Genomic DNA, 57,671 nt, shown 5'->3' on the forward strand with positions numbered 1-57,671 from the left:
TACCAACGGTACTACAGAATGGCTACCGGATGCAGAACACAAATTGAGAGTAACAGGTGTAACTCCTGTCATGGGAGCATCTGTACCATTTGTTCCATTTTTGATAGATACTTTGCTTCCGTCATTGAAGGTCAGTGTGTAGCCATCAGATGTCTGTTCCGTGTTGGTGATTACTTTCCCTTGATTTAATGCGTCTACCAAACTCTGTAAAGTTGTAATTTCAGAGTTCATTTTCTTGACTGTTGTTTCTAGTGTTTCTACTCGTCCGTCGAGATCATTGACTTTATCCCAGAGATCATCGTCATTGTAGCAACTGCATACCGTAACGACAGTGAGCAGTAAAAATAGAATTTTCTTCATTGCTTTTGTTTTTAATTAGTAATAGTGATATGAATTATTGAATCTCTTTTAGTTTCTTATCTGTAAAGGCAATATGTGCCGGAATGTCCCCCGTGATGACTGACCATTTCTTTTTTCCATCCCGGGAGAAACAATATAATGTGCCGGGAGTCACATAGTCTTTGGCATCGGTGACGAAGAATTCACCTGTTTCCGGATTGATTGCTATTCCATAAGGTATCTTGATAGATTTTTCCGTACCATCTGTAATAAAATTGCGGGTATCAGTTTTCTTTGTTTTTGTATTATAAATAGCGTAAGAGACTGTCCAACTGTTGGTGTAATAACTCCATTCTGTACTGTATACATACAGTGAATCTCTGCAAATAGCCATTTCTGTATTGGGAAGAAGCGGTAATTCTTCAATTACTTTATCGGTATTGGAATCTATTACAAATGTTTCGGAGTAAGTGTCATAATAATCTCCCCGGGATGAGACATAAATATTTCCGTATTGGTCTAATTCCATTCTATGCAAATTGATTCCCACATCAATGGTTTTGATAACTTTGAATGTGTTCAAGTCGATGACGGATACCGTGCGGTCATAATTAGGTACGCGATACCCGCCGGAGTTGGCTACATAGAGTTTGTTGCCCACAATCACCATTTCTTCCGGCTGGTAACCGACCACACAGGTATCCTTGACAGTCAGTGTGGTAGTGTCAACACGTGCTACATACCCCAGTCTGGCGTTGGGATCTATTTTGACAGGGCCTGCATACGAACTGACGTATGCATATTTATCTTTAAAGACGATATAACGGCAATTAGGTATGGAAATTTGCGTGATGTGTTTTGCTGTTTCTACATTCATCACTTCTACGAAATGAGAACAGTTGATGATGGCATATAACTTATTTCCATAGATTTGGATATCATTTCCCACATCCCCCAATTCTTGTACGACTCCCGGGTTCCGTTCCGCATAGATATTCTTATGATAGATACCGGTTTCGTAATCAAAATAATCAAGGGTAGCCTTGTTGCTTCCCATATTTCCTTCATTGAGTAGAAAGAAACCTTTGACAGAGGTACCGCTTACTCCGGGGGTAACTTGGTTGGGAGTTGACGGAATAATGCGTTCATCTTCGCGACAAGAAGTCGACAGAAGAACAAAACAGATAAGGATGGATAGAACAGATATTCTCATAACATGACGTTTAATTTGATTTTAAAACTTGTACCGGGCATAGGATAGCATTGCACTACTTCATATTGCTGATTGAAGATATTATTAATTTCTGCCGTTACACGTATTCCCGTTTTCCCCCATTGAAAAGTTTTGGATAGGGAAAAATCGTGGGTATACCAGGGCTGTGCGTAGTTCTCCGGGATATTGGCGACTGCTTCATAACGTTCACCTGTATAAATGAAACTATAGTTACAGGACCATGTTTGGTAACTTCCATTGAGGATGATGGAACCTCCATGCCAAGGTATATAAGGAATCTGGCCTCCATACCATTCACTGGTAGGATCGGTAAAATCCTGTGCCTTTTGATAGGTGTAATTGAAGAGAGTGCTAAGTTCCACCTTTCCGAAGCCCCATTCTCCTCGTATGGCTGCGTCTAATCCCCGAATTTCCACATGTCCGAGATTAATCATAGTCCAACGGAACTGGTTGGAGGTAGGCATGGCAATGATTTTATCATCTACTTCATTATAGTAACCATCTATTTGTAAGTCCAGGCTTTTCAGCCAATGGTTATTCCAGGTGTGAGAGAAAGTGATACCCACATCGTATTGGGTGGTATATTCTGGTTTTAAGTCCTTATTGCCGATAAAAGTATAATACAAATCATTGAGAGTCGGCATGCGAAAGACTTTCTTATAAAAGGCCCGTACATTCAGAGGGAGCTTGGGCAATGGTTGCCAGGTGGCTATGACAGACGGAGTGTATTTGTTTTTGGTGCCTGCATTGGCTCCTTTGGTACGTGTATTGTCGTCGACATGAGTATATAACAGGCTCGCCTGCAACATGAGGCGGTTGAAGTCAAAGGACGTGGCAGCAGAAGTCAGGATTGTATTACGGGTTGGATAGACAAAATCGATGAGATCGGCCCGTAATGTATTCCATTGAAAATCGTTGGATAATGACATACTCCACCAGGGATAGATGGTGAATAAATGGGCGGCCGAAGCATAGATTTCTTGCTGTCGGTAGTGATTGTCTACATACATGGTGGTGACATCCAGTCTGGGATCGGATAAATAGTGGAGATAGTCATAAGCATATTTTCCGTTGGCTAGCAGACTGTACCAAGGCTTAAAATAGTTTTGAAAAGAGCCTTGCACAAACAGATTGGTATCCCACTGCCGGTCCTGATGGCGAAACTTACCCGATTCTTCTCTTACCGCAGCTCCGGGGTATCCCCGTTCCGAATTGTATAGGTATGCTTTGGCTTTCCATTCTCCTTTGGGGACTTTTCCGAAGAATGCATTCTCCAAACGTAACATTCTTACGTCTCCATTTTGACGAACAGCTGTTGTGTCGTAGCCATCTTTCTTGGCGTATGTGAATTTATATCGTCCTGATGTATACATATACTCCGTACTGATGGAGCTGCTTATTCGTTCGTTGAAACGGTGTTCCCAAAGTAGTGACGGATTGATGGTGGAGAATGAACCGCCTTTCACCCCGATGTTCAGATTGTTTTTCTTTTCCCCGTTGAATATGGGTTTTCGTGTCTGCATATATATGGCACTTGCGGAACTATAATCTTTGGCAGGTTGGAAGATGGCACTTTTTTGACCATTATACAGTGAAATGACTTCCATATTATCTAATGAAAACCGGCCTAGATCGACGACTCCATTTTGCGCATTTCCTAATTCAATACCATCATAAAATACTCCGACATGATGACTGCCCATACTTCGTATATTGACGGTTTTTAGTCCTCCAATACCTCCGTAATCTTTTATCTGTACTCCGGAAAAGTAGCGCAAAGCATCAGCAACGGAGTAAACATTGAGCTTCTCAAGTTCTTTGCCGGACAGAATCTGCACAGGAGACATCTTTTTTTGCATCCGGTTGCTGTAGATAGTAACTTCTTTGAGTTTGAGAAGTGTATCAGACAGAGAAGTCTGATGCCGGACCCTGGACTGGGAAATGGCCGGTAATGTGGTAAATAGAGATAGAATCAAACATAATATCCACCGTAAATGGATACAATGCTTATTGTATGAATGGACTTGAATAGAAAGCATGTCTTTTATTTTATAGGTATAAAAAATCCGTTTGTTCAGATCTGAATTCAATCTACACAAACGGACATATAGCTATTATACCAAATAAAAGATAATTGCTTATTTTCTATTTGACTACTACCCGAAATCCCGCAGGTGTAAATCTGAGCATCAAGGCAGGTCTTCTGACTCATCCCATTTTGCAACGCCTTCCCAGATAAACTATCCAGTGACTTTCGTGTTGCAATTTTGCTCTCTGATTACAAGGAGCGGAGATTTACAGCAGCAGGTTCTGTTGCCGGTTTACACGGCATTCCCTTTTAATTCCTTAACAACGCAAAAGTTGTTTAAGGAAACCTTAACGGCACAAAGTTAGAAAGTTTTTATTAATTAGTTTGTTTTATTCTAAAAAAATATTCCGCTGACCAATAACAAATATTCCGGCATCTGATTCTGTTTTCCCCATTTGTTAATAATCAATTGGATGGAAAAAGGATATATTAATATGTTATCCCAACGACAGAATCAATATTTGTGCCGTCAATACTCGCAGGAACATGGTGAGCGGATAGACTGTAGCGTAACCAACGGCAGGAGCATCACAAGAGGTCAGGTCATTGGAGTAAGCCAATGCCGGCGGATTGGTGGTAGAACCTGCCAGAACACCGATAAGCGTGAAATAATTCAGCTTGCAATAATATCGTCCTATCAATCCTGTAATCAGAAGTGGCAGGATGGTTATAATGACTCCGTAGCCTACCCATACATATCCTCCGCCATGAATGACTGTGTCTACAAAGCCTTCGCCTGCTCCCAAACCTACGCAGGCGAGGAAGATGGAAATACCGATTTCACGAAGCATCAGGTTGGCACTCATGGTGGTATAAGTAATCAACTTGTATTTCGGACCGAAACGGCTAATCAGGATAGAAACGATGAGCGGACCGCCTGCCAGTCCTAGTTTCACAGGTTGCGGGATTCCGGGAAATGCGAAAGGAAGACTTCCCAGGATACATCCTAAAGCGATACCTATAAAGATAGGAATCAGGTTCGGGTGATTCAAGCGTTTCATGGAGTTGCCAAGTACTTTCTCTGCATGAGCAACAGCCAGTTCGGAACCTACAATGGTGACACGGTCTCCCATTTGTAACTGTAATTGTGGAGAAGCTACCAAGTCTACTCCCGAACGATTGACGCGGGTGATGTTTGCTCCGAAGTTATTTCTGATTTTGAGTTGTGAGAGTGTTTTCCCGTTCAATTCCGGTTTAGTAATCAGGATACGGCGTGAAATGAGTTCTTTGTTCAGTTGTTCCCATTCCATTTTGATTTCCTTTCCGAAGAATACAGTGATTGCTTCCACGTCAATCGGGGTAGAGATCACTAATATGATATCCCCTACATGTAGGGTTGTCTCGGAATTAACCAATTCGGTTTCTCCACCTTCGCGGTGTTTGATGCGGGAAATGACAAATTTACGGTTCAGTAACGGGCGGAGTTCTTTAATCTTGATACCGTCTACCGATTCGTTTCTCACCTCGATGGAGATAGGGCGTACAGTAAGTTCCTGAAGATGTCCCAGACCGACTTCTGCATCTTTTTCTTCTTGAGCAGTATTGATGCGCAGGAGATATTTCAAAGCAAGCAGTGAGAGGATGATACCTACTACACCCAGCGGATAACTGACAGCATATCCTAAAGCAATTTCGGGAGCGTCTATACCATTCAAATCACTGTTGGCCTGTTGTGCGGCTCCCAGTCCCGGAGTGTTGGTGACGGCTCCGGACAGAATACCTACCATTGTGGTAATCGGAGTTCCGGTGGTGAAGTGCAGGATGATAGTAATGGTTACTCCTAATACTACTACCAGCATGGCCAGCATATTCAAGGTGAAGCCACCCTTTTTGAATGCCGAAAAAAAGCCGGGTCCCACTTGCAGGCCAATTGAGTAAACAAACAGAATCAATCCGAATTCTTTCAGAAAGTGGAGCAGGTGTTCGTCCAGATTCATGTTGAAATGACCGAATACGATTCCGACAAAGAGTATCCAGGTAACTCCCAGAGATACTCCCCGCACTTTGATTTTTGCAAGGATGATTCCAAACGCTATGGTTAGTGACAGAATCAGTACGGAGTGTGCCACTCCGCCGCCCCAAAGATTGGGGTAACCTTCAAATAAATTTCTTAGAACTTCCATTGTGATTATTATATGATGATATTTAGTTTGGCTAAAAGTACCCCCGGAGAAATCACTTCTGCGGGGATACGCACACATTGAGCATGACGGTTTAATGCCGTCCTTTTGATATTTTAGCTAGAGAGAATTTATCCTCCTTCAATCATTTCCGATGTCATGACTACCCGATTATTTTTTTTACAGTCTGCCGTTTTCCTATCCCACGAGTAAAAACAGCTATTAAGGTATGAATGGCAGGTCTTCTGACTGACTCCCTTCCTGATTCCTTCCCGACCTTGACTATCTATCATACCCGGTCAGTGGTAAAAGTAAATATCAAGAAGTTGAATAGAGTTTCACAGCAGCGGGACTGTCCGGGATTTACACCCGATTCCCTTTTAATTCAGATAGTTGATATGGCTATCTGAAACCAATTCGGGGGCAAAGATAGCGAATTTATATAGAACCCAAATGAATGCTACCTATTTATTTTATACACAGTCTGATTCTTGTCGGATATCTGTTTGTTTATTTGATGCGTACTCTCATCTCCTGCGCATCGAACGTGACTGATTCATTGCGGAAAAGTCTTTCAATATGTCCGCTGGTCACCATTTCCTGAGTAGGTAGTGTGTACATCTGCGGATTATCTATGAGCATGATGGAGTCGCAGAGCGATAAGGCGATGTCGAGGTCATGAGTGGAGAACAAGATGCATTTGCCCTCGTCCTGTGCCAGTTTCTTTAAAAGTAAACAGAGCTCGTAGCGGTTGGGTAAGTCCAGAAAGGCGGTCGGCTCATCAAGCAGGATGACGGGAGTATCCTGTGCAAGAGCACGGGCAATCATGATTCGCTGACATTCGCCATCGGACATTTTGTCCATTGTCTTTTCTGCATAACCGGACATACCGACTAGCTGCATAGCGTCGTCCACTCGCTTTTGGTCTTCCGGTTGCAGTTGACCGATCCAGTTGGTGTAGGGAGCACGTCCTAAAGCTACTACATCTTTACAGCGGAGATTGGCGATGCGTACTTTATCGGTGGTGACAAAGCTGATATTCCGGGCTAATTTTTCCGGTTTCAATGAAGCTATGTTTTTTCCTTGCAGAGTAATTTCTCCTGATTGAGGCTTTTCCAATCCCATCATAGCACGGAGCAGGGTACTTTTTCCCGTCCCGTTACGTCCCAGCAGGGCGACGAGTTGTCCGCCCGTGATTCGGGTATTTACGGTTTCCAACAGCGTGCGCTGTCCATATCCTAATGTCAGTTCTTTAAGCTCTATCATTTGAATCTACGCAAGTTTTTGGTGATTACCCATAAAATAACCGGAACACCTAGCAAGGCGGTGATGCAGTTAACCGGAAGCTGGAATTTCTTGGCGATGATGTCGCAGAGAAGCATACTGATAAGTCCTGTCAGCATGGTGCCGGGGACAAGTATCCGGTGGTCGGCATTGTTGAACAGCAGTCGTGTGACGTGCGGTACTGCCAGACCGATAAATCCTACCGGACCACAGAAAGCGGTGACCGTTCCTGTCAGCAGTGCGGTAGAAACAAAGATGAACGTGCGTGAACGTTTTATGTTCATTCCCATCGTTCGTGCATAGTTTTCACCGAGCAGTAGCAGGTTCAGCGATTTGATACAGGCTACGGAAATCAGTAAGCCGATACATAGCATAGGTAGCATAATTCCCAGTTGGGTGGCTGTGATATGGCTAAGAGATCCCATTGACCAGAGTGTGAACATTTTCAGTTGTTCGGCAGAACTTAGGTATTGCAGAATCTGGATAATGGCGCCTGCCACATAACCTATCATAACTCCCATAATCAGTACACCGAGAATGTTTTTTACTTTCCGGCTGATAATGGCTACTCCCAATAAGATTACAGCAGTTCCTATCCAGCCCGAACCAACGATACCTAGTGACTGAAGAATTGGAAACTCCGCCCATCCAAGTAATGGAGCACCTAGTATGAACAGAGCTACGCCCAGTCCTGCACCGGAACTTACTCCCAGCAGGTAAGGGTCTGCCAACGGATTCTGGAATACTGTTTGCATCTGTAAACCACTAACGGAGAGTGCTATTCCTATCAAAGCCGCTACCACTACCCGTATGAAGCGGATAGAAAGGAGAATATTGCGTGTCATTTCATCACATTCGCCTCCTGTGAGTACAGTCCATACCTTGGTGATTGGAATATATGTATCTCCCGTTGCCATATCTATCAGTAATAACAGTATGGCAACTATACCCAGTGTAATGAATAAAAAGGGAGTACGTTTATCAGGTTGTTTCATTCCAGATGTCTGTAATAGTAAAGTGAATCGGATACGAGTTCGGGGTGAAAGATATGAATCAGGTCACGCAATACGATGTCGGGACGTACCACTGCAGATTCCCAGTAGTCATTGCCTCCTGTCGGCGTTGTTCGTAAATTGTTGTTGTAAACAGTTTTTTCGCGTACTGCCTTGGCATCTGCGAATTTAGGATTGACCGTCTTTAGTTCATCCAACGTAGAAGCCATGCCTACATTAATCCAGTAATCGGCCTTTTGTATCAGTTTGTAAGCCGTTTCCAGTCCGATGGGAGTGGAACTGTTAGAAGTGTTTTCTTTGTAGATGTAATCCGCACCTGCATCAGTTACCAATTGTGCCATGTAACTTTGTGTGGAAGGCATCACCCAACTGTCGTTCCACGGGGTATTGAACATAACGGTAGGACGTTGCTCTACCGATTCGGTGAGCGCTTTCAAAACTTGATAACGTTTAGGGATTTCACGGAATATTTCGATGCCTTTTTCCCTGCTGTCTGTTAATTCGGCAAGAGCTACCAGCCATTCGGCTTTACCAAGCGGTGATTCCTCCAAATATTCTCCTACATACATATAAGGTATAGACAGTTCTTTCAGTTTGTCTGTTACGGCAGTTTGCGCATCTCCGATACCGTATAGCAGGACAACATCCGGTTTCAGTCCCAATAATAATTCATAATTCATTTCGGGACCCATGTCCTTGATAGAATTTTTATGTGCAAGAATATATGGGTTTGATACATAGTCGATGCCCGATACTCCGACAATTTTGTCCACTTGTCCTAGAGCGTCGAACATAGCGATGTAGGAAGAAGCCATGCATACGATACGTTTCGCTCCGGCAGGGATGGTAGGTCCGTTGAATCCGGCAGGTGCCTGTTCACCGTTGCGTGAAATGAAATAAGACATTTTTACGTCCTTGGCTCCCTGCCATGGATTGGAAACCTGAATAAGTGTGCTGGCGGCATTGTCCGCACCCAGAATCTTGAATCCGGTAGCATATTCAGGTGTATAGACATCCTGTTTGAAAGCCTCGAGAGAAGTCTTCTTGTTGGATATACAACTAGTCAGGAAGAGAAGACATAGCCATATGAGGATTGAAATAGGAGATTTCATCTTTATTCGTGTATCTTTTAAATGAATAAATAATTTTCGGTGTCTGAAGATTGACATTGTGGGGCAAAGATAAGTATCTTTGGAGATATTCTTTCTTTTTTTATTGCATTTTCTCCGAAATCATTCCTATTTATGTATCTTTGCAAGGTGAATTTTGGTGTCACTTTTCCGATGCTACGGAAAGAGTGGTGAAAAGGGAATCAGGTGAAAATCCTGAACAGACCCGCTGCTGTAAGCCCCGCTGAAGTTTTCCTGCAATACTCAAATCCACTGTCTCGATCATGAAGAGGCGGGAAGGGCGTCAGGAAAATGGAGCAAGTCAGAAGACCTGCCAGAATGAAGTTTTCGATACTTTCCGGGAGTAAGGTTCGAGAAATACTTGAATAATCTGAAGATTAATCTTATAGATAAAATATGAGCAGATATAATAGTATGCGGCTGAAAGGAAAATACTGGTCGGTTGTTTGCCTTTTGTTATTTCTTGTTTCTTGTGGACAGAAGAGTAAAAACAATGCGCAGGCAGTCGGAGTGGCGGTTAGCACCTCTGATTCCTCCCGGAGCATTCTTCCGGAATATGCTGAAGGTTTCGAAGTGCAATATGTAGAGGGAGGATGTCTGGTGACCATTCAGGACCCGCAGAAAGAAAAAGGTAAAGGGGAAATTTATCAGTATGCGTTTGTCAGGGATAAGGAAGCCTTTGCGAAAAATAAAGTATCCGCTGATTATGTAGTGCAGCCCGTTCCGATTAAGAATATCATTTGTATGACTTCGTTGCAGCTGTCCAATTTTATAAAACTGGATGAGCTGGATCATGTGGTAGGTATCACAAGTACCCGCCATTTGTTTAATGAGGAAGTAAAACGCCGGTTGAAAGAGAAGAAAATTCGTAAGATAGGGATAGAGGGGAACTTTGATAATGAAGTCATTATCTCCATGAATCCCGATCTGATTCTGATTTCTCCTTTCAAACGGGGAGGATATGACGCATTGAAAGAGGTAGGTATTCCTTTGATTCCGCATTTGGGATATAAAGAGAATTCTCCCCTCGGGCAGGCAGAATGGATTAAGTTTATCGGTCTGCTGATTGGAGAAGAGGAGAAAGCAAATGCGATCTTCGATTCGATTAAGACTGAATATAATACATTGAAACAGCTGACGGCAAAGATTGAGAAAATGCCGGTTGTTTTTAGTGGTGAGCTGCGTGGCGGCAACTGGTATGCCGTAGGAGGACGCAATTTCCTCGCACAACTTTTCAGGGATGCCGGTGCCGATTATTTCCTAAAAGATGATCCGAATACAGGTGGAGTGACTTTAGACTTTGAGACTGTTTACAGTCGCGCGGAAAGTGCTGATTATTGGCGGATATTGAATAGCCATAACGGCACGTTCACTTACGACGCCTTGAAAGCGCAGGATTCCCGGTATGCAGATTTCCGGGCATTCAAAGATAAAGGAGTGATTTATTGCAATCTCAAGGAGAAACCTTATTATGAGAATGTTCCCACTCATCCGGAAGTGCTGCTGAAAGATTTGATTAAAGTATTTCATCCGGAACTGCTACCGGAATATACTCCCGTTTTTTATGAGCTTTTAAAATGAGAAGGGTATGAAAACTCCTGTCTGGTTGTTGATGCTTCTGTTGGTTGGATTGATTTTTTTTCTTTTCTTCCTGAATCTCGTATTGGGTTCTGTATCTATACCGTTTCGTGCCGTATGGGATATTTGCCTGTGGGGAGATCATGAGAACCACATCTGGACGAATATCATCTGGAAATCGAGAATGCCCCAGGCAGTCACTGCGTTGGTTGCCGGAGCAGGGTTGTCCGTCAGCGGATTGCAGATGCAGACAGTTTTCAGAAACCCATTGGCAGGGCCTTCAGTGTTGGGGATTAGTTCCGGAGCGAGTATGGGAGTGGCTTTTGTCGTTTTATTGTCAGGCAGTCTTGGAGGAGTGGCGTTGAGCAGTCTGGGGCTGATTGGTGAATTGGCACTGACGGTTGCCGCTATTGCAGGAGCATTGTCTATCATGGCGCTTATTGCTTTCGCCTCACAGAAAGTAAAAGGAAATGTGACTCTGTTGATTATCGGTGTGATGATTGGTTATGTAGCCAATGCTGTGATTGGAGTCTTGAAGTTTTTCAGCGTTGAAGAAGATATTCGCGCGTATGTCATTTGGGGATTAGGAAGCTTTTCCCGTATTTCCGGTGACCAGTTATTCCCATTTCTTTCCACAATGGCTGTACTTCTTCCACTCTCTTTTCTGTTGATTAAGACATTGAATCTGTTGTTGCTTGGAGACAGTTATGCGCGAAATCTGGGCTTGAATATCAAACGTGCCCGTTTGTTGGTAATCTCCTGTTCCGGAGCTTTGGTGGCGATTGTTACGGCTTATTGTGGACCGATTGTTTTTCTGGGACTGGCTGTGCCGCATCTTTGCCGTGCTTTGTTCCGTACTTCCGACCATCGGATATTGATGCCTTCTTCTTTACTGGTAGGGGCGGCAATGGCGTTATTGTGTAATCTGATAGCCCGTATGCCGGGGTTTGAAGGTGCTTTGCCGGTCAACTCCGTCACAGCTTTGGTCGGTGCGCCGGTGGTAGTGTCGGTATTGTTCCGTAAGCGTAAGGGAGAGGTAAATGAATGATAATCAGAACAGGGAGAAACTTAACATGCAAGAGCAAGAAACCATAACTATCAGGAACCTGGTCACAGGCTATAAAGGAAAGCATAAAACGCATATCGTAGCCCGTGATATAAATGCCAGTATTTATGCTGGCGAACTCACTTGTCTGCTTGGAGCCAATGGAGCGGGAAAGTCCACTTTGTTGCATACACTGTCCGGTTTCCTACCGAAATTGTCGGGAGAGATCCGGATCATGAATAAAGAGGTTGAGAAATATTCCGATGCGGATATGTCGAAAGTCATCAGTGTGGTGCTGACAGAAAAGTGCGACTTGCGTAATATGATTGTGGAAGAGATGGTAGCGTTAGGAAGAAGTCCTTATACCGGTTTTTGGGGAGTATTGAAGAAAGGAGATAAAGAAATTGTTTCCCGTGCGATAGCCGGTGTGGGGATAGAGATGCTAACCGGCCGGATGATGCATACGTTGAGTGACGGAGAAAAACAAAAGGTAATGATTGCCAAAGCGTTGGCGCAGGAAACACCTGTGATTTTCCTGGATGAACCGACTGCTTTCCTTGATTTTCCAAGTAAAGTGGAGATGATGCAACTGTTGCATCGGTTATCCCGCGATACGGGGAAAACGATTTTCATGAGTACCCATGATTTGGAATTGGCTTTACAGATTGCCGATAAAGTCTGGATGATGGATAAAGAAAACGGTGTGACTATCGGAACTCCTGAAGACTTGTCACTGAATGGTACATTAAGTAACTTCTTTTCCCGTAAAGGAATCATGTTCGACCAAAATACGGGACTATTTAAAATCAACAATGAATATTCTGTAAAGATGCGTCTTGAAGGGCATGGCCAAAAGTATGCGATGGTCAGGAAAGCTCTTTTGCGAAATGGAATTCTGGCAGGGCGTGAGATTGAATCTGATGTTTACATAGAAACAGGTAATCTTCAGACGGAAGGATTTTTGTTGCATTTGCCGGAGAATGAAGTTCGAAAAGCGGATGATATTGAAGTATTACTCAAGCTGGTGTCCGGTTATCTGGTGAATAGCAGATATAGTTGATTCAAAAAATCCTCTAAACTGTATGGAAATGAGCCGAAATATAATCTCTTCATACTCCACTATAAAATTAAAAAGTAAAAAATTGCTGTCACCTGTCACATGTTTGTGCTTAAACTTCTAACAGTGAATGGGTTATGGCGTGACGGAAGCATGTGACAGCACGGTGACGGCATTTCTGCTGTCACCTCTTCTCACTCTCTCTCTAAGAAGTAAGTTCCAAGTTAGTTTCCTTTGTCTGAAACTCTGGTTCCAACAAAGAAAAACTAGAGTTTCATAGGTAATAAACCAATGGTTTCAAGTAATTGGAACTAGGGTTTCAAACCTGTGGAACTAGAGTTTCAAGCCTATGAAACCAATGGTTTGAAGGTATGAAAACGAATGTTTTCCTGCGGCTAAGAAATATGAAGCTATACAGGTTGTGATTTTCAAGAAAGAGAAAAGAAAGAGAAGAAAGAATCGTGGGATAAAAGGTGTGACAGCAAAAGTGCTGTCACTGTGCTGTCATATGCTGCTGTCACACCGCTATTCATTCATTATCAGAAGTTTAAATACAAATATGTGACAGGTGACAGCAAATTTTTACTTTTTAATTCTCTAGTAGAAGATCCTAGGATTATATTTCGGCTCATTTTTGTTCGGAAATGAATCAAATGCTTATGATTCTTTTTAGGCACGGATTACACGGATTTCACGGTTTTAGCGTAGTGAGTGCGCAAAGCTACCGTGTAATCCGCGTAATCCGTGCCTAAATTTTATGACTTGTTTAGTTCATAACTGTGCTGAAATAAGCCTGTCAATAATAGATTTATAACAAGGTAGAGTGAATTTGATAGGAAATCTCCCCAGTCTCATTGATCCATAAAAGGGTGAGTTCTCCTTTGGGGAAAAGTGGTGTGCAATGCATAAGGCATAATTGCACTAACTTGCCGAGCAGAGCCTCTTTATCATGTCTGTTTGGTATTCCCCACAGTTCGCGGGCGAGTGTCATTTGTTCAATCAAAGATAAAGTCTCATTCGAGCAGCCACACTGGACTGCGATTTCTTTTAAAAAGTCTTTGTTCATTACCACTTTCTTGCTGTGAGTATCCAAGTGTCCTTCTGCTAGTTTTACCGCTTTTCCTATCATAATCCCCATGCTTACCTTTTGAAAACCAGTCTCTGCTGCTATTTTTAATGTCTCTCCGATAAAGTTTCCGTAATGGACGAAAGCCTGTGGAGGAAGATTCGGATAGAGGCTCCGGACAAATTTCTCACTTTTGGCTCCGGAATTGATAACCAATCGTTCCGTATTAACTGCATAGGCCACTTCCACTTCCTTGCGTATGGCATCAACGAATGCTTCCGAAGAAAAAGGTTTCACAATACCCGAAGTTCCGATAATGGAGATTCCTCCAATAATTCCCAATTTCGGGTTGAATGTTTTCAGAGCCAGTGCTTCTCCTTCGGGAACGCTGATAGTTACGTCCAGCCCTCCTCCATAAAGTAAGGATAGCTCATTGACGATCATTTTCCGGGGAGTCGAATTAATGGCAGGTTCACCGACGGCTAATCCCAATCCGGGAAGTGTGACTTTTCCCACCCCTTTTCCTTGCAGGAAATGTATGCCGGGAGAATCGGAAAAAGATACAGTGGCTACAATCTGATGTCCGTGGGTAACGTCCGGGTCATCTCCGGCATCTTTGATGACACTGGCAGTAGCGGTATTCTCATCCGTTTTTTCTACCTTATATATAGGTAGGACGACCCTTTCTCCATCCGGTAATGTCACTTCCGTTTTTTCTTCAAAACATTCTTCTGTCAATGCAAGTAAAGCGGCTTTGGCTGCGGCTGTTGCGCAGGTTCCGGTAGTGAATCCACTTCTTAGGGCATAAAATCCCGGTACATTTAGTTCAACAGCCCGTCTCAATCCGTATTTCCCATTTACTGTAATAAAACCCTCGGGCAGGGGAGGACGGCGGACCACATAAATTTTGATTCCGTTTTTCAGAGCAGCTTCTATTTTTTCGATGAAGCCTCCCGAACTGCCGCTTTCTTTCGTGATAATCGCTTGCGGGGAAAGTTGCTTAAAAAGGAGTGATTCATCTTCTTCGGGTTGATAGAAAATCAGTTTTTTTTTGGGGAATCCTGCCTTTATGGCAATATCTACGGATTCCGACCGTTCCAGAACCCGAAAGATACAGTCATGCTCTTTCCAGAAACCTTGTAGCTTGGCAATAGTTTGAGTGCCGGTGAGAGCCAGTAGTTTCTCTATACCGTCCTGTTTCATACGGGCGACGGAGCCTTCGAAGTCATCACACCAAATGATTTCCTCCGATAATTCCGGATAGATACGCTCCAGGCGCACTACCTTGATCGTTAATTCTTTTGCCGCGAGGAAGATATTCTGGTGGAGTTGTTGCGCAAATGGATGGGCGGCATCTATTATTAATCGGATGTCGTGTTCACGGCAGAAAGAAATGATTTTTTCTGAATCCATGTTGCCGGTCAGTCGCGTCATATTTCTGCACGTGACTTCCTGAAGGGTGCCACGTGTGGAATAATAAAAGGGTTGTCCTGCTTCATCGAGGGTTTCAGCGGCAGTGCGTCCCTCCGTCGTTCCTCCGAAAATCAGTATCATGGGCGGAAAAGATGTTTGAATTCATCAGCATATAGTCTGGATAATCCCTCCCGGTGGTCGATGGCATTACCGATTACAAGCAGGGTAGTAAGAGTCAGATGGTTGTCACGGACAATTTGAGCAAGATCTTTCAGCTTGCCGCGATATATCTTTTCTTCTTTCCAAGTGAGTTTGTAGCAGGCAGCTACGGGCGTTTCGGGAGAGTAGGCTTGCAAGAGTTCTTCCTGTACCTGCTCCACAATAGCAGCACTTAGATAGATGCACATCGTGCTTTGCGAGCGCGCCAGCAAATGAAGTTTTTCTTTCTCGGGCATCGGTGTCCGACCCTCTCCACGTGTGAGGATAATGCTTTGCACTTCTTCAGGAATGGTGAACTGTGATTTGAGGGCGGCTGCTGCGGCCTGAAAAGAAGAAATGCCGGGAGTGATGTGATACCTCATTCCGTATTGGTCGAAGAATGCCATCTGTTCGGCAATAGCTCCGTAAATACACGGGTCACCTGTGTGGAGACGTACCACAAACAATCCCTTGTCATAGAAAGACTTCATGAGGGTGAATTGTTCCTCCAATGTCATGTCTGCCGAGCTTCTGACTGTAGCGCCCGGTTTGGCGTAATACGTCAGTTCGCGTGGCACCAGACTGCCGGCATAAAGAATGAGGTCTGCCTTTTCCAGCATTCTCTTGCCTCTTACAGAAATCAATTCCGGGTCGCCCGGACCGGCTCCCACAATCTCGATATGCCCGTTGTTGCGGTCACTATCAGCAGAAAGTGCTACGGCAAAGGTGAAATTATTTCCTTCGGATAATATCCCTTTTTGCTTTTCCATCAGCAATCTGCCGTAATCGGAGGCACGGATAGCAGAACTTTCGGCCACCCCATCAACGCTTGTCACTTCCTTCACTTTTTCGGAGGGATTCGGAACGCTGATATCTGCCAGTTCTTCTGCTTTATAAATATGTAGTTCGCTGTTTGAGAACTGCGTATGTAATTCTGCAATCAGTGGTTCGTCCTTTTTCAGTTCAATCGTTGAGATGCTTTTCACTGCGAGCGGAGAAAGATGGTGTCGCAATAATTCATCTTTTATATAAGTGCAGACTCCCTGTGGAGAACATTCTTTTTTACAGCCTACCCCGATATGAAGCACGGGCGGATAGAACTGCAGTGTCGGGATAGGAGCGTCATATTCCCACGGACCAACAGTGATGAGCAATTGGTATTCGGCTAGCGGTATTTCTTCCAATCTATAATAGATATCTGTATGTTCCGGACAACTCTGTTCAAGTTCGTCCGTTCCTTTATCTTTGACACTAAGAAGCAGGGCTGTCTTGTGTTTATTCACAAACTGAAAAATAGCCTGATTCATGGAAGCCGGTGTTGCCGAAGTTTTCCATCCGTAACGGGAGGTAAACGTATCCAGCGCCCACAACTGTTGATTATCACTTTGGGTGGTGACGATGGCTTCCCCTCCGGTGATTCCCGCAACGATTCGTGTCAGTTCATTGCCGCCTCCGATATGTCCGGACAGTACGGAGATAACGAAACGTCCGGTACTGTCAACGTTAATCACTGCCGGATCGGCATATTTGTTCCGGATGCAGGAAGCAATACTTCTCACGCAGATGCCGAGTGCACCGATAAAAACGATTGCTTTAAAATCGGAAAAATGTTCTTTCATAAACCCGCTGTACGAGGTGATTGTTTCGCATCCCTCTGCTTCTCCCTTGAGGTATATGGCGGATTCTGCTAACTCTCTGCTTATATTTCTGGCTATGGGCAGACTTGACTCGGAGATTAAAATAATTGCTGTCTGAACGCTCTTTTCCATCCTGAAAATAATTAATTGGGTAATGTTGCAAAAGTACAATAATAATCAGTTTCTTTCCTTGAGAGGTCGTGTAAATTTCGTATTACTGAAAATATTTTTAGATATGTTATGAGATCCAAATTAAATGTAGTAATTTTGCGGCACTTTAGGTGATGTTTTCAATCGTCCGATTGAACATAAAAGGGAATCCGGTGTGAATCCGGAGCAGTGCCCGCTACTGTAACATCCATCTATTGAAAGTTTTACTACTGCCACTGTGCCGGATGCACGGGAAGGCGAACTTTCAGGATGAAGTCAGGAAACCTGCCTAAGGAAGAAACAATAGTTAACTTGTTCTCGGGGCTAAGAACATAAACTATAGAAATTTAAGTATAATCACAAAATGTTGAAAAAACTTATTTTGACCACCATGTTGGTCGGTGTATGTTGTGTTGTGTCCGCTCAGGTTACGATCAAGGGACGTGTGTTGAATTCTGAAACCGGAGAGCCTGTTGTCGGAGCGAATATTCGGGTGGACCATAGTCTGCAGGGTGGAACTACGAATACAAAAGGAGAGTTTATAATCAAGGGATTGCCGGATGGCAAACAGACTCTGCAAGTGTCTCACCTCAATTATGAACCGCAACGGTATTCTACTTCGAAGAGTGTAAATGACGTCGTGATACGTATGACGGAAAGTCATAACAATCTAAACCAGGTGGTAGTGACCGGAACCGGAACACATCGCCGGATGGTGGATAGTCCCATTCCGGTAAATGTATTGACTGCCAAAGATATCAAGGAGGCCAATGTTACGAATCTTGAGGAGGCTCTTACCAAGCTCACTTCTAACTTTTCTTTTTCTACCAACGGTATGGGAACGGAAATGGTGCTTAATGGCTTGAATAGCGATTATATCCTTGTATTGGTGAACGGAAGGAAACTGATTGGCGATGATGCATTGATGCGCATCAACATGGCAAATGTGAAACGAATTGAAATACTGAACGGTTCGGCATCCGCGCTGTATGGTAGTGACGCCATTGGCGGAGTTATTAATATCATTACGGATGACAGCAAAAATAAGATTGATGCATCGAGCACTACCAAGGTGAGTGACCACGGACGTTTTTCGGAAGCTGTGAATCTGGATTTGAATGTTGGCAAACTTTCATCGTATACTTCTTACCAACGCCAACAGTCGGATGGCTGGAAACTTCATCCGATGACCGAAACGGTGAATAAAAAAGGGGAAGTGAAACTGGATCCTACCGATAAACAGGCTTTCACCGGTTATCATTCGAATACGGTCAACCAGAGTTTCTCTTATTCTCTGAATCATAAGACAACGCTGTATGCACAGGGTTCGTACTATAATTTCCTGAATGACCGTCCGGTAACGGAATATAAATATAATATGTATCATGAGAATTATACGTATGGTTTCGGTATGAAGTATATTGTGAATAAGAAAGCATATATCGATGCCGATTTCTATTCGGACAATTACAAATCGGCTTATGACTATATTCAGGAAAGCGGTGACTTTAAGATTGGAGATAAGGAAACCCGTAAGAAACAATATTTTTACCGGGGGAATGTGAAGAGTATTATCAAGGTGAACAGCAAGAACAAACTGTCTGCCGGATTGGAATATCTGGATGAAAAGCTGGAAAGTGAATCGGATAATATCTCTAATAAGACGCTCTACACCATGGCTTTATATGCGCAGGATGAGTGGACGATTGCCGAATCTCTGCAAGCAGTAGTGGGATTGCGTTACATTTATAATGAAACATTTGAAGATCACTTCACTCCGACAGCTTCTATTATGTATAGGGAGGGTGGTTTCCGTGGCCGATTGTCTTTTGCAACAGGTTTCCGCACGCCTACACTTTCTGAAATTTATGCTACGGATCTGGCAAAGACTACCAATCGCTATACTATCGGAAATCTCGAACTGAAACCGGAAGAAAGCAAAAACTTCTCATTGAATCTGGAATATACTCATTCCCGTTTTTCCGTATCAGCAACGGCTTTTGTAAATAATGTGACGGATATGATTAATTACCGTACTTTGAGCGATGAAGAAGCTGCGCAATATGGTGATTATGATGAAGTGCGCCAGCGTGACAACATCGATAAAGTGAGAATCAAAGGGGTGAATGTAAATGCAAATGCTTACCTGGGACTTGGATTCAATCTGGGAGCCGGCTATACGCTGTTGGATGCAAGAAATCTGATAACGGACAAACCGATTGACAAAAGTGTCAAGTATGCAGGAAACGTAAATGCGCAATGGTCTAAGAACTGGGGATTGTATGGACTGAACATCAATATGGTTGGTCGCGGACAGGGAAAGAGATATTCCGAAACGTATGATTATGATTCATCCGGTTTTATGCTTTGGGATTTGAATACAGGACATACATTCAATCTGAAATATTTCATTCTGAATGCCGGACTGGGTGTTGAGAACCTGTTCGACTGGGTGGACGACCGTCCCTGGAATACGAAGAAACCTTATTCGACCATTACGCCGGGAAGAGCTTTCTATGCGAGCCTGACGATTCGTTTTAGAAAATAAGGATAAGAAATAATCGATAAGAAAGATGGAAGATTTGAAACCGGTATATATCGTTTCTTTAGGTCCGGGTGAAGCGGGGCTTATCTCTTTGATAGGAGGTGCTACGCTATGTCGGGCAAATGCTATTTTTTGCCCGAAAACAAATGCGCGTTCCCGGTCTTCTGTTCTTCTGAAAGAATTGAAGATAAAGAAAGAATCTATCAGACGCTATACATTGCCGATGAGTAAGAAGCGTGAGATGGCTTATGAGGCTTACGATAAGGTTTTTGAAGAAATAGTCAGCCTGTATTCGGAAGGTTTATGTGTGGCGATAGTGGCTGAAGGAGATGCAGGTTTTTATTCTTCTACCAGTTATTTGGTCGGAAGGCTCAAGAAAGCGGGAATACCTATCAAGCAGATTGCCGGTGTTCCGGCGTTTATTGCAGCGGCGGCTTCCATCGGTCTTTCTATTGTGGAACAAGAAGAACGGTTGACGGTGTGTCCGGGAAAAGTGGACAGGGAACTGTTCAGCCGGATTGCTTCCGGTAATGAAGTGGCGGTAGTGATGAAACTATCGCAGTGTGAGGAGGAAGTGAAGCATTTTATAAGTTTGGAGGAAGGACTTGTCTGTCATTATTTCGAGAATGTGGGAGCGGACGGGGAATTTTATACGTGTGATAAGAAAGATATATTGGCAAGGGAATTTCCTTATTTCTCTTTAATGATAATAAAAGGTAGATGAAACGAATGAGACAAATATGGTTAGCAGGACTTGTTTTGTTGTCTTTATCCACAGAGGTAAGTGCACAGAGCAATGTTGCCATGCAGGATTCGATTCCTGAAATAGTGGTGACAGGTACGGGAACGGAACACTATCTGAAAGATGCGCCTGTACAGACGGAAGTGATTTCCGGCAAAATGCTCGAACAGTATGCGGGTCGTGGACTGGAAGAAATGCTGGGTGGTTTGTGCGCTTCTCTCAATTTTAGCTTGGGGGATATGGGCAGTAATATTCAGCTGAATGGAATGAACAATGATTATATCCTTATCTTGATTAACGGAAAACGTATGAATGGGGATATCGGTGGACAGAACGACTTAGCGATGATTAATCCCGATAATATCGAACGTATTGAAATAGTGAAGGGAGCTTCATCATCTCTCTATGGAAGTGATGCTATAGCTGGTGTTATTAATATTATTACCAAAAAGAATCGTGATCCATTCAATGTAACCAATAAAACGAGGGTAGGATGTAATGGCGATATAACGCAGAGTAACAGCGTTGGCATCAAACACGGAAAGTTGAATTCGACTACTTCTTTCAATATAAAACATACGGATGGTTGGAGAAATACCGATAAGGAATGGCATCATTATGATCTGATGGACGGTAGTGTGTCGAAAACGGTTAGCCGATCAACCAATTATACAATTGCAGAGAATCTTGAGTATAACGTAAATAGTCAGCTTTCACTTACTGCTGATGTTTCATTTTATCAGAAATGGATTAAACGTCCTTTCGGTCCTTATCAGTACAATCGATATGATTATCAGTACCGTAATCAAAGTTATGCGGCGGGTGCAAAGTATCAACTGGGTGAGAGGGATTATCTGACACTTGATGTCTCTTACGATCATTATAATTATTACTTTGACTATACTCAAATAGAAACGACAGATGATTTTGATGAGAGTGTCCCTCCCAAACGGTTGACGTATTATCCCGGAATGAGTATCCTGCAGACTTCACAGCGCAAGCTTCTGGCACTTGCCAAAGGGGTATTTCATCTGGGGGAACAGAATATACTGAATACCGGAGTAGAATATATGTGGGATAAACTTATTGCGCCCAGTAGAATGGAGGGTGGACAGGCTTCTGTATACACTCTTTCCGCCTATGCACAGGATGAATGGACAGTAGTGTCTAATTTGATACTGACAGGTGGCGTTAGGTTTGTACATCATAAAGAATTCGGACAGAAACTGACTCCTAAAGTGTCCGCTATCTACAAATGGGGGGACTTTAATTTCCGGGCGACCTACTCTTATGGGTTCAAAGCACCTACTGTAAAAGAACTTTATTATGGCTATATCACTTCCATTATGAGCAGCAAGTTGAAAGCCTATTATGGAAATAAAGATCTGAAACCGCAGACTTCCAACTACTATTCTGCAGGAGTGGAATATAAGGGAAAGAAGTTGAGTGCATCTGTCACAGGATACTATAATAAAATAAAGAACATGGTTGAATTGACTGTCGTTCCTACTTCTCCCGAAGATAAGATACTGGAAGTGGAAGAGACGATGAAATACAACAACCTTGCGGGAGCGCGTTCTTATGGTGTCGATGTGACGCTTGACTATCAGATTCTGCCATCACTTGCTGTAGGCGGCGGGTATAGTTATGTAGATGCGAAAGCCCAGTATGCGGATGATCCTACCAGTCAGGATTATATGAAGTATATGCCTATCAACGCTACTTCTTATAATAGTGCTACATGGAAAGCTTTATGGTCACATTCATGGAAGAAATATAAACTCGGCATAGGTGTTTTTGGCAATTATCGTTCGACGAAATATTATATCACGGACGGGAATGGGGCTCCTTATCAGTTATGGCGCTTGAATACGTCCCATTCTTTGCTTAAGATGAAGAAATGGACACTGGTGGTTGATGCTGGCATTGATAATATTTTCAACTATGTCGATGATGTTCCTTTCGGAAGAAATAGAGGAACAACGACTCCGGGAAGAACGTATTATGTTTCTTGTTCCATTAAGTTTATGAATAAGAGTAAATAATCGAGTTATTATTTTTTTAATAAATGTAGTTATGAGAAAATTTAATTTTTTATTGTTCGCTTTCGCAATAGTTTGCGGAACGATGTGTATGGTGTCGTGTAGTGACGACGATGATCAAGGAAGCACACTCAACCCGGTGGAAGAGATTGTGTTTAACTCTAAAAAGTCTGATACGGCTATCCTCCTTTGTACATTTGGAAGTACATTCAGTGAGTCTATCAAGACCTATGAAGCTACTATGGCTGACTATAAGGCTCAATATCCTAATGCTGATATTTATTTGTCGTTTACTTCTCGTACTTGTGTGAATCGTGTAAAGGCAGAAACTGGTGTTGACCGTTACCAGCCGGATTTGTGGTTGAATGCTATTGGTGCTGCCGGATATAAGCGTGTAGCTGTTCAGTCTCTTCACGTCATTCCGGGAGAAGAATACCTAAGTCTGATGAATACGGATGTCAAGAAGAACTTTATGATTGATGCATATCCGCATGTGGAAGTTCTGAAAAGTCCGAACTTGTTGGCAAGTGATGAAGACGTAGCTGCGGTAGGAAAAGTCCTTTATAATGCATACAAAACTGTTCTTAGCGATAAAAAGAATATTCTGCTTTTGGTGGGACATGGTAATCCGGATAAGAACTATTCACATGCCAATGAACAGTATACAAATCTTGAAAAAGATTTGTTAGAACGTGCTGCTAATAAGAATGTTTTTGTTGGTACAGTGGACTATGGTGATATGCTTTTCTTCCCGGAAGTGGAAGAGGGTGCTACTCCTCCGGCTGACGCACAGGTAGCTGATACTTATATTTATAAGAAACTGCTTAATTATTGCACTGCTAAGGGGTTGAATCCTTCGGATATAACCATCCATCTGTCTTCTATTATGTCTATTGCCGGTGACCATGCACACAATGATTTGTGGGGACTTGAGGATCAAGATAGCGAAATTAATAATGCTACACCGTGGGCAGATTATAGCTGGAGACTGAAATTGAAAAAAATGGGATTCCAGATTGATGAAACGGAAAGTCATCATGGTAGTGTGAACAACTGTACTATCAAAGGACTGGGTGATTATCCGGAAATCCGTAAAATATGGTTGAAACACATGACTGATATCTATAATGATGAAAGTCAGTGGACAACAGGTGAAGATTATCAATAATTGGAAATAGATAATTTCCAATAGTTTCAAGGCGGCGATGTTTTATTGAATCATCGCCGTTGCTTTTTATATGGTAATTATGGTTATGAATCTTCATTAATATGGAGTATATATTTTAGAACCGAAAGGGTGTGAACATATGATTTATGATTACTTTTGTACTCGAACGAGTATCATTATGAAATATATGGTTCTATTAAATAATAGAGAATGAATAATGAAGCTGGTATCGGTTCATAATTTGATGATGATATGAAAAAGAACAAGATAATAGTAGCAGGCATCGGTCCCGGTAGTCCGGAAGATATTACTCCAGCTGTTGTTAGTGCACTGAAAGAATCAGATGTAGTGATTGGATATAAGTATTATTTTCAGTTTATTACCTCCTGGCTGTCGGAACAGACAGAATGCATAGATACCGGAATGAAGCGGGAGAAAGCCCGTGCAGAATTGGCTTTTGAATATGCTGAACAAGGAAAAACTGTTTGTGTCATCAGTTCCGGTGATGCGGGAATCTATGGGATGGCTCCGTTGATTTATGAAATGAAACGGGAACGGGGGAGTGAGGTCGAGATTCTCGTGCTGCCCGGTATCAGTGCTTTCCAGAAAGCTGCGTCATTGTTGGGTGCTCCCATCGGTCATGATTTTTGCATTATCTCTCTGTCCGACTTGATGACTTCCTGGGAAATCATAGAAAAAAGAATCACTGCCGCTGCTACTGCCGACTTTGTAACAGCCATTTACAACCCTAAGAGTGAGGGCCGTTACTGGCAGCTTCATCGCCTGAAAGAAGTTTTTCAGCAATCCCGTTCACCGGAAACGCCCGTAGGTTATGTCCGTCAGGCAGGCCGGGAAGAAGAAACGGTGGTAGTGACCACCTTGCAGGATTTCGATCCGGAAGAAGTGGATATGTTTACAGTAGTACTGATTGGCAATTCACAAACGTATCAGTTCCAGAATCGGATGGTAACTCCTCGCGGATATTATCGCGAACAGGAAAAGGACGAAGTCGGAAAAGGACAGGAGATTATGATGAACTCTTTCCGGAAGATAGAGGAAGAGATGCAGAATAAAGAGATCGACCTTGACCGTAAATGGGCTTTATTTCATGCCATACATACCACAGCGGATTTTGAAATGGAGAAGCTGGTATATACGGATAAAGAGGTTGTAAAGAACTTGTATGAACAGATTGCTTCCGGACGGATTAAGACGATTATCACAGATGTCACGATGGTAGCTGCCGGCATACGGAAAGGTGCTTTACAGCGTTTAGGGGTGGAAGTGAAATGTTATCTTTCCGACGAACGTGCAGTGGAACAGTCGAAGAAACGGGGAACTACCCGTTCACAGGAAGCTATTCGCCTGGCTGTAGAAGAACATCCGGATGCTCTTTTTGTATTTGGCAATGCGCCTACGGCATTAATAGAACTGTGCGATCTGATTCGAAAAGGAAAAGCACACCCGTCCGGGGTTATTGCCGCTCCCGTAGGATTCGTGCATGTGAAAGAGTCGAAATATATGATAAAGACATTTACGGAAGTACCGAAGATTATTGTTCAGGGCAGACGGGGAGGAAGTAATCTTGCCGCTACATTGGTGAATGCGATTTTATGTTTTGATGATGCCCGGACACTGCGCCCCGGCAGAGATGTATAGAAGAGTATAGACATTTTATATGACAGAATGCAGGAATTTCATATCATAGGAATAACAGATAGTCGCGAACTCTCTTTCAGTAAGGAGGTTCAGGCTTTGATTGCCCGTTCTCATGTCTTTTCGGGTGGAAAGAGACACCATGAAATTATGGCTGCCATGTTACCGGAATCATCGGTTTGGATAGATATAACTGTGCCTCTTGACGCTGTGTTCGAGTGTTATGCCGGTTATCAGGAAATAGTAGTTTTTGCTTCCGGTGATCCTTTGTTTTTTGGTTTTGCCAATACGGTGATGCGTAAACTGCCCGAGGCTGTTGTCAAAGTCTATCCGTCTTTCAATTCCTTGCAGCTTTTAGCACACAAAGCTTTGTTGCCTTATCATGATATGCGGACGATTTCTCTGACTGGCAGACCGTGGAAAGCCTTGGATGAGGCTCTTATTTCCGGAGAGACATTGATTGGTTCGCTTGCTGACAGAGAAAAAACACCTGCTTCCATAGCTGCCCGGATGCAAGCGTACGGATATGCCAACTACCGGATGATTGTGGGTGAGCAGTTGGGGAATGAAGAGGAAACAGTGGCAGAATATAGTGTGGAGGAAGCGATGGAAAGGCATTTCAGGATGCCGAATTGTGTGATTTTAAAGCGTATTACTGTTCGTGAACGGCCGTTCGGAATTCCAGAAGAGCTGTTTGAACTGTTGGACGGGCGGGCGAATATGATAACCAAGATGCCTGTTCGTCTGCTGTCATTAAGTCTGCTCGATTTGAGAAACAGATCGGTGATGTGGGACGTGGGTTTTTGTACCGGTTCTGTTTCCATTGAGGCGAAGTTACAATTTCCTCATCTCGATATTGTTGCTTTTGAAAAAAGAGAGGCGGGGCGGCAATTGATGGAAACGAATAGTCGTCGGTTTGGCTGTCCGGGAATAACGACGGTGATTGGAGATTTTTTGGATATGCCGTTAGAGAAATTTCCCATACCTGATGCTGTCTTTATTGGAGGTCATGGTGGCAAGTTGGGAGAAATGATAAAGAAAATAGCTCCTTTATTGCCTGTTGGTGGGACGCTGGTGTTTAATTCTGTATCCGAAGACAGTAGGAATCAATTTGAGAAAGCAATAGACGATAATGGATTGAAACTTGAACAAGTGATCCGACTGACAGTAGACGAGCATAATTCCATTGATACACTGAAAGCTATAAAACGATGAAACAGACCAGTCATTTCTTAATTGGAGCCGCTTCTTCGGGAGGTGGAAAAACAACCTTTACAACAGGGTTGTTAAGACTGTTTCGTGATAGAGGACTGAATGTGCAGCCTTACAAATGTGGCCCTGATTATATTGATATGAAATATCATGAGATGGCAGCAGGTAATGCTTCCGTCAATCTCGATCTCTGGCTCTCTTCTCAAAAGCACGTAAAGGAGATGTATGCAAAATACGCGGCTGCAATGGATGTATGTGTGACCGAGGGAGTGATGGGACTTTTCGACGGTTTCGATGGAATGGAGGGAAGCAGTGCGGCTATTGCCGCCTTATTGAATATCCCTGTTGTTCTTGTAATCAATGCCAAATCAACGTCTTATACAGTAGCTCCGATTCTATATGGCTTTAAATATTTCGATCCGTCGGTGCGACTTGCCGGTGTGGTATTCAATCAGGTAGCTTCCGAACGTCATTTCTCTTTTTTACAGAAAGCCTGTGAAGATGTAGGTGTAGAATGTTTCGGCTTTCTTCCCCGATTGAAAGAACTGGAAGTACCCTCCCGTCATTTGGGATTGACGTTGGATGCTTCCTATCAGTTTGATAAATTCGCTTCTGTGGTGGCGCAGGCGATTGAAGAGCATGTGGCGGTTGACCGGATTCTTGAAGTATGTAGTGTACCATTGGTTGATTATAAAGCACAGACCTCGATTCCATCGACAGAAATCTCCAAAGACATTCTTTCTGAAAAAAAATGGAAGATAGCAGTAGCACAGGATGCTGCATTTAATTTCATGTACCGGGAGAATTTGGCTCGTCTGAAAGAATTAGGGACAGTTACCTTTTTCAGTCCCATGAGCGATGAACATCTACCCGATTGTGATTTAGTTTATTTGCCGGGTGGTTACCCTGAATTTTTCCTGAAAGAGCTGGAAAGTAACATAGCCATCAAGCAACAATTAAAAATGTATGTGGAAAGCGGAGGCCGTTTGCTTGCCGAATGTGGTGGGATGATGTATCTTTGTGACAGTATCCGGGGAATGGATGGAAAACAATATGCCATGGTCGGATTACTGCATCAGAGGGCTACTATGGAAAATATGAAATTAAAGCTTGGTTATCGAACCCTCCGGATAGGAGAGCAGGTATGGAAAGGACATGAATTTCATTACTCTTCCATTGAAAAAGAACTTCCATCCATTGCGGAGGTGACAGATGCAAAAGAAAATCCTGTTTCCACTCCGCTTTATCGATATAAGAATCTGATTGCAGGCTATACACACCTCTATTGGGGTGAAATGAACTTAATGAAACTTTGGGAATGATGAGAAGAATATATACCCGTACGGGAGACAATGGAACTACCGGAATCTTTGGTGGTGAGCGTGTCGAAAAAGATGATATCAGGATTGAGGCTAATGGTACGATTGACGAACTGAATACGGTGATAGGAATAGTCCGCTCACTTCTTCCTGAACAGGATGAATGGCACGAATGGCTGTATGAAATACAGATGGAACTGATGTCATGTATGAGCCATGTGGCTACTCCATCCGTTAAAAGGGGCGAAAACCCGAATACCTTGCGTACGGATCTGACCGGTCTTCTGGAAAAAAGAATGGATACAATGAATGCCGCTATGGAAGATAATGGCTATTTTATACTACCGGGTGGTACACAAATTTCTGCACAATTGCATCATGCGCGTGTTATAGCAAGGCGTGCCGAACGGAGGCTTTGCACATTACATCGGCAGGACCCGGTGCCGCAATCTCTGCTTGAATTCATCAACCGATTATCTGACTTGTTCTTTGTCATGGCACGTTATGAAATGTATCGGCAGCACTGGACTGAAGAGAAATGGAAAGCTTTCGGTTATAAGCGCAAAGCTTCAACCCCTGACCAAAGTAAATAGAAAGATGGAGAAGAAAAAACTAAATTCCTTTATGCTTGCCGGAACAGGTAGCGATGTCGGGAAAAGTATTCTGGCTGCGGCATTCTGCCGCATATTGAAGCAGGACGGATATCATCCTGCACCGTTCAAGGCCCAGAATATGGCTTTGAATTCGTATGCCACTCCCGAGGGATTGGAGATCGGCAGGGCGCAAGCCGTTCAGGCGGAAGCTGCCGGTGTTCCCTGTCATACGGATATGAATCCGTTGTTGTTGAAGCCAAGCTCCGAACATACTTCGCAGGTTGTGTTATTGGGGAAACCAATCGGTGACCGGAATGCGTATGAGTATTTCCGCAAGGAGGGAAGGGAAGAATTACGAAAAGTAGTCAATGAGTCGTATGATCGCCTCGCTACCAGATATAATCCGATAGTGATGGAGGGGGCTGGCAGTATCTCGGAAATTAATCTGCGGGACGTCGACCTGGTCAATATGCCTATGGCAAAACACGCTGGGGCAGATGTTTTTCTGGTAGCGGACATTGATCGTGGTGGTGTATTTGCCAGTGTGTATGGTTCTATTCTGTTGCAGACTCCGGAAGAACGGTCATTGATTAAGGGTATTATTATCAATAAGTTTAGAGGGGATATCCGCCTGTTTGAATCCGGAATAAAGATGATCGAAGACCTCTGCAAGGTTCCTGTGCTTGGAGTAGTGCCCTACTATAAGGGAATTTATATAGAAGAAGAGGACTCTGTGATGCTTGAGTCTAAAAACCGGGAGGCTATGGCCGGAAAAATCAATATAGCTGTGATCTTGCTGCGTCATCTGTCTAACTTTACTGATTTTAATGTGTTGGAACGGGATGAACGGGTGCATTTGTATTATACCAATAATGTGAATGAAATAGCGAAAGCAGATATTGTATTGTTGCCCGGAAGCAAGAATACGCTGGATGATCTTTATGAATTGCGCTGTAACGGAGTAGTACAAGCTATTCTGAAAGCTCATCGGGAAGGGGCGACCGTCATGGGCATCTGTGGCGGTTATCAGATGATGGGGCTGGAAGTACGCGATCCTGACGGAGTAGAGGGAAGTTTTAAATTACTCCCCGGCTTGGGGTTACTTCCTGTTATCACTACCATGCAAGGAGATAAAGTGACCCGGCAGGTGAATTTCACTTTTGATGAGTCGGATACGGTTTGTAAGGGATATGAGATACACATGGGCAGAAGCGTACCTGCCGAAGGATTCTCCCCTTCTCCTTTAAATAAACTGGAGGATGGAAGAGAGGATGGTTACCGGAATGGCCGGAAATGTATGGGAACATATATTCATGGTATACTTGACAACCAGTCATTTATAGATTTCCTGCTCAAGCCTTATGCCGACAAACTGGAACAGCAGACCTTTGACTATGCAACATTCAAGGAAGAACAATATGATAAGTTGGCGGAACATGTGAGAAAACACATCAATATGCCGTTACTTTATAAAATATTAGAAAGAAATGATTGAGGGACACGGAGACGATCTTTATAAATACGGAAAGAAAATAGTTAGCAATTTCAGTTCGAATGTGTATAACCGGATCGATCATTCGGGACTTTACCAACGACTGAATGAGCGGCTCTCTACCATTTGCAGTTATCCCGAGCCGATGCCTTATTCTTTGGAAAGTGAAATAGCCCGGAGGTATTCGCTCACTCCCCGTCAGGTTTGTGTGACTAATGGAGCGACGGAAGCTATTTACCTGATAGCACAAGCCTTTCAAGGACGTATTTCAGCTGTGTCGGGGCCAACCTTTAGCGAGTATGCGGACGCATGCCGGGTACATCGGCACAAAGTGAAACCTTTTTATTCGTTGGACGCTTTACCGGAAGATGCGGAATTGGTATGGATCTGCAATCCGAATAATCCGACAGGTGAAGTGAGAAATAAGGAAGACCTGAAAGCATTAGTCGATTCTCATCCTGATAAATTGTTTATATTCGATCAGTCTTACGAGTATTTCACATTAAAATCACTTCTTGGGATTAAAGAAGCCGCTTCCTTTCCGAATGTGATCCTGCTCCATTCAATGACCAAGCAATACGCGATTCCGGGACTGCGGGTGGGCTATTTTACTGCCTCCGAGGGATTGACCGATGATGTTCGTTGCCACCGGATGCCTTGGTCTGTGAATAGCCTGGCTATTGAAGCCGCAAAATATCTTCTGGAAGAGGGAGACGGCATCTCAGCGGATATTCCGCAACTTCTGGCAGAACATGAGCGACTGACAAACCTTCTGCTTGCCACGGGTATGTTGGAAATATGGCCAACTGATACGCACTATATGTTGATAAAACTACGTATGGGGAAAGCAGCGGCCCTTAAGGATTTTCTAGCCGTGAATCATGGAATACTCATTCGGGATGCATCCAACTTTGAGGGATTGGACGAGCGTTTCTTTCGGATTGCTACGCAAACTCCCGAAGAAAATGATAAGCTGGTGAAAGCAATCTGTGAATGGATGGAACAGATAATGAGTTAAGAGATATTTTTGTTTATGATGAGTTACTTTATCGCTATAGGAGTAGTGCTGCGTGTTTTATTGCCGGCCTGGCTGATGGATCGGCTATTCGGTGATCCGGTGTCTTTGCCTCATCCTGTCATCTGGTTCGGCAAGATGATTGCTTTCGGGGAAAAGAAACTGAATAAAGGATCCTATAAGTTATGGAAAGGAGGAATCATGTCCGTTCTGTTGATCCTGTTCGTTTATTCGGTCACCAAAGGAATCGAATATGCTCTTTCTTTTTTGGGAACTCCTGCAGTGATCGGTTTTGATATAATCTGTGTTTTCTTTTGTCTGGCTGGAACTACGTTGATTAAAGAGGTCAGAATGGTGTTTGAGGCAGTTGATCGTTCTTTGGAAGAGGGACGTATTCAGGTTGCCCGTATTGTGGGGCGTGATACTTCCGAACTTTCTGCACAGGAAGTCAGGACTGCTGCTCTTGAAACTTTGGCGGAAAATTTGAGTGACGGAGTGATTGCTCCTCTTTTCTGGTATTTGTTGTTGGGCGTTCCGGGAATGATGGCCTATAAAATGGTGAATACGCTTGATTCCATGATTGGTTATCATAGTGATCGTTATCTTCTTTTTGGGCGTGTGGCAGCTCGTGTTGATGATGTCGCTAATTATATTCCTGCCCGTCTTACTGCTTTTCTGATGGTATTGGCAAGTGGTCGGCTGAAACTCCTGTCATTTGTGAAGAGATATGGCAGAGAACATGCAAGTCCCAATTCCGGCTATCCGGAAGCTGCTCTTGCAGGTATCCTGAATTGTCGTTTCGGCGGTCCTCATCACTATTTTGGTCAACTCTTTACAAAGCCTTATATCGGAGTGAATGAACATTTGCTGGACACATCCGATATGCGGATGGGAGTTGCTGTCAACCGTCGTGCAGAAGAGATGATGATTGTCCTGACTGTTTGTTTACGGGCGCTCTTGATATAGAAAAATTCCTCCATAGGCAGGTACTGTCTGAAATGCTTCTTCCGGTTGAATCAACTTTGCATAAATCTGTGCGCAAATCAATACGCCGCCATGAGCAAATACTACTATATTTTCAGCCTCCTTTTGTTTGATTTCGTCTAAAAATGCGGCTACTCGTCTATATTGGTCGGCAAACGATTCTCCATTGGTTGCTTTTACATTCATGTAGTCGTCGTACCAGCATTGGAGATTCGGGTCTTTGATTTTATCAAAATACTGCATTTCCCAATCTCCGAAATTAAGTTCCAGTATTCTTGGGTCACGGATGGCATCTCCGAATCCGCAATACTGTGCCAGACGGGTGCATCTGGATAGAGGACTGGTGTAAGCCATATCAAAGTGAATGGATTCGATTTTAGCTTTGGTTACGGCTGCTTCTATCTCAAATGTAGGACGTAAAGGAACGTCTGACTGACCGTAACAAAGACCTTTAGGAACGTCGACAGAGGTATGTCTGATTAGATAAATATTCATAGGTTTACTTATTTTATATAGATAGACATCACTGCTCCCAGCCAGAAACTCATTTCGCTTAAGAGAAATAACGCACCGCAACAATCTCCGGTATATCCGTTCAGACGTCGTTTCATCATCCGGCAGATAAAGAAGAATACCAGAATGGGAAATATACACACGGGCCAGTAGCTTGGAGGAAGTAATAGTAGAGGCAGTATTCCCCCCATCGCAGACATAACGATCTCCCCCAAATTCATTCTTGTATATACTGTTCCGGATTTGCTATCTTCTTCTTTCCGTGCGTAGGGCAGGTAATTGATGATATTGGAAGAAATGAATTTGCTCCAGGTATCTCCGCTTAGTAAAAAGAAAGGAGTAACTGTTAAGGGAAGTGCGACCAGTAGATTGTAAGCAAGCAGATAATAGATGATTAATCCCAAAACTCCATAGCTTCCGATATGGGAATCTTTCATGATGCGTAACGTGCTTTCCCTGTTCGTTCCACCTCCGAATCCATCGAAGAAATCGGCCAATCCATCCTCATGCAATGCTCCTGTGATAAGTAAACGTGAAGTCAGTGCCAGGATTACGGCTACTCCGTGAGGTAAAATAGTACTGGCTCCCCAGAAAATCAATGCCATCATTCCCCCGGTCAGCCAGCCACTGAAACTCCAATAACTGACAACGTGTTTGAAACACTCCTGCGGAACTTCTTTTATTTTCCAGAAAGGCAATCGTGTAAAGAATATGAGTGCGGCAAGTATTTGGTTCATCTTAGAAATATTTAGTGATAGAAGCATGAGCAAATGAATCCATCTCATTCAGCATTTTCACAGCAGAATCTACAATGGGATAGGCACAAACGGAACCGCTTCCTTCTCCAAGTCTTAGTCCGAGATTGAGTAGGGGACGTGCTCCGAGATAGTCCAATAATAGCTTATGTCCGCTCTCGTCTCCCTGATGACCGAATATGGCATAGCTCATCACTTCCGGATAAAGGCGTGAAGCGGCAAGAATACAATTGGTCATTATAAATCCATCAATTAGAATAACCATTCCCAGTTCGGCAGCTTTGAGCATTGCTCCTACGGCCATTACCATTTCGTAACCTCCGAAACGGCAGAGGATTTCTTCTGTGGAATGCTCTCCCGGATACTGTTCGAGAGATCTTTTCAGAACTTCGTATTTGTGATTTATTCCCTGGTGATTGAGTCCGCTTCCTGCACCTACACATTGATCTAATGGGATTCTGGTGAAGCAAGTCATCCATAGGGAAGAGGACGAAGTATTTCCGATTCCCATTTCACCGAAGCTAATGATATTGCAGCCTTCCTGGTGAGAAGTGTCCACACATTGGGCACCATGCTCCAGGCAGAGTTCAATCTCTTCAGGTGTCATGGCTGCTTCATGAAGGAAATTGCGTGTTCCTCTTCCGACTTTCATGTTAATGATGCCTTTTTCATAAGGTAAATCATAATCGACTCCTGCGTCTACAATTTTAAGGGTGAAACCGTGCTGTCGACACAGGAAGTTAATCCCTGCTCCCCCATGAAGAAAGTTACTGATTTGTTGCCAGGTTACTTCTTTAGGAGATGGGCTGACTTTTTCTTCTACGATGCCATGATCCGCGGCAAAGATTATATTTTGAGGATGAGCTAATCGTGGAGAAAGGGATTGTTGGATCAGTCCGATTTGCAAAGCAATTTCTTCCAGTCTTCCAAGCGATCCTTTAGGCTTGGTCAGATTGTTGATTTTGTCAATCAGAGCTTCTTTGATAGCTTCATCCGGCTTTTGAATATGAAATGTTTTCATGTTTATTTTATTTTTACAGGAATACCACTTGCCATGAGATATACATCGTCGGCATGAGATGCGATGTATTGATTGATCCAACCTTGCAGGTCTGTGAACTTACGTTGCAGTTTGTTCTCGGAAACTCCCCCCCAACCAATCTCATTAGTTACAAATATGAAAGTGGCATCCTGTTGGGTAAATTTGTCGAATTCTTTTTTGACGGCTTCCAACGAGGGGGCAACATTAGAATCAAACTCCATAAAGAAGTTAGTGCACCAAAGAGTTACACAATCTATCACTACAACTCTGCCCGCTACATTGTGACGGCTCAATTCTTTTTCTTCTTCTATATTTGTCCATTCAGAACCGCGGTTCTTTTGATGACGTTCCACTCTTTTTCTGAATTCTTCGTCCCATATCCTGGCAGTGGCCAGGTAAACCGGTGACGTAGTAAGTTCATGCGCTTTTTTTTCCGCAAACGAACTTTTACCGGATCGTTGTCCTCCTGTGATTAGTATAATCCTTTTCATTAAGTTGCTGATTGAATAATGGATGGACAAAGGTATAAAAAATAACTCTGAGATTAACCGTTTCACGTAAAAGTCATTAACTTTGCCTCGATTTGTTTTAGATCAACATAAATATCAGACTTAACTACTATTGGATATGAACGCTTGTAAGTTAGTGGGATTGCTTTTGCTGCTACTTTGGGAACATACTGCTCTGTATGCTCAACAAGTGAGAACTGTGCGAGGAAGAGTGCAGACAGTGGAAGCCGGCAGTAATGAGAAGCGGGCATTGCCATCTGCCAGCATTGTTATTTTGGCGAAGAGCGATTCTGCCTTTATCAAGGGAATAACAAGTGATAAGAATGGGCGTTTCGTTCTTAATTATCAACCGCAGAAGAAAAAGAAATACCTGTTGAAAGTCTCTTTTATGGGAATGCAATCTGTATACCGGGCACTGGAAGACTCTATATCGGTGAATATCGGTACAGTGGTATTGAAAGATGATGATATTCAGATTAGTGAAGTGACGATAACGGGAAAATTGCAGGAAGTAGTGATGGAGGGAGATACTACGGTTATCAATGCTGCCGCTTTTAAGACTCGTGAAGGAGCTTATCTGGAAGATTTGGTGAAGCGTGTTCCCGGATTGGTATATAATAAGAAAGATAATTCGTTGACATATAACGGACAGCCCATCAGTGAAATCAATGTAAATGGCGAAGCTTTTTTCGCCGGAGATAAAAAGACAGCGCTCGAAAATCTTCCGGCGGACCTGATTAGTAAGTTGAAAGTATATGATAAGAAATCAAAAGAAGAGGAGTTCACCGGAATTAGTTCAGGAGAAAAGAAATATGTACTCGACTTGCAGACTAAGGATGAATTGAACAAAACCTGGCTGACAAATGCAACGGTAGGATACGGGAATAACCAGAAAAAGGATTTGGAGGGACAAGTGAATTATTTTAGTAAAGACGGAGATAATCTTTCTTTCATCGCGCAGTCTACCAACAGATACCAGAATAGTACTTACAAGGATAATATCAACAATTCGGTAGGAATGAATATGACTCATAAGTTCGGTAAGAAATTCTCCCTGACCGGAAGTGTGAACTATAATTTGAACCGGAACGGAAATCTTTCTTCCATTTATCAGGAACAGTATTTGCCGGCAGGTAATCAATACTCTGCGTCTACTAACGAAAGTAACTCTAAGGGGCGGTCGATTAGTTCTAACTTTATGGGAAGCTGGGAAGTGGATAAGCGTACACGCATACATTTCACCGGTAATGTAGGAATCTCTCCCAATAGGAATGAAAACAGTAGCCAGAATGCATCCTTTGATGCTCCTCCCGGCGTAAGTCATGAGAGTTTGTTTGATGACTTTGAATCTATTCCTCGAAATATAAAAGTGAATCGTAGTGAGAACCGGTCGCGTTCGGAGAATCAGTCGAACCGTTATAGCTGGATGATGGGTATAATGAGGCGTCTGAATGAAAAAGGTACAACGCTGGCATTGAATATCCTGAACTCGGATTCGTGGGGAGATAATGAAAGCTTTTCGCTTTCCAAAACTACTTATTTCCGTCTCGAAGATAAATTGGGAAATGATTCGGTGCTTTATCGTAACCAGTATTTGAAGTCGCCTCAAAAAAATAATTCATGGAGAGTCGGGATTACCTTTGCCCAGCCTATTGGTAAGAAGATGCATTTCCGGGTAGCATATAACTGGGATACTAACTATGAGCGTGATAATCGTGATACGTATGAATTATCTTCTCTGACGAAGTCGGAAGTTTTTGGTGAGCTGCCTCCCGACTATGAAGCAGGATATGTGGATAGTTTGAGCAATCGGAGTCATAGTCGTACGAATGGACATAACTTGGATGTAGGGCTCAATTACTCCGATGATACCTGGATGTTTAATGCCTCATTGGGAATGACCCCGCAAAAACGTGCCATTGAACGGAAAATGGGAAAGCTCTATGCGGACACTACCATGCATACTATCGACTTCCAGCCTATGATATGGGTGAATTGGAAAAAGAAAGAGGCACGGATCACTTTCAATTATAGCGGTAGAACCCGGCAACCCTCTTTATCTGATTTAATGCCGCTGACGGATAACAGTAATCCGTTGTATATCACCCGGGGAAATCCGGATTTGAAACAGATGTTTTCTCATAGTGTCCGTGTGGGCTTTCAACACTCAAAAAAAGGTATATCTGCGAATATCGGCGGGCAAATGGAACAGAATAGCGTGACGCAGGTAGTGCTATATGATGCACAAACCGGTGGACGTGAGACATCTCCTATTAATATTAACGGAAACTGGAATGTATATGGAAGTGCCAACTGGTGGAAGCGTCTGGGACATTTTTCTTTGCGGTTGGATATGAACGGTAATCATAGCAATCGTGTCAGTATGATTAATGAAGACAAGAGCCTCGAACCGAAGAAAAGTACGACACGTGATACCGGATTGGGGTGTGACGCGAATGTATCTTATCAGCCCACGTGGGGAGGCATTGATTTCTCTACTTCCTGGAATTATCAGTATTCGCTTAATTCTATCAATGATAACGATACCTATACACGTAATTATAGTTTCCGTCTTGAGGGATACGTTGACCTTCCTTTTGGTTTGCAATTACGGACTGACGGGGCTTATTCTTTCCGTAATGGTACGAATATCCGTAAGGGCGAAGATGACCAAATGTTGTGGAATGCAAGTGCTAGCTGGCGGTTCTTGAAAAAGAAAGAAGCGGAATTATCTGCCTATTGGGCGGATATTCTCGGAAAGAGGAAGAGTTTCGGGCGTACGACTACTTCTGATGGTTTTTATGAGTTCCGTAACCAAGAAATAAAAGGATATTTCATAGTCACTTTTAAATATAACTTTCGTTTGATGATGTGATTTTTAGAAAAAAGTCGTATGTTTGCTACAGAACCATAAAACAAAATGTACTATGAGCGGTAATTACGTTATCAATATCGGCCGTCAGTTAGGTAGCGGTGGAAAAGAAATAGGAGAGAAGTTGGCTGCCCGTTTGGGGATCAACTTCTACGACAAGGAACTGATCAATCTGGCTTCAGAGGAAAGCGGATTGTGTAAGGAGTTTTTTGAAAAGGCTGATGAAAAAGCTTCGCAAGGTATTATTGGCGGACTGTTCGGTATGCGTTTTCCTTTTATCAGTGAGGGAGCTATGCCATGTAACAACTGCTTGAGCAATGATGCCTTGTTCAAAGTACAGAGTGATGTGATCCGTCATCTGGCAGCAGAAAGATCTTGTGTCTTTGTAGGACGTTGCGCAGATTATATTCTGCGGGAACATCCTCGTTGTGCGAATGTTTTTATTTCAGCCTCTAAAGAAGATCGCATAGCACGGTTGTGTAGTATGCATCATATTGATGCGGAAGCTGCAGAAGAAATGATGGAAAAGGCGGATAAGAGACGTTCGGAATACTATAATTATTATAGCTATAAAACGTGGGGAGCAGCAGTTACTTATCATTTGTGTATCGATTCTTCTTCTTTGGGAATTGAAGAGACAGTGCGGTTCATTGAAGAATTTGTGGTAAAGAAATTGCAGCTTGTATGATAGGGTGATAGAAAAGTAGATTGAAAAAATAAATAAAGCCGGCATATTTCATTAGGATATAGCCGGCTTTATTCTTTATGTGCTAAATTTGATTTACATCATTGTTAATAATATCATCTGTCCTGTCAGAATACGGAGGAACATCGATAACGGATAAACTGTAGAATAACCCACTGCCGGAGCATCTCCGGAGGTTGTTTGGTTGGCGTAAGCCAATGCGGGGGGATCGGTATTGCTACCGGCTATCAATCCCATTAGGGTGAAGTAGTTTACCTTATAATATAATCTTGCGATAGCACCGATAATAAGTAGCGGGATGACGGTGATCAGGAAACCACAGCCTACATAAAGCAGACCGTCACCTTCAACTACCGTTTGCACGAAATTGGCGCCGGCATCTATACCTACACTGGCAAGGAAGAGTACAATACCGATTTCGCGAAGCATCAGGTTGGCACTCATGGTTGTATAGGTTACTAAATGTAGCTTATGACCAAAACGTCCGATAAGAATAGCCACTACCAGCGGCCCGCCTGCCAAGCCTAATTTTAAAGGAGTCGGCATGCCCGGAAATGCAATCGGAAGACTACCCAGAAGGATACCTAAGAAGATACCAACGAAAATTGTGACAATGTTCGGGGTATCCAAGCGTTTCAATTGATTACCCAGTACACCGGCTACGCGTTCTACTGCATCTTGCTGTCCTACTACCATTACGCGGTCACCTACTTGAAGTATCAGGTTCGGATCGGCAAATAAATCCATACCGGAACGGTTGATACGGGTAATATTCACCCCATACATGCTACGGAAGTGCATAGAACCTAATGTTTTACCATTGATTTCCGGTTTAGTGACCAGAATACGGCGGGAAACCATTGGAAGATCTTGTTTCTCCCAGTCGAGTTCCACTTCTTTTCCGATAAATACAACAATTGCCGGAGCATCTTCTTCCGAGCAGACGATAAATAACTGGTCGCCTACATTAAACACTGTTTCATGGTCGGGAATACTTACATGACCATCATGGCGGATTCGAGAGCAAACGAAGTTACGACCCAAGAACTGCTTGATTTCAATCAGGGTTTTTCCACTGATTGATTCGTTTCGAACTTCCAGGCTCATCATGTGAGGTTTGTGGTGTGCATCACCGCTTTGAGTCTTTAAGTTCTCTTCCTCTTTGGTCATGTTGACACGGAAGATGTAACGGATAGCGATGATAGAGCCGATGATACCTACCACACCAAGCGGATAGGCACAAGCATATCCCAATGCAATCTGTGGACCAGTATAATTTAGCTGGTTCAAGGCTTCATTGGCAGCACCAAGTCCCGGAGTGTTTGTGACAGCTCCATAGAGGATACCTACCATCATCGGCAGTTCTACCCGGCCGTTCCAGAGGTAATAGAGTCCCAGTGCAACAGCAATATTTAACACTACGATGCCTACAGCCAACAGGTTCAATGTCATTCCTCCTTTTTTGAAAGAGGAAAAGAAAGATGGCCCCACCTGAAGACCGATACAGAATACGAACAAGATCAATCCGAACTCACGGATGAAATGTAGGATGTGTGTATCGGCCGTGAAGCCGAAATGTCCCATTAGGATGCCGGCAAACAAAACAAATGTGACGCCCAAAGATACTCCGAATATCTTTATTTTACCAAGATACACGCCGGCAGCCACTACAAATGCGTAGAGGAGCACGATGTGAGCTACGGAGCTGGGGTCCCACAATAAACTTTGTAACCAATCCATAATATAGCAGTTTTTATAATGTTTTTCTAAAAACGGGTGCAAAATTACTCATAACATCGGAGCAAATCAAATAAATGAAGAACTAAAAATGAAGAATTTCTATGCAGATTGTATACATTCGACGAATCGGGACGCCCTGTGCGAATTTTCCCTAAAAAAGAGATTCGTTTTAACTTATTGGTTATATTTGCAAGTCGAACGACGGATGTTTAGAAAGAGATAGATAAAAATAAAGACAATATTAATCTTGTTTTAATTTTAAATAAACTATGGCAGACAAAAAAGAAAAACTCTTCTCAGACTTTTCTCCTGTCTCTACCGAACAATGGATGGAGAAGGTTACAGCCGATTTGAAAGGTGCTGATTTTGAGAAGAAGCTCGTTTGGAAAACAAACGAAGGGTTTAAGGTGAAACCTTTTTACCGGATGGAAGATCTGGAGGATTTAAAAACTACTGATGCGCTTCCTGGGGAGTTCCCTTATTTAAGAGGAACTAAAAAAGATAACAATGCGTGGTTGGTTCGCCAGGAAATTAGAGTGGAATGTCCGAAAGACGCCAATGCGAAAGCACTGGATATCTTAAATAAGGGTGTTGACTCACTTTCTTTTCATGTGAAAGCAAAAGAACTCAATGCGGAATATATTGAAACACTGTTAAGTGATATTCAGGCAGAGTGTGTTGAACTGAATTTCTCAACCTGTCAGGGGCATGTGGTTGAGTTGGCTAATCTGCTGGTAGCTTATTTCCGGAAGAAAGATTATGATGTGAAGAAACTGAAAGGTTCTATCAACTATGATTTCTTCAACAAGATGCTGACTCGTGGCAAGGAGAAAGGTGATATGGTGCAAACAGCCAAATCCTTGATTGAAGCTATTCAGCCTCTTCCTTTCTATCGTGTGCTGAATGTAAATGCTTTATCGTTGAATAATGCAGGTGCTTATATTTCTCAGGAATTGGGTTATGCTCTGGCTTGGGGAAATGAATATATGAGTCAATTGACTGATGCCGGTATTCCTGCTGCTATAGTAGCCAAGAAAATCAAGTTTAATTTTGGTATCAGTTCCAATTACTTCCTTGAAATAGCAAAATTCCGTGCGGCACGTTTACTTTGGGCAAATATTGTAGCTTCTTACAATCCCGAATGTGTGCGTGATTGCGAGAATAAAGGTCCTAACGGAGAATGTCGTTGCGCAGCAAAAATGGCGGTTCATGCCGAAACCTCTACTTTCAATCTTACTTTGTTTGATGCACATGTGAATCTGCTTCGTACACAAACAGAAGCAATGAGTGCTGCATTAGGAGGCGTAGACTCAATGACGGTAACTCCGTTTGATAAGACTTATGAGACTCCGGACGAGTTCTCGGAACGTTTGGCTCGTAACCAACAACTGTTGTTGAAAGAAGAATCTCATTTTGATAAAGTGATCGACCCTGCTGCCGGTTCTTATTATATCGAGAATCTGACTGTGTCTATTGCAAAACAAGCTTGGGAACTCTTCCTTACTGTAGAAGAAGCAGGTGGCTTCTATGCGGCATTGAAAGCAGGAACTGTTCAGGCTGCTGTGAATGAAAGCAACAAGGCTCGCCACAAGGCAGTTGCACAGCGTCGTGAAGTGTTGTTGGGTACAAATCAATTCCCGAATTTCAATGAAAAGGCTGGTGATAAGCAACCTGTTGAAGGTAAGTGCTGCTGCGGAGGTGACTCTCATACTTGTGAGAAAGATGTATCCACATTAGTGTTCGATCGTGCTGCTAGTGAGTTTGAAGCGTTGCGTCTTGAAACAGAAGCGTCGGGTAAACGTCCGAAAGCGTTTATGTTGACTATTGGTAATCTGGCAATGCGTCAGGCACGTGCTCAATATTCTTGTAACTTCTTGGCTTGTGCCGGTTATGAAGTAGTCGATAATCTGGGATTTGAAACTGTAGAAGCAGGAGTAGAGGCGGCCATGGCTGCAAAAGCTGATATTGTTGTTATCTGTTCCAGTGATGATGAATATGCTGAATATGCAATTCCAGCTTTCAAAGCACTGAATGGTCGTGCTATGTTTATCGTTGCCGGTGCTCCGGCTTGTATGGACGACTTGAAAGCCGCAGGTATCGAAAATTTCATCCATGTCCGTGTCAATGTATTGGATACCTTGAAAGAGTTTAACACTAAACTATTGAAGTAAGATGAGAAAAGATTTTAAAAACATCGATATATATGCCGCATTTCAGCCGACGAATGGTGCTGAATGGCAAAAGGCTAACGGTATCTCCGCTGACTGGAAAACACCGGAACACATTGAAGTGAAGCCTGTCTATACAAAAGAAGACCTTGAAGGAATGGAACATCTTGGCTATGCTGCCGGACTCCCTCCTTATTTGCGCGGTCCGTATTCAGTAATGTACACTCTTCGCCCCTGGACTATCCGCCAGTATGCCGGATTCTCCACTGCCGAAGAATCAAATGCATTCTATCGCCGTAATTTGGCTTCCGGTCAGAAAGGTTTGTCAGTAGCATTCGACTTGGCTACTCACCGTGGATATGACCCCGATCACGAACGTGTAGTAGGCGACGTAGGTAAAGCCGGTGTATCTATCTGTTCATTGGAAAATATGAAAGTGCTGTTCGATGGTATCCCATTGAACAAAATGTCTGTGTCTATGACAATGAATGGAGCTGTGCTTCCGATTATGGCATTCTATATCAATGCCGGTTTGGAGCAAGGTGCTAAACTTGAAGAAATGGCCGGTACTATCCAAAATGATATTCTGAAAGAATTCATGGTGCGTAATACTTATATTTATCCGCCTGCATTCTCTATGAAGATTATTTCTGATATTTTCGAATACACTTCGCAGAAGATGCCTAAGTTCAACTCTATCTCTATCTCCGGTTATCACATGCAGGAAGCAGGTGCAACTGCGGATATCGAGTTAGCTTATACATTGGCCGATGGTTTGGAATATCTTCGTGCCGGAACGGCAGCAGGCATTGACATTGATGCATTTGCACCGCGTCTGTCTTTCTTCTGGGCGATCGGAACCAATCACTTTATGGAAATAGCCAAGATGCGTGCTGCACGTATGTTGTGGGCGAAGATTGTGAAGCAATTTAATCCGAAGAACCCGAAATCACTGGCATTGCGTACTCACTCACAGACATCCGGTTGGTCGTTGACAGAACAGGATCCGTTCAATAACGTAGGGCGTACTTGTATTGAGGCTATGGCTGCAGCTCTGGGGCATACTCAATCTCTGCATACCAATGCATTGGATGAGGCTATCGCTCTTCCGACAGATTTCTCTGCACGTATTGCCCGTAATACTCAAATTTATATCCAGGAAGAAACTTATGTTTGCAAGAACGTTGACCCATGGGGTGGATCTTATTATGTAGAGTCTCTGACTAATGAGCTGGCACACAAGGCTTGGGAACACATTCAGGAAATTGAAAAATTAGGTGGTATGGCGAAAGCTATCGAAACAGGTATTCCTAAGATGCGTATCGAAGAAGCTGCTGCACGTACACAAGCCCGTATTGACAGTGGTCAGCAGACAATTGTCGGTGTGAACAAGTATCGTTTGGAAAAAGAAGCTCCGATTGATATTCTTGAAATTGATAATACGGCTGTTCGTCTTGAACAGATTGAAAACCTGAAACGTTTGAAAGAAGGACGTAACCAAGCTGAAGTGGACAAAGCATTGGCAGCAATTACCGAATGTGTAAAGACTGGCAAGGGTAACTTGTTGGAATTGGCTGTGGAAGCAGCTCGTGTTCGCGCAACATTGGGTGAGATTTCTTATGCTTGCGAACAGATAGTAGGACGTTATAAAGCAATAATTAGAACGATATCAGGCGTGTATTCATCAGAAAGTAAAAACGATAGCGACTTCAAACGTGCTTGTGAACTGGCCGAGAAGTTTGCGAAGAAAGAGGGACGTCAACCTCGTATCATGATTGCGAAAATGGGACAGGACGGTCACGACCGTGGTGCTAAAGTCGTAGCAACCGGTTATGCTGACTGTGGTTTCGACGTGGATATGGGACCCTTGTTCCAGACTCCGGCGGAAGCTGCTCGCGAGGCTGTTGAAAACGACGTTCATGTAGTAGGTGTTTCTTCACTGGCTGCCGGACATAAGACATTGGTTCCGCAAATTATTGAAGAACTGAAGAAACTGGGTCGTGAGGACATTGTAGTGATTGCCGGTGGTGTTATTCCTGCACAAGATTACGATTTCTTGTATAAGGCAGGTGTAGCTGCTATCTTCGGTCCGGGTACTCCGGTAGCGAGAGCTGCTTGTCAGATTTTGGAAATTCTAATGGATGAAGAATAATCTCTGAAATTCTTTTGAATCATATTGTATTCCCACCTTTTAGACCGGTTTAGGTTTAAAAGGTGGGATGTTTTTTTGTTTATATTCCTTTTCTTCTCCTAATTTTGTCATTTGTCCAGCTTTCAATAGAAGATTTCATAGTAGATGAATATATGAATAGATGCGGTTTATTTCATTCAGTGGAACTTATCCGATCTATGACTTTATGGACTTTTTTCTCTCTTCATGCGGTCAATGAGAAATAATCGTGTAACTTTGTAAACTGTTAGTGTAAAAACAAGAAGAGAAAAAAATGATAGTTTGCATAGCCGAAAAGCCATCAGTAGCACGCGATATAGCCGAAGTACTCGGCGCTCATACCAGAAAAGAAGGATATATAGAAGGAAACGGATACCAGGTGACCTGGACATTCGGGCATCTTTGTACCCTGAAAGAACCGCATGAATACACGCCTAACTGGAAATCGTGGAATTTAGGTAGTCTGCCAATGATTCCTCCACGTTTCGGCATCAAGCTGATAGAGAATCCTACATACGAAAAACAATTCCACATTATCGAGGGACTGATGCAGAACGCAGATGAAATTATCAACTGCGGTGATGCCGGGCAAGAAGGAGAATTGATTCAGCGTTGGGTGATGCAGAAAGCAGGTGCACGCTGTCCGGTGAAACGGCTGTGGATTTCTTCATTAACAGAAGAAGCTATCCGGGAAGGGTTTGCGAAGCTGAAAGATCAGACTGATTTTCAATCACTCTATGAAGCCGGACTTTCCCGTGCGATGGGTGACTGGCTATTGGGAATGAACGCCACCCGTCTTTATACCATTAAATACGGTCAAAATAAACAGGTGCTTTCCATTGGTCGTGTGCAGACACCGACCTTGGCACTGATTGTCAACCGCCAGTTGGAAATAGCCAATTTCGAACCCAAGCAATATTGGGAATTGAAAACCAACTATCGGGATACTACTTTTTCCGCACTTATCCGCAAAAGTGATGAAGAAATAGCTGCGGAAGAAGAAAAGAACGGTGGAAAAAAGAAAATAGATAATCCGGGTATCGACCCTATTGCTAACCGGGAAGAAGGTGAGGCACTGGTAGAACGTATAAAGGATCTTCCGTTTGTAGTCACTAGTGTTGGCAAGAAAGACGGGAGAGAGTTCGCCCCACGTTTGTTCGACTTGACTTCTCTTCAGGTAGAGTGCAACAAGAAATTCGCTTATTCAGCTGATGAAACGCTGAAACTGATCCAGTCTCTTTATGAGAAGAAGGTAGCTACCTATCCGCGTGTCGATACTACTTTTTTGAGTGATGATATTTATCCGAAATGTCCCGCTATCCTGAAAGGACTTCGTGATTACGAAGTCTTGACAGCTCCGTTAGCCGGCACTACACTTCCTAAATCAAAAAAGGTATTTGACAACTCGAAAGTAACGGATCACCACGCCATTATCCCGACCGGAGTCTATGCTCAAAACCTGACGGATATGGAACGTCGTGTCTATGACTTGATAGCCCGTCGTTTTATAGCCGTATTCTATCCGGACTGTAAGATTTCTACTACTACAGTCATGGGCGAAGTGGATAAGATAGAATTCCGGGTAACCGGAAAACAAATCCTGGAACCGGGATGGCGTGTTGTATTTGCCAAAGATGTAAAAGAACCTACCGAAGAAAAAGAGGAAGAGGATGAAAATGTACTTCCTGCTTTTGTAAAAGGAGAAAGTGGTCCTCACATTCCCGACCTGAATGAAAAATGGACGCAGCCGCCCAGACCTTATACCGAAGCAACTTTGCTTCGTGCAATGGAGACAGCCGGAAAACTGGTGGACAATGATGAACTTCGTGATGCCTTGAAAGAGAATGGTATCGGTCGGCCGTCTACCCGTGCTGCCATTATTGAGACATTATTCAAACGGAACTATATTCGTAAAGAAAGAAAGAACCTGATTGCCACCCCGACAGGAGTGGAGTTGGTGCAGCTCATTCACGAAGAATTATTGAAATCGGCAGAACTGACTGGTATTTGGGAAAAGAAGTTGCGCGAAATTGAAAAGAAGACATACGATGCCCGCCAGTTTCTCGAAGAACTGAAACAGATGGTTTCGGAAATAGTGATGAGTGTACTTTCTGATAACACAAACCGACGCATTACTATTCAGGATGCAGTAGCTGCAAAAGCCGAAGAGAAAGAAAAGAAAGAAACTAAAAAGCGCGAACGTAAATCGAGTGCACCGAAAGAAAAGAAAACAAAAACAGGAAAAGCGGCAAACGAAGTAAGTTCTAATTCGGCACCTTCTCCGGCTCCGGTTACTACTCCTGCTTCAACTCCTTCTGCTGCAGGTGATGTAGATACGTTTGTAGGTCAGCCATGTCCGCTTTGTGGTAAGGGAACTATTATTAAAGGAAAAACTGCTTACGGATGTTCGGAATGGAGAAATGGATGTACTTTCCGGAAAAATTTCTAATATAAAAGGGGGAAGATAATTGGGAGTAAAAAGACCGTCATATCACGAAGAGAGTGAGAGATGGAGGTTCTGCAATTAACAGGTTAGATTTAATCTGCATTATATGAATGCGGCCTCTTTATTATGCTGCATTGAAACAAATTAAGTGTGTTTGCAGTCCAGACAAATTTCCTACCTTACTATTGCTTTTTACTGATTTATTTTGTATCTTTAGTGGTTTCATCCTTTCAGGGATAGATGGTCACCTTATAGAATGATTAATATCACCTTATAAAGTGACATTAGTCATTCTATAAGGTGACCATTGTCCCGTTGTAACGTGACAACTACTCGAGTGCATAAAAGATTCTAGTTTTCTGCATAGAAAATCTTAAATCTATGCACTGAATAATCTTAAATACAATAAAGGTTATGGAGATATTACTTTATGGAAGTAGAATGTCTTACTCCATTTTTATACGAATTTTATTTCGTTCCATAGCTGTTATCTTGTGATTAATGTCTTCTTGCACTGGTGAATTTCATTTTATATGCTGCCGCACGATGGCAAGGTAAAGTACACTGCTGAAAATAGTTAAGTGAAAAGCTACCTGGTTTGTTGAAAAATACTATATTTGTACACAACTCTAAATGTTCTATTTATGAAACACGACTGTCAACCAAAACCCATTGATACGGATTATATGGTATTGGTGCATGATATGATACGATTATCAGGACAAATAGCTCGAAATGTACACAATATGGGCAGAACCTGTATGTTTTGCCATCAATAAGTTATAAGCATGAACCGTTTTATAAACTACTACAAGAAGATATTCTCGCAAGAGTATATGGATCGCACCATTTCGGGGGGTATCAAGTCGCAGCTCACCCTGTTACTCGTTACTATTGCTACGGTGCTGGCTATCTTCTTTATCATCGTGATGTTCTTCTCTATCCAATTTTATGGACATGAGGAATGGGGCGAAAGGCTCTGGGTGGTGTACAACAACTTTGTGGATCCTGGTAACCAAATGAACGAGACAGCTTGGTCCAGCAGGCTATTGCTGGGAATTGTTAGCTTTTCGGGATCCATTTTATTGGGCGGTGTGCTCATCTCTACCATTTCCAACATTATAGAGCGGCGTGTGGATGTGGTAAACACGGGGCGAATGACTTACCGCAACATAACTCAACACTATGTATTGATAGGCTTCAATGAACTATCTATCAATATGATACGCGAACTATATAACGAATGTCCTTCGGCACGTATCTTGCTGATGAGCGGTATAGAGGCAGCAACGGTGCGCCATCGCATACAGTCTGCCTTGCCCATCGAAATAGAGCGGCAGGTGCTTGTTTACTTTGGCAACATTGAGTCGGCCGAAGAACTTCAGCGGTTGAACATAGTGAGCGCGAGTGAAGTGTATGTATTGGGTGATGAAGAACGTTGCGGACGCGATGCTAAAAATATAGCGATTGTGCATTTGGTGAGTGCTTTGCGTGGCAAATGCCCCGATGGCAAGGTGATGCCTGTGTATGTACAGTTCGACAGCATCCCTTCGTACTCTAACATACAGAAAATGAATCTGCCGCCGGAGGTGTTTTGCATTGAGGGGAAACCTAATATCTTTTTCCGTCCCTTTAACCTCCACGAGAATCTGGCCCGGCAACTATGGAGTCTCTATGCTGCCGATAGTGAAAGATATTATGATCCGCTAGACTATCGCCCCATAAGCATAACGCAACAACCTGATGGAAGCTGGAGTGCTACTAGTCAAGACTATGTGCATCTGGTTATTGTGGGATTCAACCGGATGGGACGCTCGCTGTTGCTTGAAGCACTACGTATCTGCCATTATGCCAATTACGATGACCGTCTGCCGGCAGATGAACGCATACGTACCCGCATCACTTTAGTAGATCGAGAGATGGAGTCACAGAAAGACTACTTCAAAGCTCAATTTCCTTATATAGAGAGTCAGATAGACGATATTGAGGTAGAATATTGCCATGACGACATTTGTAGTACTGCTATGCGCACCCGTCTACAACAATGGGCACAAAATAAACACTGTATGCTTACAGTGGCTATTTGTGTGCATGATCCCGATTTGAGTCTCTCATTAGGACTCAATTTACCGCATGAGGTTTATCAGCATCAATGTCGTGTACTTATCCGTCAGGATTTCAATAACGATTTGTCGTCGATAGTGGATGATGAGCAAGGGCGTTATCGTTATGTCAAGGTGTTCGGCATGGTAGATAGGGGGATGAAGAAAAACATCTTGCAGGATAAACTCGCTTTGTATGTGAATTACCTCTACGATTGTTGCTATACGGATGAAAGCCTCAAGCAGAAAGAGGTGTTGAAGAAGATGTATGAATCTTATAGCAGCCACTCTGCCGACTTCATTTTGATGAATCACCAGGCACACTATCTGTGGAATAAATTGAGCGAGCCGTTACGTTGGGCTAACCGCTATCAACTGGATGCCTATAGTGTATTTTGTCGCACGTTAGGCTACAGTATTAAGCGGAGCGACCGTTCACCGGCGCGTATATCCGTATCTATGTTCAATGAGAATCTACCGTCTCAAGTTTTGTATCTGTTGGTGCGCATGGAGAAATACCGATGGAATGCCGAGCGTACGGTGGCTGGCTGGAGACGTGCCGAGGTGAAAGATAAAGTTTTCTTGCAACACCCTCTCATTATGCCTTTCAACGAATTGTTGCAAAAGTACCCCGAAGAGGTGGAGAAGGATGCCGACGTTATTCTTAATCTGCCCTATGTACTGGCATTGGGAGGATATGAACTTTATAAACTGGCGTAACCCTTATACGTTGAAAACCTAAAATTTCTTCCTGCATTGAATAAATGCCTTTTTTTCATTAAAATCATCTTTCTTTTGAGGAATAATTGTGGTGCATTTGTTCTTATTATAAATAAGAAGATCAATTATTTAAATAGAATGAATATGAAGAAAAAATTAGCAGGAGTTGCATTGGTGTTGGCTACCGTCTCTTTGATGAGTATACAGCCTGTAGAAGCATGTACGCGTGCGGTGTATATAGGCCCTGACCAGATGGTGGTAACGGGACGTACAATGGACTGGAAAGAAGATATCATGACGAATATCTATGTATTTCCGCGTGGCATCCAACGTATGGGACATAATAAGGAAAAAACAGTGAACTGGACTTCCAAATATGGAAGTGTGATTGCTACAGGATATGATATAGGTACTTGTGACGGAATGAACGAGAAAGGATTAGTAGCTAGCCTGCTTTTCTTGCCGGAATCCATTTACTCTCTCCCCGGTGATACCCGTCCGGCAATGGGCATCAGCATTTGGACACAGTATGTGCTTGATAACTTTGCCACAGTACGCGAAGCGGTGGATGAATTGAAAAAGGAGACTTTCCGCATTGATGCTCCCCGTATGCCGAATGGAGGACCGGAGTCTACCTTGCATCTGGCTATCACTGATGAAACAGGCAATACGGCCGTATTGGAATATCTGGATGGGAAATTGAGCATTCACGAAGGAAAAGAATACCGGGTAATGACAAATTCTCCTCGATATGAATATCAGTTGGCCATTAATGATTACTGGAAAGAAATCGGTGGCTTGCAGATGTTGCCGGGAACTAACCGGGCAAGCGACCGTTTTGTACGGGCTTCATTTTACATTCATGCCATTCCGCAGATTGCGGATGCAAAGATTGCAGTTCCCAGCGTATTGAGTGTGATGCGTAATGTTTCCGTGCCATTTGGTATTAATACACCGGAGAAGCCTTATATATCTTCTACCCGTTGGCGTTCCGTATCCGATCAGAAGAATAAGGTATATTATTTCGAATCTACCCTGACTCCGAATTTGTTTTGGCTGGACTTGAAGAAAATTGATTTTAGTCCGAAAGCCGGTATTAAGAAACTGTCTCTGACAAAGGGCGAAATTTATGCAGGTGATGCAGTGAAGGATTTGAAAGACAGCCAATCATTTACCTTCCTTTTCGAGACTCCGGTCATGTAATTTGTCAGTGTGATAGATATATAAAAGAGTGGTGGACAAATGCTTGTAATCAAGCTTGTCCACCACTCTTTTATATGTATCGTTTATAACTTGATTGTTATTTATCCGCTTTATCGTCTGGCATATTCCTGATGAAACTCTATGACTGCCTCTATCCCTTTCCGGAAGATCTCCAATGAGCAATTCTCATTTGGAGAATGAATCGCATTCGATTCGAGTCCAAATCCCATCAATACGGTTTTGACTCCCAATACCTGTTCGAAAGTAGAGATGATGGGGATACTTCCGCCACGGCGTACCGCCAACGGCTTTTTCCCGAAAGCGATTTCGAAACCTTTCTCTGCTGCCTGATAGGCAGGAAGTGAAATCGGGCACACATATCCTTGTCCTCCGTGCATGGGAGTCACTTTCACCTGTACTGTGTCAGGAGCGATACTAAGAATATAATCTGCGAACATTTGCGAAATCTTATGGTGATCCTGATGCGGCACTAACCGGCAAGAGACTTTAGCATAAGCCTTTGAAGGCAGTACGGTTTTAGAACCTTCTCCTGTATATCCGCCCCAAATGCCGCATACGTCAAAAGACGGACGGCAACTGTTACGTTCCAATGTGCTATATCCTTTTTCTCCGAAAAGCTCTTTTACACCGATTGCTTCTTTGTATTTCTTTTCGTCAAAGGGAATATGGGCTATCATTTCCCGTTCGGCTTGCGGCACTTCTTCCACATCATCGTAGAATCCGGGAACAGTGATACGTCCGTCGGCATCCGTTACTTTGCTGATAATCTGGCAAAGCACGTTGATCGGATTGGCTACCGCACCTCCGAAATGTCCGGAATGCAAGTCACGATTCGGTCCCGTCACTTCTATTTCCCAATAAGCCAGCCCGCGCAGACCAGTAGTCAATGAGGGAAGTTCGGCTCCTAGCATACTCGTATCCGACACTAGAATAACGTCTGCTTTCAGCAATTCTTTATGTTCTTCGCAGAAAGCTTCCAAGCTGGGCGAACCTATTTCTTCTTCACCCTCGAAGATGAACTTCACATTATTCTTCAGTAATCCGTTTTTGACGAGATATTCAAATGCTTTCACCTGAATGAACGATTGTCCTTTGTCATCATCCGCTCCACGTGCCCAGATATGTCCGTCACGTATTTCCGGTTCAAACGGTTCGCTTTTCCAGAGTTCCAATGGTTCGGCCGGCATCACATCGTAATGAGCGTAGATTAATACAGTCTTTGCATCCGGGTCTACGATCTTTTGAGCGAAAACAACCGGATTGCCCTGTGAGGGCATTACCAATGCTTCGTCCACACCTGCTTCCAATAACAGCTGTGCCCAGCGTTCCGCACAAGCCAGCATATCGTCGTGGTGCTCCGGCAAGGCACTGATGCTGGGGATGCGGATGAGGCTGAACAAGTCATCCATCATCTTAGGTTCGTGTGCCGCTATGTATTTCTGAATCTCGTTCATTAGAGTTGCGTCGTTTTATCCAGTAAGTAATAATCGAGTATAGTCATGGCGGCCATTGCTTCTACGATAGGTACGGCACGAGGTAATACGCAAGCGTCATGACGTCCGCGTGCTTTCAGAGTGGTGTCGACGCCATCAATGTTGACAGTTTCCTGTTCCATCAGCAGCGTGGCAATCGGTTTGAACACTACACGGAAATAAATATCCTGACCATTACTCAATCCTCCCTGAATACCTCCGGAGTGATTGGTGTGCGTCTCGATCCGTCCGTTATTGTTATAGAAAACATCGTTCTGTTCGGAACCTTTCATTTTCAATCCCTTGAATCCTTCGCCGTATTCGAATGCTTTGGCAGCGTTGATGCTTAACATGGCGTTACCCAAGGCAGCATGAAGTTTACCGAAAACAGGTTGTCCCAATCCGATGGGGCATCCCTTAATGACACAGGTCAGTGTACCTCCGATGGTATCGCCTTCACCTTTTACCTTATAGATAAGGTCTGCCATTTCTTTTGCTTTTTCAGGGTCCGGACAACGTACATCGTTGGTTTCTATCAGGTCGAAATTATAGTCCGAGTAAGTACCCTCAAGCTTGATAGGACCTACCTGCGAGGTATAGGCAGTGATGTTGACTCCCAGTTGGCGGAGTGCCAGCTTAGCCAATGCACCGGCTACAACGCGCGAAATCGTTTCGCGTGCAGAGGAACGTCCGCCGCCGCGATGGTCACGGATTCCATACTTCACCGTGTATGTGTAATCAGCGTGTGAAGGACGATATACATTTTTCAGATTGTTGTAGTCATTGGGGTGTTGGTTTTCATTCCAAACGATAAAACCGATAGGACACCCGGTTGATTTCCCCTCAAAAATACCTGAAAGAAACTCTACTTTATCAGCTTCTTTGCGTGGGGTGGTAAGGATTGATTGTCCCGGACGACGGCGATTTAGTTCTTGTTGTACAAATTCTTCGTCGATGGTAATTCCTGATGGGAATCCGTCAATCACTCCTCCAATTCCTTTTCCATGAGACTCACCGAAACTTGTGAGTCGAAAGATATTGCCAAATGAATTAAACATAGTTGTGGCTTTTTTAAAATTACTATATGCAAATATAACAAAGTTTTCGGTAAGAAAGTTGCGAACTCGAAATAACTTCGAAAAAGGAAGCATATTGAACCTTTTTTCTTCTTTTTAGTTTATAAAGGACGAATTTATTGTAATAACTAAACCAAAGACGTATGAAAAAGAATCTATTGTATTTATTGGCATTGGTATGTGCTCTAACTTTCTTTGCTGCTTGTAGCAGTGACGATGACAACAGTGATAACAAGAATAACGAGAATCCTCCCGAAGAGGAGGCTGTGATAACGGCTCCGGATGTAATCGGAACGTATTGGGGAAATCTGGATATATCCATGATACCGGATGGTTCTGACCAGGAAATTGTCATCGGCGACGGAATAGAGAAGTTTATCACGCTCTCGCAGGTCAGCAATACGGAAGTGAAGATTGAACTGAAGGATTTTGAATTGTTCATCAATCAGCAGATACTAAAGTTTGGAGATATTGTCATTGATAAATGTGAAGTGAAGAAGGGGGAAGGTGTGTCTACATTCACCGGACAGCAAGACCTTACGTTTGAAGGAGATGCCGCCTCTCTGGGTACTTGCCCTGTGACAGTTACGGGAACTGTAGAAGATGGAAATGCAGACATGACTATTAATGTGAAAGTGCCTGCATTGCAACAGACGGTGAAAGTAACCTACTCCGGAGTGAAGCAGGTGGCAGAGCCTAGTGGGACTTAAAAAGCATACCCGAAACCTATATTCAAGTAGATGGGGTACATGGCAAAAGTGATCGTATTAAAATCGTTTTTAAATATATCATTCAATCCCCAGGTAAGATCGGCGTACACATTGAGGTGTTTGAAGGCTCGCCATCCGGCTCCTACTTGTAGTCCCCATTGGAAATGTCTCAAATCGTCAGAGAAATCGTATGTTGCAATTTTGCCGTCGGTAAACTCTACTTTCGGACCGGTGGGATTATCTTCCCGCAAATATCCTTCGTATACGTGACCTGAAAATTCTCTTGAAAGCAGATAGGAGAAATAAGGCCCGGCTTTGATGTTCCACCGGTTGGTTAGTTTGTAGGTAGCCATTAGAGGTATTGTCAGTCCGGCGGTATGTACTTTGGTTTTTACTCCGCCTGTCCATACTCCACTGATTCTTTCACCTCCTTGCCCGAGAATCTCCATATTATAATTCTTCACAGTGGCTTCGGTAGTCATTGCTTTGTTTTCAAGCCGCAATCCGACTATAATTCCGAGCTTGTTCTGAACGGCAATCCATTTGGTTACTTCACCTCCTATACTGATAGCTAATGTCGGGTTATATCCGTCAATGGAACGGATTTCCACCGGAAGAGGAAGCGGGGCTGTGCCGCCAATGCTGAAACCTGCTTTTATCTCATATTCCAGTCCGTGAAGGGCGGAACGGATCAGTGTTTCATTTCGATCAACCTGTGCATAGCCGGGGAGGGCTATTCCTATACAGGTTAGTAAGCTGAATATATACGGATAGATTTTCATCGTTCTTGTTGTTATAAAGTTATTTAGTTCTACTAATTTTCCGAGTGATAGATTAACTCGGCCTCGTCAATGAGCAACGTACTTCCGATTGCTCCGTTAAAATGATCTCCTTCCAGGCTTGAGGTGAACACTATGGCTATATTATATTTTCCATCCCTTAGCTTTTCCTTATCTATGAATTTGCCGGGGAGAGTGGTGAAAGGAAGCTTAAAGTAAGTCCATTCATTTGTTTCTTTGGCATTATCAATCCGTGCTGTTGAAATTAGATTTGGGCTGGTAAACGCGTTCGTCCCATCAAGAGTTGGAACAGATTCACTGGTTTCGTACATGATGGCATATATGTCACAGATATCCCGTTTCCCATTTACAGGTTTGCCTCCTTCTGTAAACTGATCTCCTGCTTTATATTTATAATAACCTGCCAGATAAGTAGGTACATGCCGGAAAGGAAGACCGAATTTAGTTGCTTTAAGCGGATTACTCATCGCATTGTTTACATCGAAGGAACCGATAAACAGATTTCCTGCCGCAATGGGCATTCCTGCTAACTGTCCGAAGAATCCGGTACTGCGTGTCACTAAAGAAAGGCATTTGCCGGCTTTTCCGTCCGTTATTTGGAAAGTAGGATAATCATCAGCTGTTTTAGCTACACCGGTCATGGCATAGCCCGCATTTCCGCTGGCCCATTCCATAACGACTTTATCTCCTTCGCGTTCTACAAATATGTAGTACTTCTTTCCGCCAAGCGTATCTTCGAAATTATAGTTCGTGGCAAGTTCGGTGTCGATAACCGATACGATATACGTTTTCTTCCAAACACCATCGGCGGCTGTAACAGTATATTCTTGTGGAGTATTGAAATTTCGCTCCGTACCGCTAAGGGGACTAATTGTAGCTCCCGGAGTCAATGTAAATTCAGGTGTAAGTTCTGAAATATCAGTTCCCGGACCGACGAAGATAGTGATGGAATTATTGTTAATAATAGGACTGGTTGTCATGGCTACTCCCGGTAGTATGCAACTTAATATGTCTGCTTCTGCATTGAGAGCTTCTTCGCGGATACAAGAAGAGGAAACAATAGCCAGCAGCAAATAGAGAATCACGTGTTTTGCTTTCATTTTTCTATCAATTCTTTCTGTTAAAGTTTGGTATATGGAAGGTTTTATAACAATATGAGATTTTATTTGTTCATTATAGAATGCTGGAAAAGAAAGAATTTCCTATTTTTGTGGAACTAAAACTTATAAGTCCATGACTGAATCAGAAAGAAGGCAAATTATAGAATTGATTAAGAAAGAAGTCATTCCGGCTATTGGATGTACGGAACCTATCGCAGTAGCGCTTTGTGTAGCTAAGGCTGCTGAAACGCTGGGAGTGAAACCGGAGAAGATAGACGTCTTGTTAAGTGCTAATATATTAAAGAATGCCATGGGAGTCGGAATCCCGGGGACGGGTATGGTAGGGCTTCCCATAGCTGTAGCTTTAGGTGCGTTGATTGGCAAATCAGACTACCAGTTGGAAGTGTTGAGGGACTGTACGCCGGAAGCGGTGGAGCAGGGAAAACTGTTTATTGCAGAAAAACGGATTTGTATTTCTCTGAAAGAAGATATTACGGAAAAGCTTTATATCGAGGTGAACTGTAAAGCGGGAGATAAAACAGCTAAAGCTATCATTGCCGGTGGACATACCACCTTTATATATATAGCCAAGGGTGAACAGATATTGCTCGACAAGCAACATACAGTCAGCGAGGAAGAGGAAGATGCTTCGCTCGAATTAAACTTGCGTAAAGTCTATGACTTTGCACTGACTGCTCCGCTGGATGAGATCCGTTTTATCCTTGATACAGCCCGTTTGAATAAAGCTGCTGCCGAGCAAGCCTTTAAAGGTAACTACGGACATTCTCTAGGTAAAATGCTTCGAGGAACTTACGAACATAAAGTGATGGGTGACAGCGTATTTTCTCATATTCTCTCTTATACATCAGCTGCTTGCGACGCCCGGATGGCGGGTGCAATGATTCCTGTCATGAGTAATTCCGGCAGTGGTAATCAGGGGATATCCGCTACACTCCCTGTCGTTGTCTTTGCCGAAGAGAACGGAAAGAGCGAAGAAGAACTTATCCGTGCTTTAATGCTAAGCCATCTTACTGTTATATACATCAAACAAAGTTTAGGACGTCTGTCCGCTTTGTGTGGCTGTGTGGTAGCTGCCACCGGATCCAGTTGTGGAATCACCTGGTTGATGGGGGGAAACTACAATCAGGTTGCCTTCGCCGTTCAAAACATGATTGCTAATCTGACAGGAATGATTTGTGACGGTGCAAAACCGAGTTGTGCTTTGAAAGTTACTACCGGAGTTTCGACAGCCGTATTATCTGCAATGATGGCAATGGAAGACCGTTGTGTGACTTCCGTAGAGGGAATTATCGACGAAGATGTAGATCAAAGTATCCGCAACCTGACAAGAATCGGCTCGCAAGCCATGAACGAAACGGATAAAATGGTGCTTGACATCATGACGCATAAAGGATGCTGATTTCA

41 protein-coding genes and 4 riboswitches are annotated in these 57,671 nt (G+C 43.2%); of the genes, 23 read left to right on the plus strand and 18 right to left on the minus strand.

The features are described 5' to 3' along the window. The 7 genes from AAHJ11_RS15905 to AAHJ11_RS15935 form a co-directional block, all read right to left on the minus strand. Nucleotides 1-360: PL29 family lyase N-terminal domain-containing protein (locus AAHJ11_RS15905; RefSeq protein WP_413579812.1), on the minus strand; the 360-nt coding region annotated here is incomplete at its 3' end. Between the two features lie 34 nt (nucleotides 361-394). After that, a complete protein-coding gene (locus tag AAHJ11_RS15910) occupies nucleotides 395-1,552 on the minus strand; it encodes a DUF5074 domain-containing protein (RefSeq protein ID WP_148365174.1) in 1,158 nt (385 codons plus the stop codon). After that, nucleotides 1,549-3,612, minus strand: coding sequence for a TonB-dependent receptor (locus tag AAHJ11_RS15915; RefSeq protein ID WP_413579814.1), 2,064 nt, complete (start codon nucleotides 3,610-3,612; stop codon nucleotides 1,549-1,551). Before AAHJ11_RS15915 ends, AAHJ11_RS15910 begins: the two co-directional genes overlap by 4 nt. Before the next feature lie 136 nt (nucleotides 3,613-3,748). Beyond that, a riboswitch (cobalamin riboswitch) is annotated at nucleotides 3,749-3,967 on the minus strand. Nucleotides 3,968-4,099: 132 nt separating this feature from the next. After that, on the minus strand, nucleotides 4,100-5,785 hold the full coding sequence (locus tag AAHJ11_RS15920) for a putative transporter (RefSeq protein WP_217723646.1): 1,686 nt from the start codon (nucleotides 5,783-5,785) through the stop codon (nucleotides 4,100-4,102). A 214-nt stretch (nucleotides 5,786-5,999) separates the two neighbouring features. After that, a riboswitch (cobalamin riboswitch) is annotated at nucleotides 6,000-6,214 on the minus strand. Between the two features lie 78 nt (nucleotides 6,215-6,292). Then, nucleotides 6,293-7,048: an ABC transporter ATP-binding protein gene (locus AAHJ11_RS15925; RefSeq protein WP_148365171.1), complete on the minus strand. Its 756-nt coding sequence runs from the start codon at nucleotides 7,046-7,048 to the stop codon at nucleotides 6,293-6,295. Beyond that, on the minus strand, nucleotides 7,045-8,061 hold the full coding sequence (locus tag AAHJ11_RS15930) for a FecCD family ABC transporter permease (protein ID WP_074637528.1): 1,017 nt from the start codon (nucleotides 8,059-8,061) through the stop codon (nucleotides 7,045-7,047). Before AAHJ11_RS15930 ends, AAHJ11_RS15925 begins: the two co-directional genes overlap by 4 nt. Beyond that, nucleotides 8,058-9,191, minus strand: coding sequence for an ABC transporter substrate-binding protein (locus AAHJ11_RS15935; protein ID WP_320975145.1), 1,134 nt, complete (start codon nucleotides 9,189-9,191; stop codon nucleotides 8,058-8,060). Before AAHJ11_RS15935 ends, AAHJ11_RS15930 begins: the two co-directional genes overlap by 4 nt. A 138-nt stretch (nucleotides 9,192-9,329) precedes the next feature. Then, nucleotides 9,330-9,542, plus strand: a riboswitch (cobalamin riboswitch). 63 nt (nucleotides 9,543-9,605) lie between these two features. On the opposite strand from AAHJ11_RS15935, the gene AAHJ11_RS15940 reads away from it, so the two are divergent. The 3 genes from AAHJ11_RS15940 to AAHJ11_RS15950 are packed head-to-tail and all read left to right on the plus strand — an operon-like array spanning nucleotide 9,606 to nucleotide 12,892. Further along, complete coding sequence (locus tag AAHJ11_RS15940) at nucleotides 9,606-10,790, plus strand: ABC transporter substrate-binding protein (protein WP_413579816.1); 1,185 nt, start codon at nucleotides 9,606-9,608, stop codon at nucleotides 10,788-10,790. Between the two features lie 7 nt (nucleotides 10,791-10,797). Then, nucleotides 10,798-11,835 carry a FecCD family ABC transporter permease gene (locus AAHJ11_RS15945; RefSeq protein WP_148365169.1) on the plus strand — a complete coding sequence of 346 codons (1,038 nt, stop codon included), beginning with the start codon at nucleotides 10,798-10,800 and terminating at the stop codon, nucleotides 11,833-11,835. 25 nt (nucleotides 11,836-11,860) lie between these two features. Beyond that, nucleotides 11,861-12,892: an ABC transporter ATP-binding protein gene (locus AAHJ11_RS15950; protein ID WP_297284566.1), complete on the plus strand. Its 1,032-nt coding sequence runs from the start codon at nucleotides 11,861-11,863 to the stop codon at nucleotides 12,890-12,892. A gap of 805 nt (nucleotides 12,893-13,697) precedes the next feature. Here AAHJ11_RS15950 and cbiD read toward each other — a convergent pair. Together cbiD and cobM are read right to left on the minus strand one after the other, a co-directional pair. Next, nucleotides 13,698-15,509 (minus strand): cobalt-precorrin-5B (C(1))-methyltransferase CbiD, encoded by a 1,812-nt coding sequence (gene cbiD, locus AAHJ11_RS15955; protein ID WP_413579817.1) that lies wholly within the window; start codon nucleotides 15,507-15,509, stop codon nucleotides 13,698-13,700. Continuing rightward, nucleotides 15,506-17,335, minus strand: a complete 1,830-nt coding sequence (gene cobM / locus AAHJ11_RS15960; protein ID WP_320975147.1) for a precorrin-4 C(11)-methyltransferase — start codon at nucleotides 17,333-17,335, stop codon at nucleotides 15,506-15,508. Before cobM ends, cbiD begins: the two co-directional genes overlap by 4 nt. Nucleotides 17,336-17,465: 130 nt before the next feature. After that, a riboswitch (cobalamin riboswitch) is annotated at nucleotides 17,466-17,661 on the plus strand. A gap of 56 nt (nucleotides 17,662-17,717) precedes the next feature. Between cobM and AAHJ11_RS15965 the strand changes: the two genes are divergently transcribed. From AAHJ11_RS15965 to cbiB, 11 genes are all read left to right on the plus strand, one after another. Beyond that, on the plus strand, nucleotides 17,718-19,901 hold the full coding sequence (locus AAHJ11_RS15965) for a TonB-dependent receptor (protein WP_148365165.1): 2,184 nt from the start codon (nucleotides 17,718-17,720) through the stop codon (nucleotides 19,899-19,901). A 25-nt stretch (nucleotides 19,902-19,926) separates the two neighbouring features. Beyond that, entirely contained in the window at nucleotides 19,927-20,622 is a 696-nt protein-coding gene (locus tag AAHJ11_RS15970) for a precorrin-2 C(20)-methyltransferase (protein WP_320975148.1), read from the plus strand. 5 nt (nucleotides 20,623-20,627) lie between these two features. After that, nucleotides 20,628-22,685 carry a TonB-dependent receptor plug domain-containing protein gene (locus tag AAHJ11_RS15975; RefSeq protein WP_148365163.1) on the plus strand — a complete coding sequence of 686 codons (2,058 nt, stop codon included), beginning with the start codon at nucleotides 20,628-20,630 and terminating at the stop codon, nucleotides 22,683-22,685. 31 nt (nucleotides 22,686-22,716) lie between these two features. Next, nucleotides 22,717-23,850 carry a sirohydrochlorin cobaltochelatase gene (locus AAHJ11_RS15980; RefSeq protein ID WP_148365162.1) on the plus strand — a complete coding sequence of 378 codons (1,134 nt, stop codon included), beginning with the start codon at nucleotides 22,717-22,719 and terminating at the stop codon, nucleotides 23,848-23,850. Between the two features lie 252 nt (nucleotides 23,851-24,102). Continuing rightward, the gene (gene cobJ / locus AAHJ11_RS15985; RefSeq protein WP_320975149.1) at nucleotides 24,103-25,509 is read left to right on the plus strand and encodes a precorrin-3B C(17)-methyltransferase; all 1,407 of its coding nucleotides are present in this window, start codon (nucleotides 24,103-24,105) and stop codon (nucleotides 25,507-25,509) included. 27 nt (nucleotides 25,510-25,536) lie between these two features. Beyond that, nucleotides 25,537-26,721 carry a precorrin-6y C5,15-methyltransferase (decarboxylating) subunit CbiE gene (gene cbiE, locus AAHJ11_RS15990; RefSeq protein WP_413579820.1) on the plus strand — a complete coding sequence of 395 codons (1,185 nt, stop codon included), beginning with the start codon at nucleotides 25,537-25,539 and terminating at the stop codon, nucleotides 26,719-26,721. Further along, the gene (locus tag AAHJ11_RS15995; protein ID WP_320975151.1) at nucleotides 26,718-28,040 is read left to right on the plus strand and encodes a cobyrinate a,c-diamide synthase; all 1,323 of its coding nucleotides are present in this window, start codon (nucleotides 26,718-26,720) and stop codon (nucleotides 28,038-28,040) included. Before cbiE ends, AAHJ11_RS15995 begins: the two co-directional genes overlap by 4 nt. Then, on the plus strand, nucleotides 28,040-28,630 hold the full coding sequence (locus AAHJ11_RS16000) for a cob(I)yrinic acid a,c-diamide adenosyltransferase (RefSeq protein ID WP_032853523.1): 591 nt from the start codon (nucleotides 28,040-28,042) through the stop codon (nucleotides 28,628-28,630). The genes AAHJ11_RS15995 and AAHJ11_RS16000 overlap by 1 nt, the downstream gene beginning before the upstream one ends. 4 nt (nucleotides 28,631-28,634) lie before the next feature. Further along, a complete protein-coding gene (locus tag AAHJ11_RS16005; protein WP_167511776.1) occupies nucleotides 28,635-30,125 on the plus strand; it encodes a cobyric acid synthase in 1,491 nt (496 codons plus the stop codon). After that, nucleotides 30,118-31,140: a threonine-phosphate decarboxylase gene (locus AAHJ11_RS16010; RefSeq protein WP_413579821.1), complete on the plus strand. Its 1,023-nt coding sequence runs from the start codon at nucleotides 30,118-30,120 to the stop codon at nucleotides 31,138-31,140. Before AAHJ11_RS16005 ends, AAHJ11_RS16010 begins: the two co-directional genes overlap by 8 nt. 15 nt (nucleotides 31,141-31,155) lie before the next feature. Further along, entirely contained in the window at nucleotides 31,156-32,103 is a 948-nt protein-coding gene (cbiB, locus tag AAHJ11_RS16015; RefSeq protein WP_320975152.1) for an adenosylcobinamide-phosphate synthase CbiB, read from the plus strand. Here the strand turns inward: cbiB and cobC are convergent. From cobC to cobU, 4 genes are read right to left on the minus strand one after another with little or no spacing between them, the layout of a single operon-like run. Then, on the minus strand, nucleotides 32,083-32,616 hold the full coding sequence (cobC, locus tag AAHJ11_RS16020; protein ID WP_148365156.1) for an alpha-ribazole phosphatase: 534 nt from the start codon (nucleotides 32,614-32,616) through the stop codon (nucleotides 32,083-32,085). The two genes, cbiB and cobC, sit on opposite strands and share 21 nt — an antisense overlap. A gap of 8 nt (nucleotides 32,617-32,624) precedes the next feature. After that, complete coding sequence (locus AAHJ11_RS16025; RefSeq protein WP_148365155.1) at nucleotides 32,625-33,371, minus strand: adenosylcobinamide-GDP ribazoletransferase; 747 nt, start codon at nucleotides 33,369-33,371, stop codon at nucleotides 32,625-32,627. A gap of 1 nt (nucleotide 33,372) precedes the next feature. Further along, entirely contained in the window at nucleotides 33,373-34,410 is a 1,038-nt protein-coding gene (cobT, locus tag AAHJ11_RS16030) for a nicotinate-nucleotide--dimethylbenzimidazole phosphoribosyltransferase (RefSeq protein WP_413579822.1), read from the minus strand. A gap of 2 nt (nucleotides 34,411-34,412) precedes the next feature. After that, nucleotides 34,413-34,922, minus strand: a complete 510-nt coding sequence (gene cobU / locus AAHJ11_RS16035) for a bifunctional adenosylcobinamide kinase/adenosylcobinamide-phosphate guanylyltransferase (RefSeq protein WP_099147372.1) — start codon at nucleotides 34,920-34,922, stop codon at nucleotides 34,413-34,415. 136 nt (nucleotides 34,923-35,058) lie between these two features. Here cobU and AAHJ11_RS16040 point away from each other — a divergent pair, with 136 nt between their 5' ends. Then, nucleotides 35,059-37,815, plus strand: a complete 2,757-nt coding sequence (locus tag AAHJ11_RS16040; RefSeq protein ID WP_148365153.1) for an outer membrane beta-barrel protein — start codon at nucleotides 35,059-35,061, stop codon at nucleotides 37,813-37,815. 52 nt (nucleotides 37,816-37,867) lie between these two features. Beyond that, nucleotides 37,868-38,500 (plus strand): AAA family ATPase, encoded by a 633-nt coding sequence (locus AAHJ11_RS16045; protein WP_148365152.1) that lies wholly within the window; start codon nucleotides 37,868-37,870, stop codon nucleotides 38,498-38,500. 93 nt (nucleotides 38,501-38,593) lie between these two features. Here the strand turns inward: AAHJ11_RS16045 and AAHJ11_RS16050 are convergent, their stop codons facing one another. Further along, the gene (locus AAHJ11_RS16050; RefSeq protein ID WP_148365151.1) at nucleotides 38,594-40,258 is read right to left on the minus strand and encodes a putative transporter; all 1,665 of its coding nucleotides are present in this window, start codon (nucleotides 40,256-40,258) and stop codon (nucleotides 38,594-38,596) included. A gap of 269 nt (nucleotides 40,259-40,527) precedes the next feature. On the opposite strand from AAHJ11_RS16050, the gene mutA reads away from it, so the two are divergent. The 5 genes from mutA to AAHJ11_RS16075 all read left to right on the plus strand — a co-directional run bounded on the left by mutA (nucleotide 40,528) and on the right by AAHJ11_RS16075 (nucleotide 51,067). Continuing rightward, complete coding sequence (mutA, locus tag AAHJ11_RS16055) at nucleotides 40,528-42,429, plus strand: methylmalonyl-CoA mutase small subunit (RefSeq protein ID WP_148365150.1); 1,902 nt, start codon at nucleotides 40,528-40,530, stop codon at nucleotides 42,427-42,429. Between the two features lies 1 nt (nucleotide 42,430). Further along, the gene (gene scpA / locus AAHJ11_RS16060) at nucleotides 42,431-44,578 is read left to right on the plus strand and encodes a methylmalonyl-CoA mutase (protein WP_148365149.1); all 2,148 of its coding nucleotides are present in this window, start codon (nucleotides 42,431-42,433) and stop codon (nucleotides 44,576-44,578) included. A gap of 292 nt (nucleotides 44,579-44,870) precedes the next feature. Next, the gene (locus AAHJ11_RS16065; protein WP_320975154.1) at nucleotides 44,871-47,045 is read left to right on the plus strand and encodes a DNA topoisomerase 3; all 2,175 of its coding nucleotides are present in this window, start codon (nucleotides 44,871-44,873) and stop codon (nucleotides 47,043-47,045) included. Nucleotides 47,046-47,830: 785 nt separating this feature from the next. After that, entirely contained in the window at nucleotides 47,831-49,864 is a 2,034-nt protein-coding gene (locus tag AAHJ11_RS16070; RefSeq protein WP_320975155.1) for a hypothetical protein, read from the plus strand. Between the two features lie 144 nt (nucleotides 49,865-50,008). Next, a complete protein-coding gene (locus AAHJ11_RS16075; protein WP_074637587.1) occupies nucleotides 50,009-51,067 on the plus strand; it encodes a linear amide C-N hydrolase in 1,059 nt (352 codons plus the stop codon). Between the two features lie 110 nt (nucleotides 51,068-51,177). On the opposite strand, the gene AAHJ11_RS16080 is transcribed toward AAHJ11_RS16075, so the two are convergent. Then, nucleotides 51,178-52,542, minus strand: a complete 1,365-nt coding sequence (locus tag AAHJ11_RS16080; protein WP_320975156.1) for a dipeptidase — start codon at nucleotides 52,540-52,542, stop codon at nucleotides 51,178-51,180. Further along, complete coding sequence (gene aroC, locus AAHJ11_RS16085; protein WP_004306728.1) at nucleotides 52,542-53,618, minus strand: chorismate synthase; 1,077 nt, start codon at nucleotides 53,616-53,618, stop codon at nucleotides 52,542-52,544. Before aroC ends, AAHJ11_RS16080 begins: the two co-directional genes overlap by 1 nt. Before the next feature lie 161 nt (nucleotides 53,619-53,779). Between aroC and AAHJ11_RS16090 the strand changes: the two genes are divergently transcribed. Further along, nucleotides 53,780-54,346: a calycin-like domain-containing protein gene (locus AAHJ11_RS16090; protein WP_195650553.1), complete on the plus strand. Its 567-nt coding sequence runs from the start codon at nucleotides 53,780-53,782 to the stop codon at nucleotides 54,344-54,346. Here the strand turns inward: AAHJ11_RS16090 and AAHJ11_RS16095 are convergent. Further along, complete coding sequence (locus AAHJ11_RS16095; protein WP_074637572.1) at nucleotides 54,343-55,128, minus strand: porin family protein; 786 nt, start codon at nucleotides 55,126-55,128, stop codon at nucleotides 54,343-54,345. The two genes, AAHJ11_RS16090 and AAHJ11_RS16095, sit on opposite strands and share 4 nt — an antisense overlap. Nucleotides 55,129-55,160: 32 nt before the next feature. Beyond that, the gene (locus tag AAHJ11_RS16100; RefSeq protein WP_074637574.1) at nucleotides 55,161-56,246 is read right to left on the minus strand and encodes a PCMD domain-containing protein; all 1,086 of its coding nucleotides are present in this window, start codon (nucleotides 56,244-56,246) and stop codon (nucleotides 55,161-55,163) included. Between the two features lie 133 nt (nucleotides 56,247-56,379). On the opposite strand from AAHJ11_RS16100, the gene AAHJ11_RS16105 reads away from it, so the two are divergent. After that, nucleotides 56,380-57,666 (plus strand): serine dehydratase subunit alpha family protein, encoded by a 1,287-nt coding sequence (locus tag AAHJ11_RS16105; RefSeq protein ID WP_074557628.1) that lies wholly within the window; start codon nucleotides 56,380-56,382, stop codon nucleotides 57,664-57,666. The last annotated feature ends 5 nt before the right edge of the window (nucleotides 57,667-57,671 follow it).

It is taken from the genome of Bacteroides sp. 90-K9/2 (assembly GCF_047310725.1).
Taxonomy (GTDB): domain Bacteria; phylum Bacteroidota; class Bacteroidia; order Bacteroidales; family Bacteroidaceae; genus Bacteroides; species Bacteroides vicugnae.

Excerpts from the sequence above, each read along its gene's own strand:
- AAHJ11_RS15910 (WP_148365174.1), bottom strand. The coding sequence starts at position 1,552 with ATGAGAATATCTGTTCTATCCATCCTTATCTGTTTTGTTCTTCTGTCG.
- AAHJ11_RS15915 (WP_413579814.1), bottom strand. The coding sequence starts at position 3,612 with ATGCTTTCTATTCAAGTCCATTCATACAATAAGCATTGTATCCATTTA.
- AAHJ11_RS15920 (WP_217723646.1), bottom strand. The coding sequence starts at position 5,785 with ATGGAAGTTCTAAGAAATTTATTTGAAGGTTACCCCAATCTTTGGGGC.
- AAHJ11_RS15925 (WP_148365171.1), bottom strand. The coding sequence starts at position 7,048 with ATGATAGAGCTTAAAGAACTGACATTAGGATATGGACAGCGCACGCTG.
- AAHJ11_RS15930 (WP_074637528.1), bottom strand. The coding sequence starts at position 8,061 with ATGAAACAACCTGATAAACGTACTCCCTTTTTATTCATTACACTGGGT.
- AAHJ11_RS15935 (WP_320975145.1), bottom strand. The coding sequence starts at position 9,191 with ATGAAATCTCCTATTTCAATCCTCATATGGCTATGTCTTCTCTTCCTG.
- AAHJ11_RS15940 (WP_413579816.1), top strand. The coding sequence starts at position 9,606 with ATGAGCAGATATAATAGTATGCGGCTGAAAGGAAAATACTGGTCGGTT.
- AAHJ11_RS15945 (WP_148365169.1), top strand. The coding sequence starts at position 10,798 with ATGAAAACTCCTGTCTGGTTGTTGATGCTTCTGTTGGTTGGATTGATT.
- AAHJ11_RS15950 (WP_297284566.1), top strand. The coding sequence starts at position 11,861 with ATGCAAGAGCAAGAAACCATAACTATCAGGAACCTGGTCACAGGCTAT.
- cbiD (WP_413579817.1), bottom strand. The coding sequence starts at position 15,509 with ATGATACTGATTTTCGGAGGAACGACGGAGGGACGCACTGCCGCTGAA.
- cobM (WP_320975147.1), bottom strand. The coding sequence starts at position 17,335 with ATGGAAAAGAGCGTTCAGACAGCAATTATTTTAATCTCCGAGTCAAGT.
- AAHJ11_RS15965 (WP_148365165.1), top strand. The coding sequence starts at position 17,718 with ATGTTGAAAAAACTTATTTTGACCACCATGTTGGTCGGTGTATGTTGT.
- AAHJ11_RS15970 (WP_320975148.1), top strand. The coding sequence starts at position 19,927 with ATGGAAGATTTGAAACCGGTATATATCGTTTCTTTAGGTCCGGGTGAA.
- AAHJ11_RS15975 (WP_148365163.1), top strand. The coding sequence starts at position 20,628 with ATGAGACAAATATGGTTAGCAGGACTTGTTTTGTTGTCTTTATCCACA.
- AAHJ11_RS15980 (WP_148365162.1), top strand. The coding sequence starts at position 22,717 with ATGAGAAAATTTAATTTTTTATTGTTCGCTTTCGCAATAGTTTGCGGA.
- cobJ (WP_320975149.1), top strand. The coding sequence starts at position 24,103 with ATGAAAAAGAACAAGATAATAGTAGCAGGCATCGGTCCCGGTAGTCCG.
- cbiE (WP_413579820.1), top strand. The coding sequence starts at position 25,537 with ATGCAGGAATTTCATATCATAGGAATAACAGATAGTCGCGAACTCTCT.
- AAHJ11_RS15995 (WP_320975151.1), top strand. The coding sequence starts at position 26,718 with ATGAAACAGACCAGTCATTTCTTAATTGGAGCCGCTTCTTCGGGAGGT.
- AAHJ11_RS16000 (WP_032853523.1), top strand. The coding sequence starts at position 28,040 with ATGAGAAGAATATATACCCGTACGGGAGACAATGGAACTACCGGAATC.
- AAHJ11_RS16005 (WP_167511776.1), top strand. The coding sequence starts at position 28,635 with ATGGAGAAGAAAAAACTAAATTCCTTTATGCTTGCCGGAACAGGTAGC.
- AAHJ11_RS16010 (WP_413579821.1), top strand. The coding sequence starts at position 30,118 with ATGATTGAGGGACACGGAGACGATCTTTATAAATACGGAAAGAAAATA.
- cbiB (WP_320975152.1), top strand. The coding sequence starts at position 31,156 with ATGATGAGTTACTTTATCGCTATAGGAGTAGTGCTGCGTGTTTTATTG.
- cobC (WP_148365156.1), bottom strand. The coding sequence starts at position 32,616 with ATGAATATTTATCTAATCAGACATACCTCTGTCGACGTTCCTAAAGGT.
- AAHJ11_RS16025 (WP_148365155.1), bottom strand. The coding sequence starts at position 33,371 with ATGAACCAAATACTTGCCGCACTCATATTCTTTACACGATTGCCTTTC.
- cobT (WP_413579822.1), bottom strand. The coding sequence starts at position 34,410 with ATGAAAACATTTCATATTCAAAAGCCGGATGAAGCTATCAAAGAAGCT.
- cobU (WP_099147372.1), bottom strand. The coding sequence starts at position 34,922 with ATGAAAAGGATTATACTAATCACAGGAGGACAACGATCCGGTAAAAGT.
- AAHJ11_RS16040 (WP_148365153.1), top strand. The coding sequence starts at position 35,059 with ATGAACGCTTGTAAGTTAGTGGGATTGCTTTTGCTGCTACTTTGGGAA.
- AAHJ11_RS16045 (WP_148365152.1), top strand. The coding sequence starts at position 37,868 with ATGAGCGGTAATTACGTTATCAATATCGGCCGTCAGTTAGGTAGCGGT.
- AAHJ11_RS16050 (WP_148365151.1), bottom strand. The coding sequence starts at position 40,258 with ATGGATTGGTTACAAAGTTTATTGTGGGACCCCAGCTCCGTAGCTCAC.
- mutA (WP_148365150.1), top strand. The coding sequence starts at position 40,528 with ATGGCAGACAAAAAAGAAAAACTCTTCTCAGACTTTTCTCCTGTCTCT.
- scpA (WP_148365149.1), top strand. The coding sequence starts at position 42,431 with ATGAGAAAAGATTTTAAAAACATCGATATATATGCCGCATTTCAGCCG.
- AAHJ11_RS16065 (WP_320975154.1), top strand. The coding sequence starts at position 44,871 with ATGATAGTTTGCATAGCCGAAAAGCCATCAGTAGCACGCGATATAGCC.
- AAHJ11_RS16070 (WP_320975155.1), top strand. The coding sequence starts at position 47,831 with ATGAACCGTTTTATAAACTACTACAAGAAGATATTCTCGCAAGAGTAT.
- AAHJ11_RS16075 (WP_074637587.1), top strand. The coding sequence starts at position 50,009 with ATGAAGAAAAAATTAGCAGGAGTTGCATTGGTGTTGGCTACCGTCTCT.
- AAHJ11_RS16080 (WP_320975156.1), bottom strand. The coding sequence starts at position 52,542 with ATGAACGAGATTCAGAAATACATAGCGGCACACGAACCTAAGATGATG.
- aroC (WP_004306728.1), bottom strand. The coding sequence starts at position 53,618 with ATGTTTAATTCATTTGGCAATATCTTTCGACTCACAAGTTTCGGTGAG.
- AAHJ11_RS16090 (WP_195650553.1), top strand. The coding sequence starts at position 53,780 with ATGAAAAAGAATCTATTGTATTTATTGGCATTGGTATGTGCTCTAACT.
- AAHJ11_RS16095 (WP_074637572.1), bottom strand. The coding sequence starts at position 55,128 with ATGAAAATCTATCCGTATATATTCAGCTTACTAACCTGTATAGGAATA.
- AAHJ11_RS16100 (WP_074637574.1), bottom strand. The coding sequence starts at position 56,246 with ATGAAAGCAAAACACGTGATTCTCTATTTGCTGCTGGCTATTGTTTCC.
- AAHJ11_RS16105 (WP_074557628.1), top strand. The coding sequence starts at position 56,380 with ATGACTGAATCAGAAAGAAGGCAAATTATAGAATTGATTAAGAAAGAA.